We start from the raw sequence: 57,671 nt of genomic DNA, 5'->3' as shown, positions 1-57,671 counted from the left end.
ATACAACACATCATTGGCAGCATAATTTAACTGCTCATCGGACAACGGACGTGCAAGCCAGTCTGAGCGAGTTTGCCCTTTATCAATATCGACATTGAGCATGGTTTTTAAAGCGTTTTGATAACTGACTTGTAAACCATGCCCTAAAAATGACATGCCAACTTGGGTATCAAACACGTTATCTAAGTTTTTTTGCTGCGCGTAATGATAAATTAAATCAATATCTTCACCGCAGGCATGAAAAATATTTTGCTGCGCTTGAAACAGTTTTTCCCAAAATGCACTTAAATTTAACGAAGTCCCATCTAACAAATAGACCTGATCATTCACATTAATTTGGAATACACCCAATTTTGGCCATAAAGTATCGACCTTAATAAATTCGGTGTCTAAACCATAAATGCTGTTTTGGCTCATTAATGCCAAGACATTTTCAAAGTCTTTTTGTTGGTGAATAAATTGGAACATAGCGAGCAGGTAAAACAGGATTCTCTAGGGGTTCATTTTAAACATTAAATAGCATTTAGCTATAAAAATATGTCCAGTATTTTCAATTTTTATCTTATTTCTAAGTCGATACAGTGAAAATTTAAATTTTTTATCGTTTTTTTATCTTAATTTGATTTTTATTGGCTTTAAAGGCAAGTAATCCTTTTTGTGGATGATTTATCAATTGATTATTCATATAAAATAGCCACACATGCGAAATAAACATACACATGAAATAAGCACCTAAATGCTTATTTCATTCGCATCCGATTATGCACCGCCTGACTTAAAGTATGACTATCGACATATTCAAGTTCGCCACCTTGCGGCACACCTTGCGCGATACGGGTCATCTGCACAGGCAAATGTTTGGTCGCTTCTACCAAATAGTGTGCTGTCGCCTGACCTTCTACGGTTGCATTGGTCGCCAAAATCACCTCAGTAATGTTGCCATCACTTAAACGCTGAACCAAATATGGAATACCAATTTCGTCAGGCCCAATGCCATCTAATGGCGATAAGTGCCCACCTAAAACATGGTATTTGCCACGAAAACTGCCACTTTGCTCAATCGCCATGACATCGGCTGGAGATTCCACCACGCAAAGTAAGTGTGCATCACGGTCATACGAAGCACAAATATTGCAGACTTCATCTTCCGTTAATGAATGACAAATCGAACATTCATGAATATAGCTAGTGGCTTCGTTCAAAGCATGAGCCAAACCGACTGCACCTTCTCTATTTTTCATAATCAGGTGCAATGCCATGCGTTGAGCCGATTTTGGCCCAACACTTGGCAAAATGCGTAGCGCTTGTACCAGTTGATCAAAACGATCACTAAACATACGCCGTTCCTTAGAATAAACCTGCCAAGCCCGGTGGCAAGCCCATGCCTGAGTTTGCAGACTTCATTTTTTCTTCAGAAATTGCTTCGGCTTGACGGGCAGCATCATTCATTGCAGCGGCAATCAAATCTTCAATCATCTCTGCATCGTCTTGCAATAATTCAGGGTTGATTTCAATGCGTTTGACCACATTACGGCAAGTCATCGTCACTTTCACTAAACCACCGCCCGCTTCTGCATGCACTTCAGTTTGCGCAAGTTCTTCTTTGGCTTTTTTAATGTTGTTTTCCACTTCTTTTTGCATGCGCTGTGCTTGCTGCATCAACATATTAATGTTCATAAAAATCTCCGAACAAATGATCTATTTAGTTTTAAATGAGGTCTAAACCGCGCTCGATGTCGCGAATAATATCATCAATATCTTCCAAGCCAACAGAAACACGAATTAAACCTTCGCTGATACCTGCTGCTTGTTTGGCTTCTGGGGTCATTCTGCCATGCGATGTTGTTGCAGGATGGGTAATGGTTGATTTTACATCGCCCAAATTACTGGTGATAGATAGGAAGCGTGTGTTGTCAATCACAGTCCACGCGCCTTCACGCTCGCCTTTCACCACAAAAGATACAACACCACCAAAGCCAGACTGTTGTTTTTTCGCCAACTCATGCCCCGCATGATGCGGCAGACCTGCATAATACACTTTTTCAACTTTTGGATGTGCATCTAGCCACTCGGCAAGTTTTTGTGCGCTAGCGCAATGTGCTTTCATCCGCAGGCTTAAAGTTTCTAAACCTTTTAAGAAAATCCATGCGTTAAATGGACTTAATGAGTTACCCAAAGTACGAATCACACCGTTGATTTCTTCAACCAGTTTATCTTTGCCAACAACCGCACCACCCAAAGCACGCCCCTGACCATCAATATATTTGGTTGATGAATAAATAATAAGGTCTGCACCAAATTTTAGTGGTTGTTGCAAAACGGGCGTACAGAAAGTGTTATCTACCGCAAATAACGCACCATGTGCATGTGCAATATCGGCAATCGCTTGCAAGTCACCCACCTGAGCCAATGGATTTGATGGTGTTTCAATAAATAACAAACGCGTATTTGGACGAATCGCTTGCTTCCAACTGTCTAAATCTTCTAAATCAACAAAAGTGACATCGACACCAAACTTCATCACGTATTTTTCAAATAGTGAAATGATCGAGCCAAATACAGCACGTGAACAGACTACATGATCACCCGCTTTAAGATAAGCCAAAGTGATCGCATGAACGGCCGCCATACCCGAACTTGTCGCAACCGCACGTTCTGCACCATCTAATACTGCCAAGCGTTTTTCAAAAGCCTGTACAGTTGGATTGGTATAACGTGAATAGGTATTGCCTTCAATTTCACCTGAGAATTTTGCAGCTGCATCGGCAGCATTTTTACAAACAAATGATGAAGTCAGGAAAATTGGCTCACTGTGTTCGCCTTCAATTGTACGGTTGTGTCCGGTACGAATTGCCAAAGTATCTAATTGATATTCAATGTCGTCGTGTTGACTCATCTTTACTGCTCAGCCCTAAACTTAGTCCTAAGACCTGTTTGTTAAATAATTGCCAACATTTTGAGCGCCAAGCGCATTTAAGGTCAAGGTAAAATGTATAAATATCGCTTAGACTTCATTCAAATCGGCGCCACGTGTGATGGAACACCTCATGAATCAGCTACAAAGAAAATTTAATCCGCACCGAAAAAAGCTTAAAAACCTCAGCATTCGCTTATTTAAAAGCCGTGATTTGATCTTATCTCAGACCACGCCATACGACATCGTGGCACGTTATAAGTATGCGCAGATTCGCTATTACGCTTCGCCAGATAAGCAATATAAAGAGCCGCTGGTTTTTGTTGCGCCTTTAGCAATTACCATGTCGATTTATGACTTATATCCTTATCGCTCTTTAGTGAAACATTTTCAGCATAGCGGTTTTGATGTGTATTTGGTTGATTGGGGACAATTGACCTATCAACATTGTCATTTAAATTTTATGGCTTTTATTCAGGATGCAATCCCTAATTGTATTCAACTCATTTTACAACACGCCAAAGTCGAACAAATTTCACTACATGGTTGGAGTATGGCGGGTATTTTTGCCATGCTTTATACCGCCGACCAACAAACAACTCATATTAAAAACTTGATGGTTTTGGGTAGCCCTGTAGATAGCTATGCTTCGGGGCGGGTTGGTAAACTCTTTCAACTGACCAATCAACTGATTTCTAAATATCCCAAATTGCAACATGCCTTTTATTCAGGAAAAATTCCAAAGCATTTAATTCATACACCGGGTTTAATCAATGCGATTGGTTTTAAGATTTTAGACCCTAGAGCATGGCTGGAAAGCAATAAACAGATGCTGTCGAATCTGCACGACTTACAAACCTTGCATGAAAACGCAACTTTAGCCAATTTTTTAAATAATATGATTGATTATCCGGGTGGGATTAATCAGGACATGGTATTGAATGTATGGCTGCAAAACCCACTCAAACAAGGTCATATTCAACTCAAACAACATCAGATAGACCTTAAAAATATTCATTGTTCACTTTTGGTCGGTGCGGGTGATAGCGATCAAATTGTCACTGCTGAAGCTGCTCAACCTTTATGTGAATTGACAAGTAGTACCGATGTCACGTTTACTCTTATTCCAGGTGGACATTTGGGTTTAATGTCCAGTCAAAAAAGTGCCAATGAATTCTGGCCTAAACTGACCACTTGGTTAGAACAACGATCTAGCAAAATTGCATAAAGAGAGCAAAAACATGATTCAATCTGTTGCATTTATTGGCTTAGGCGCAATGGGCTACCGCATGGCAGCCCATTTACCTAAACATTTTGATACGGTCTATGTCTGGAATCGTAACTTTGCCAAAGCCGAGCAACATGCTGCTGAATATGGCACACAAGCGGTTGAATTGGCTCAAGCGGTGCAAGCAGATATTATTTTTTCTTGCTTGCCTACCAGTACCGAAGTTGAAAACCTGATTGCACAAGTTCCGCTGAAAGCAGGTTCAGTCTGGGTCGATTGCACCAGTGGCGTACCCGAAAGTGCTAAAAAATTGGTACAACAACTTGAAACACAACAGATCGACTTTTTAGATGCACCTGTAAGTGGACAAACGATTGGTGCAGAAAATGCCACCTTAACAGTCATGATTGGTGGTAAAGCAACTGCTTTTGAAAAAGCCTTACCTGCAATTCAGGCTTTTGGTAAAGTGATTCAGCATGTGGGTGAACCTGGTGCTGGCTTTGCCGTAAAAGCGGTGAATAATATGTTAATGGCAGTGAGTTTGTGTGCTGCAGCTGAAGGTTTTACCACCTTAAAAGCACATGGCGTAAACTTAAATCAGGCCTTGCAATGCATAAATGCTTCAAGTGGTAAAAGCGCAGTAACGGAAATGATTTTGCCGCAGCGAGTACTGAATCGCGCTTTTCCAAATACTTTTGCACTCCCTTTACTGGCTAAAGACACAGGTATCGCATTAGATTTAGTCCATGAAGCAGCTTTGCCTGCACCTGTATTGGCTTTAACCCAAAGCCTGATTCAAGCAGCGAATTTAACCGCAGAAAAAGACAGTGATTTTTCCACTGCTGTGAAAATGTATGAATTATGGAGTAATATTACCCTAGAGTAAGAACTCGCCATTGAATATACAGCCATAAACCCAATAATGTGTATTAAGTGGCTAGTCACACCATCATTAAATAGAGGAAACTCTTATGAACAAGTTTAGCATTGCCGTATTTGCAAGCCTTGCAACTTTAATTGGGGCAAGTTCAACTACTTTTGCATCTGAACAAGAATGTCAGAAACTGAAAAATGACCACGATGTTATTTATGCATCTAAAGGGTTCTGCTTCAAAGACCCAGAAGCTAAAGCACGTTTTGGTAATGACAACTGCTATACAACCAAACCTAAGTTTTCTGAAAAAGAACAACAACGTCTTGACGCAATCAAAGAACGTCAAAAAGAACTGAACTGTAAATAACCGTTCTGAAATATCAAAGCTGAATTTAAGGAATCATAATGGCTTACGATGATCAAAATATTTTTGCAAGAATTCTACGTGGCGAACTTCCTGCAATTAAAGTGTATGAAGATGACCAAGTTCTTGCGTTTATGGACATCATGCCGCAAGCCGATGGTCACACTCTTGTGATTCCTAAAACACCTGCGGTGACTTTACTGGACTTACCTGCAGATGCAGCGGCTTATACTATTCAAATTGTGCAAAAAATTGCGAAAGCTATGCAGCAAGCTTTGGGTGTAGATGGTATCGTGTTAATGCAATTGTCAGGTACTAGTGCAGGTCAAACTGTCCCTCACGTGCATTTTCATTTAATTCCAACCTCGGTTCATCAACTTGGGAAACATGCTGCACAAATGGGCGATCAAGAAAAAATTAAAGCCCAAGCGGAAAAAATTAAAGCAGCACTTTAAATATTTCAAAAGTGTCATACAAAATGAATGGAGCAGCTGCTCCATTTTTTATTTAAATACAATTCAAATACTTAAAAATAAATCACAATTATTAGACCTCTTGCGAAAGTATAGTTTTATCTAATTTTTGAATTGGCTAAAAGCTCATAAAATATAGCTTTCGGGTGATTAAAATGTCATTAACGCAAGAAGTCTATTTATTACATTTTATTACCCGTCATCAAATTGTAATTTTTTCTTCACTTCAATGTCACAAAGTTTACAGATACTGCTTAGCAAGTTGGTGAGCTTGTGTAACTTTTTGTACACAAGCTAACTAAATAAGAAAGCAAGGCGAATGCCATTTTTAAAAGTGTTTTGGAGAAATCTTGATGAAAAAATTGCTTCTAGCAGCTACTGTTGCAGCAATGGGTGTAAGCGCAGCACAAGCAGCACCAACTTTGTACGGCAAACTGAATGTATCTTTAGATCAAGTAGATAACCATGACTTTCAAGGTAATGATGTTACCGAGTTAAGCTCTCATTCTTCACGCATTGGCGTTAAAGGCGAAGAAAAATTAACTGACAACTTATCTGCGGTGTATCAAGCTGAATGGGCTGTTTCTACAGATGGTGCTGGTTCAGATACGGACTGGAGCACACGTAACCGCTTCTTAGGTCTTAAATGGGCTGATATTGGTACATTAAAAGCTGGTCAATATGACTCTTATTTCAAAACAGCTGCTGGCAGTGCTCAAGATATTTTCAATGACCACACTCGCCTTGATATGGGTAAAGTGTTACATGGTGAAGAGCGTCTTAAGAACGTAATTGGCTTTGAAACTGACAAAAAATTACTTGGTGGTGTTCAATTCAACATCATGGCACAGCAAGGTGAAAATACTGCATCTGAGTACACAACAGAAGATCGTGACAGTTTTGGTGACGCAATTTCAACCTCTTTAAGCTATGACAACAAAGACTTAGGGCTTGCTTTAGCTATCGCTGCTAACATGGGCGTACAAGGCGATTATGCAGCGTATAGTTTAAAAGACGTTGAATCAGATGCTGTACGTGTAACAGGTTCTTATAACTTCAAGGCAGCTGGTTTACCAGGTTTAACTTTAGGTGCTCTATGGCAACAAGCTGAACTTTCAGACTCACCTTCTGCTGCTGTATTAGCTGCTGCTAAATTAAAATCAGCTGCTGCATCGTTGGAAGAACAAGCTATGGCTGTCACTGCAGCATATAAATTTGCTAATACTCCTTGGACAGTTAAAGCTGAATACATTACTGCAGAAACAACAGCGACTGGTGTAAAAGATCGCACAATTGATCAATACGGTCTTGGTGTTGACTATCACTTCAACAAACAAGCGCGTATGTATGGCGTATTAGCATCTCAAGAACGCGACTGGGAAACTGGCGTTGGTAAAGATGACACAATGACTGTATTCGGTCTTGGTATGGAATATAACTTCTAATCTTAAGATTAAAGTGAATTCTACAAATAAAAGGGCTTATGCCCTTTTATTTTTTCTTAATTTAACGCTTTAAAAACCCAGACACCAAATTCATCACTTGTTGAATATCATCATTGGCTTCTTGCTTACTGGTTTGCTCACCTTGTGGTGTCAATGAATCAATAATTTGCGGCAATACTGCAGAAATCGTATTATAAATATCTTGCTTTGGCGCCTGAGTTTGCTGTGCGACCTGCTCTACATCGGCATCATCAAATAAACTTTGTACTTGTTCAGCACCTACATGCGCATTTTCACCTGGGCCTGTAGACACCCAATCATCCACCTGACTGGTTAAGCCTTGTCCTTTGAGTTTATCCAAAGCACCTTGCAAGCCACCCTGTTTTTGAATCCATGCCAACACCAAAGGCAAAACTGCAATCAATAAACTTTGTGTACCTGAAGCACCTGTAGCAGAAGGCTGTTGTTGCCCACCTAACTGACCTAGTACCGAACCAAAAATGCCACCCAAGCCGCCTTGCGCAGATTGTTGGTTATTACCACCAAGTTGCCCCAAAACCGAACCTAAAATACCACCCAATCCGCCTTGAGATTGATTAGATTGCTGATTCGCGCCCAATGCCTGCTTTGCTAAAATTTCAACAATATTGCTTAAATTGGTCATTTTATTTTCCTCATAATGCCCTTATGACAGCATACGAAGTTTTGACTGAATTGCGCGCTTGAAATTGTTAAATTTTGCAATATCCTAAATTTATGTGAATTAATTATCATTATTAGAATTTTGTGATCGTAATTCAGCACTTACCAGCGGAATTTATCCCAATTTTCAGGGTTTGCCCAAAACTTAGAATTAAACCAATCAGGCACGTGCTTATAAGTCAAAATATTAAATTGCCATAAGCACAAATGATGCTGCTCAAAGCGATGTTCAATCAATTGCGTAAAACCAAGCGCTCTAAGCAATTGCTCATCTTCACGCGCAGCAATCACCACAATACGTTTTGCCAATAAATCACGTAGCTTCACCAAAATTTGCGAGGTGTGTTGTGGTGTCTGCGCAGCAAAATCGGCAGCATCTAAAAATACAACTGCCAAATCAAAACGTTGGGTAAAAGGCAGATTTAAAAATGCCAATGCGCTAAAATACTGCCATTGGATAGTTGGCTGCTCATCAGCCGCTTGATTGTTATACTTCGGGCTTGCTTCAATATTTTGCCCTATACACAATGCAGTAGAAATTGGCTGTTGTTGAGATAAATCATCAATTAATGCTTGAATTAAACGCATTTCAGCCATCACTGCATTCCTTCATTTTCGAGAGAGTATTCTTATGGAACTACAAGGCATTTGCCATAAAATGCACGCAGGTCTTAAGGACCATAGTGTAACTGATGAACAGGTACACAAGGCAAATGTTGAATATAAATTTATTCTAGACCGTGCAGAAATTGACCTGCCTTTTCAGCTTGGGCAAGAACTTGAACTGGAATGGACGGGCAATATTTATTGTGTTTCTTGTGGTGTGAAAACACCAAAATCCTATTCGCAAGGACATTGTTTCAAGTGTTTTAAAACCAAAGCATCTTGCGATATGTGCATCATGAAGCCTGAGACCTGTCACTATCATTTAGGTACCTGTCGTGAAGATAGTTTTGCTCAAGAAGTCTGCTTTCAACCGCACATCGTATATTTAGCCAATTCAAGTGCTTTAAAAGTGGGAATCACCCGTTTAGGTCAAATGCCAACACGTTGGCTAGATCAGGGCGCAACTCAAGCCTTGCCAATTATGAAAGTCGGCTCACGCCGTTTATCTGGGCAATTGGAAGTTATGTTTGGTACACAAGTCGCAGATAAAACCGACTGGCGCAAACTACTCAAAGGCGAAGCAGAGCCGCTAAACCTAATTGAAGTGCGTGAACAACTGATTGAAGAGTTTGCGCCTAAAATTCAGACCATTCGTGATGAGTTTAGTCAAAACCTTGAATTCAACGAAACGGTAGAGCTTTTAGATCAGGAACTTCCGCGTGAATTTGTGTACCCTGTAGAACAGTATCCTGAGAAAATTAAATCGCATAACTTAGATAAAACCCCAATCATTCGCGGCAAACTGCAAGGAATTAAAGGGCAATATTTAATCTTGGATACAGGTGTCATCAACATTCGTAAATACACAGGTTATGAGCTAAAAATTCGCGCTGAATAAATCTTGAAACTGCTTACTTAATCATTTTAGATGCACAAAAAAACCAGCAAATTTGCTGGTTTTTTTGTAGATGTTCATCACTTATTTGATTTTCGCTTTCGATTTCAAATATTGCGTATAGTCATCTAGCTCTTGTTGAGCACGTAATTGTTGATACAACTGCGCTAACTCTTTCAGTTGCTCAGGCGTTAAAGCATTCGATGTAGTATCGTTTACATTTGATACAGCTACCACCACCAATTCATTTGGTATAGATGCTGTTGTTACTGACCACATACCATCTTTAGGCGCAAGCACACTAAATGCAGCACGTTCAATTTCACGCTTTAACAAACCATCTGCACGGGTGAATGTGCCTGCATTTTCAAAACGGATTTGGTTTTTCGCCAAAACGGTCGCTGCAGGTTGAGTTTTAAAGGCATCCAACGCAGCTTGAATATCTTTTTTCGCTGCATCAAAGGCTTTTTTCTCAATCAGTTTAGCTTTTACGCGGGGTGTTGCTTCTTCTAAAGTTTGCACACCTGCGGCATGGTAATTACGCACTTTCACCCATACCACATCGCCATTGGCTAAAGTAATGTTACTCGATGCGTTGCGATCGCCATTTTTCACATCATCATTAAACAATTTAACTTTGACAGATGGCTGGCTTAAAACAGGATGCTGCGCCGCCAAAGTTAAACCATTAACAGATTCGACTTTGGCCGTTTTCACTTCTTCTGCCACAACATCTAAAACATCACTACTCACCACCAATTCATTTAAGCTGTTGATGGTATCGGTATACGCATTTTCAGTTTTGGCTTTTTGCAACTCTGCCATTAAACGTGCTTTTTGAGTTTCAAACGCAGGGACTTGAACTGTAGCACCTTCTGTTTGAATCACATGATAGCCATATTGAGTTTTAATCGGCTGTGATACTTCACCAGATTTTAAGCTACCCACGGCTTTGTCAAAGGCATCGCCAAATACGCCTGCTTCATAACCTGCAACCTCACCACCTTTGGCTTTAGACTCAGGATCATCCGAATACTTTTGTGCAGCTGCAGTAAAGCTTGTACCTTGCTTAATTTCAGCTGCGGCTTGCTCTGCAAGTTTTTTAGCTGCGGCATCATCACGCGCATCGGTGGTGATTAAAATATGTTTCACTGTCGGTACAGCAGCACCTTTTTGAGTTTCGACAAACTTTTGATAAGCCTGTTGTAACTCTGCGTCAGTGACAGCCGTATTTGCAGGTGCAATATTGGCTGGAGTCACCACAATGTAATCGACATCAACGCTAGCAACCTGTTTAAAGGCATTGGCGTGCTGTTCATAATACGCAGCAATCTCTTGTGCATTTGTGGTGATGTTTTTCTTGTAGTCATCTAACTTAATGCTAGATAAATGCAAAGTACGTTGCTGGGTTTGTAAATTGGCAATTTGCTGAATATCAGACGGGCTAACTAAAGCATAATCGGTAAAGCTAGCACTCAGCATTTTTAACGCATGGTCTTGGCGTAAATTTGCCACAAGCGCCTGATTGGTCATGCCTACAGATTGCAGATAGTTCGCATACAAGCTTTCAGAAAACTTGCCATCTTGTTGGAAATTCGGTTGCTGTGCAATCATTTGTTCAATTTGTGCATCGCTCAAAGAAATCCCTAATTTCTCAGCTTGTTGTAATAACAAGGTACGTGCAACCAACGTATCTTTGGCTTTGTTTTGAATATAATTTTGATTCAATAGTGTTTCATCACCATTGGTATAGGCCAAGTATTGTTCTTTCAAGGAATTGGTCAGATTATCTAATTCTCGTTTTGAAATTTGCTGACCATTGACTGTTTGTGCAGTGTCTTCAGACTGACCTCCACTAAAATATCCTTCAATACCTACAAGTGCTAAAGGGGTCAAGAACAAGACGAGCAAAACTTTGCCCAACCAACCCTTAATAACTTTACGAAAAGATTCCATAAGTATTCCAATATTTTATTTGTGCGAGATTTTAACTGAAAACCCTCAACGAATGAATGCGTTGAAGCCGTTTATTGACATTATTAATAAAAAACGCGCCAATTGGCGCGCTTTCTTGGCATTTTAAAAGATTATGCTACTGAATCTTTTAAACCTTTACCCGCTTTAAAGCTTGGTACTTTGCTTGCTTTAATTTCAAGTGTAGCACCTGTTTGTGGGTTACGACCTGTGCGAGCAGCACGCTCTTTCACATTAAATGTACCAAAACCAACGAGGGTTACAGTATCACCCGCTTTAAGCGCTTCAGTAATAGAAGCAATTGTTGCGTCTAAGGCCTTACCTGCATCAGTCTTAGACAATCCCCCTTTCTCTGCAATTGCATCGATTAATTCTGATTTATTCATGAAAATTACGTCCTCTTAATATCGTTTATTTAAGGTCCAGAGATTTAATTTAAATTACCGTAACGCCTTTATAGCAATGCTTTGAGGGTAAAAGCAATACTCCCTGCACGCTTTTATGCAAAATAAATGGTAAAAACGATGGAACTATTAGGGAGTGTTGCGTTTCAACCTAAAATACCTAATGTATATTAAAACAGCATCTTTTTAGTACGTTATGTAGGCAATTACTTTTTCGCAACATCTTCTTTTAATTGTTTATTTTCCTCAATCAACGCATCTACTTTGGCATGCAATTGGAGTACCAATTGCTCTAAATGTTGCAAGTCTTTTGCTGTCACTAAGCCAATTCTATTTAACGAATGATTTACGCTTAGGTCAATTAAACGTTCAACTTTATCTTTAGTATCAATGACCGACTCTTTGGCTTTTTCAGACACTTTTTCAACTGTTTGATCGGCAATTTCTGTAGTTTTAGATTCTAATTCCTCACCCACCTTGACCAGAGAGTCAAACAATTTATTGCCTTCTTCTTCTGCGCGTGAAAATGCACCTAAACCTGCTAGCCAAATTTGCTTGGTATATTTACGAAAATCGAGTGATGATTTACGTCCTGAGCGTAATTTATCTTTATTTTTCAATGTGGTTTCTGATTCAAGCAAATGCTCTTCTACGCTATCCGTCGTTTTTTCCATGAACCTCTCTCCTGCTTATTTATGCACACATAAATGTAATAAACCTACAAAATGCTTTCATAATAGCAAATTAAATACTTGATCGTTTTGCTAAACTGTTCTACAAAGCAAGATTATTCGCTGCGCTTCTTAGAATGTATTCTCAACGAAGCGCAAAACAAGGAATTCAACTTTAGATTTAGGGACTTGATTTTATGAGTGATTCGCAACAAAGACAAAGTAATCCACATTTGTTGCTGACCATGCTCATGATTGTGCTGGAAACAATTTTTAGCTTTATTCTAAAACATGATCGTGTGGTCGCTTTGCAGGCTAAAAAGTTTGTCGACCAGAAAATCACCATTAAAATTAATAGCTATATTCCTTATTTCGACATTTACGTGGAATTCAATCCAAACGGCATCTTATTTGACAGCAAAGCACCTGAACAAGCTGTCGATTTAGATGTGCGCACCACCCTCATAGATTTATTTAAAATCTTTATTTTAGGTAATCGTCGCAGTATTAAACACATGCGTATAGATGGTGACATTACCCTTAAAGATGAGTTTCGTGATCTAATTTTGCATTTTAGTGCACCCAAAGTTTTAGCTGACTGGAAACAATGGCTGAAAGAAGCACCGCAAGAACAAGAAGTGATTGGTTCTAAAAAGCGCATTGCCCCACTTTTAGACAAAATTGATGAACAACGCTCTAAGATCAACACCCTACAAGTTGAGCTTAAACAGCATAAAAACCGTATTCGTCGGATTGAACGTCGTCAAAAGCGCATTAACATCGTCTTTGGTGTAATAACAGTACTATTAATTACGTTATTAGTGTATAATTTATGGATCGTTTAAACGCATTAAAATATCAAGAAAAACAGCGTAAATCCTCGCGCACAATATCACAATAAAATACTTGACTAATTTAGTCGGGATTCATAGAATACCCATATCTAGTCTAATCATGTGTATCGAATCATGCGCTTAACAACTCGCGGTCGCTACGCAGTGACTGCTCTACTTGATTTAGCTTTGCAGCCAACTGAACAAACGATCACGCTTGCTGAAATTGCAGCCCGTCAAACTATTTCTGTTGCTTATCTTGAGCAGTTATTCGCAAAACTTAAGCGCCACGGCTTAGTGTCTAGTGTTCGCGGTGCTAACGGTGGTTACCATTTAGCACGTAGTGCAAATGAAATCACTGTGCTAGAAATCATTGAAGCCGTAAACGAAACTGTTGATGCAACGCGTTGCGACCATAAAGGCAACTGTCAAAATGGTGCAATGTGCTTGACTCACGACTTATGGCAGGAACTCTCCCATCATATTGCCGACTATCTCGCTAAAATCTCACTTGCTGATTTAGTTGCGCGTGACAACGTACAAACTGTTGCCATTCGCCAGAACACAGCACCGTTTGATTCAGCTCTGTTATCGGTTACAGGTATTTGACATGAAACGTCCAATTTATCTTGACTACGCAGCAACCACTCCTGTAGATCCTCAAGTTGCAGAACGCATGATGGAGTGCCTGACTTTTGATGGGACTTTCGGTAATGCCGCTTCTCGTTCGCACGCTTATGGCTGGCAAGCAGAAGAAAAAGTTGAATATGCACGTGAACAAGTTGCGAACTTGATCAAAGCAGACCCACGTGAAATCGTGTGGACTTCTGGTGCAACAGAATCAGATAACCTTGCACTGAAAGGCGTAGCGCAATTCTATGCGTCTAAAGGCAAACACATTATTACCTCTAAAATTGAACACAAAGCCATTTTAGATACCTGCCGTGAGCTTGAATCTGAAGGTTTTGAAATCACCTACTTAGAGCCACAACCACAAACAGGTTTAATTACCCCTGAAATGGTTGAAGCAGCAATTCGTCCAGACACCATTTTAGTGTCGTTGATGATGGTCAATAACGAAATTGGTACGATTACCGATGTCGCTGCAATTGGCGAAATCACCCGTGCCAAAAAAATCTTCTTCCACGTTGATGCTGCGCAAGCTGCAGGTAAGGTAGAAATTGATTTATCTACCTTAAAAGTAGACTTAATGAGCTTCTCTGCACACAAAATCTATGGCCCTAAAGGTATTGGTGCGCTATTTGTACGCCGCAGTCCACGCGTACGCTTAAAAGCACAAATGCATGGTGGCGGTCATGAGCGTGGCATGCGTTCAGGCACACTTGCAACCCACCAAATTGTAGGTATGGGCGAAGCATTTGAACTTGCAGGCAAAAACTTGGCTTCTGAACAAGCCCGTTTACGTGTATTGCGCGACAAACTTTGGAATGGCTTGAACACCATGGAACAAGTTTTCCTGAATGGTCACCCAACACTAAACGTAGCCAACTATTTAAACGTCAGCTTCAACTTTGTTGAAGGTGAATCTTTAATGATGTCTCTTAAAGATGCTGCGGTATCTTCAGGTTCTGCGTGTACTTCAGCGACTTTAGAGCCATCTTATGTATTACGTGCACTAGGTCTTTCAGACGAACTTGCACACAGCTCAATTCGTTTCAGTTTTGGTAAATACACCACTGAAGAAGATATTGATCATGTCCTAACTGTGACTAAAGCTGCTGTTGAAAAGTTACGTGAACTTTCACCGCTTTGGGATATGTATAAAGAAGGGATTGACCTTTCTAAAGTAGAATGGACTGAACACTAATTCATCCCAAATCTAATGGCTTTGACAGGAAGCCATTAGATTGATAAAGGTAATTTCACCCCCATATTTATATTAAGGCTGACCCCGAGGTTTGGAGAAGCGACATGGCTTATAGCGATAAAGTAATTGATCATTACGAAAACCCTCGTAATGTTGGCGTTTTAGACAAAAATGCTGAAAACGTTGGTACAGGTATGGTGGGCGCACCTGCATGTGGCGATGTAATGCGTCTGCAAATTCAAGTGAATGACGAAGGCGTGATTGAAGAAGCACGTTTCAAAACTTATGGTTGTGGTTCTGCCATTGCTTCAAGTTCTTTGGTTACTGAGTGGCTTAAAGGTAAAACTTTAGATGAAGCACAAGCGATCAAGAACATTGATATTGCTACCGAACTTGCCCTTCCACCAGTGAAAGTACACTGCTCTGTATTGGCAGAAGATGCAATTAAAGCTGCTGTAGAAGACTATCGCAGCAAAAAGACCAAAGCTTAATTTGCTAAGTTTTGTGGAAAAACAAACGGAGTTTTCATGATCAATTTAACTGAAAATGCTGCAACTCATATCAGCAATTACTTAAAGAATCGCGGTAAGGGTCAAGGTATTCGCGTTGGTGTGAAAACTTCAGGCTGTTCTGGTTTGGCTTATGTACTCGAATTTGTAGATGAAGTCGATACGCACGACCAAATGTTTGAACAGTTTGGTGTTAAAGTTTTCGTTGATCCGAAAAGCCTAGTTTACCTAGATGGCATGGAAATGGACTATGTCAAAAATGGTTTAAACGAAGGTTTCGAGTTTAACAACCCCAATAAAAAAGGTGAATGTGGCTGCGGTGAATCGTTCACGGTATAACGCCACCTCCCTCTTTTTAGCTTAAAACAGTGTACAATACACTGTTTTAATTGCATTTATGCAGCCAATTTTGCACACTAATCGCGGATTCCATCTCCCATGAATCATTTTGAGTTGTTTAATCTTCCTGTTGCACTCGATATTGATTTCGCTACTTTAAAAGCTGAATTTTTAAAGCTACAGCAGCAATATCACCCCGACAAAGCCGAAGACAAAGATCAAGCCTTGATTAAATCTAGTAAAATTAATCAGGCGTTTAAACAACTCTCTGCGGTAGACAGTCGTGCTGCATATTTACTCTCATTGAAAAAGCAAGATTATCATCTCGATCAATCCATCCATGACTTTGAATTTTTACAAGATGCCTTGGAAATTCGTGAGCAATTGGATGATGCCAACTGTGCCGATGACTTACAGTCATTAAAGGTTGAAGTACAACAATGGGTTGATGGCTTAGTCCGTGAATTTAAAATTGACTATGCCGAAGAAGATTGGGCAGAAGCGCGTGACACTGTGCGTAAATTACGCTTTTTCATGAAAGTTATGGCTGACCTAGACAAAGCTGAAGATCGTTTCCTTGATGATGACAGTTTTGATTTAGACGATGATTTTTAATTTTAGTTTGTATTTTAATATTTAACGGGCAAAGGATTTTACATAATGGCGCTCTTGCAAATTGCAGAACCAGGTCAATCAAGTGCACCGCATGAACATCGCATTGCGATTGGCATTGACTTAGGCACCACTCATTCATTGGTTGCCACAGTTCTTTCTGGTAAAGCCAAAGTCTTGCATGATGAGCAAGGTCGCGTGCTACTGCCTTCTATCGTCCATTATGCAGAGCAAAATACACATTATGGCAATGCTGCTGCGCCATTTATTACTACAGACCCTAAAAACACGATTGTTTCAGTCAAGCGTTTTATGGGTCGTTCTAAAGCGGACATTAAATTTCAACATCCATACACGTTAGTGGGTGAAGACAATCAAATGCCTGCTTTTGAAACAGCTCAAGGCCGTAAAACACCTGTTGAAATTTCGGCAGAATTACTTAAACAACTCAAAGACCGCGCAGAAGCCAGCTTACAAAACCCTGTAAATGGTGCAGTGATTACTGTTCCTGCTTATTTTGATGAAGCTCAACGCCAAGCCACACGTGACGCTGCCGAGCTTGCAGGTTTAAAAGTATTGCGTTTATTGAATGAACCGACTGCAGCAGCGGTTGCCTACGGTTTAGATCAAGACACCAACTTGGCTCAAGACCGTAACTATGTGATTTACGACTTGGGCGGTGGTACGTTTGACGTTTCTATTTTACGTTTCTCTCAAGGTGTTTTTGAAGTTTTAGCCACAGGCGGCCACACTGCTTTAGGTGGTGATGACTTAGATCGTCTGATTGTAAAATGGGCAAAAAAACAGCTGAATATTGAAAGTTTAGATGATGCAGAATATGCACACTTTATTGTGTCTGCACGTAAAGCCAAAGAAGCGCTCAGCAATGCAGAAAGTGTTGAATTAAAACTGTTAGAGCACACGCTGCAATTAGACCGCGCAAACTTTGAAAGTATTATTCAGGTTGCTTTAGATAAAACCATTAGTGTATGCAAACGTGTATTACGCGATGCCAAACTTGACCTAGATGACATTCAAAATGTAGTTTTAGTTGGTGGTTCAACACGTTCTTATGCCGTGCAAAAAGCTGTTCGTGAAGTATTTAATCAAGAACCATTATGCACAATTAACCCAGATGAAGTGGTTGCAATTGGTGCATCAATTACCGCCAATCAACTAATTGGTAACAGCAAAGATGGTTCGTTGCTATTAGACGTTACCCCACTGTCTTTGGGTTTAGAAACCATGGGCGGTTTGGTGGAACGCTTAATTTCACGCAATACTGCAATTCCTGTAGCACGTCGCCAAGAATTTACCACTTATCAAGATGGCCAAACTGCCATGTTGATTCATGTGGTACAAGGTGAGCGTGATTTGGTAGAACATTGTCGTAGCTTAGGTCGTTTTGTGCTACACGGTATTCCACCAATGACTGCGGGTCAGGCACGCATTGAAGTTACGTTCCAAGTCGATGCTGATGGCTTGCTCAGTGTTTCTGCTAAAGAAACCACTTCTGGTGTGACTGCAAATATCGACATCAAGCCATCTTATGGTTTATCTGAAGCAGATACCGAGCGTTTGCTGCTAGATGGTTTCAAATATGCAGAAGAAGACAAGCAATTGCGTCATTTGCATGAAACCAAAGTTGAAGCACAACGTGAACTTGAAGCTTTACAACAAGCCTTAAAAGTAGATGCACAACTATTAAGCCCAGAACAATTAGAAGCTTTAAATACTGCCAAAGCGCAGTTGGAAGCCGAATTGACTGGACAAGACATTAAAGCCATTGAACATGCTGTTGAACAGCTTAAAATACACAGTGATGCTTTTGCTGCAATTCGTATGAATCAACATGTTGATGCAGCACTTAAAGGCACTAAACTCGACGACTGGTCAAACTCAAACTAATTTAAGGTAAAGATTATGCCACGTATTAAAGTACTTCCACATGCGCAATTCTGCCCAGAAGGTGCTGAGTTTGAAGTCGAACAAAATGCCAACTTATGCGAAAGCTTACTTGAAAATGGCATTAAAATTGAACATGCTTGCGATATGTCTTGTGCATGTACCACTTGCCACGTTGTTGTTCGTAAAGGCTTTGACAGCCTAGAAGAAATGGATGATGTTGAAGCTGACTTATTAGACCGTGCTTGGGGTTTAGAGCCTGATTCACGCTTATCTTGTCAGGTTAAAGTGGTCAATGAAGACTTGGAAGTCGAAATTCCAAAATACACCATTAACCATGCTTCAGAAAATCATTAATCATAAAATGATGCTAATTCTAAAAAACTGCGCTACGGCGCAGTTTTTTTATTGCACAACTTTAGATTTAAAATTTTTGAGGATTTAAAAGTTAAACGAGATCTACATTATAAGAAAAATTTTAGTGTTTTTCAGGAATATGAGTTTTGGCAATTTCTTCAACAGGTGGATGTTCAATCACTTCATCTTCAAGATTAAGTTTTACAATGCCCTGTGAGTTGGTCAGCTTTTGCTGCGTTTGAATTCTTTTAATCATTTTTTCTAATACGGTAATTAGCTCAGGATATTCAAAATTCTGCACTTCATCCAAATTAAGCAACAAATGAAAACCTTTATATTCGTAGTCAAACCAACGCTGATAATCCGACTTGCTGGCCGCATATTTTTCCATCACTTGCCAAGTTTTTACAGGACCTTGAATCCCCTTTAAAAAGATCGGTGCTTTCGGAGCACACAAATAATCATTTTTAATCAGTTTATAAGTGTCATCTGAAAGTAAAATTTCATCAACTTCGGCCGCACTTTGCAAACGCGCAGCTAAGTTAGCATCACGCCCAACAATGGTATATGCCATCCGATGTGCTGCACCGTAGTTCCCAACGTGGCAATATCCTGTACTGATACCCATACGAATATGTAAAGGCGGATAGCCCATTTTGACCCAACGTTCGCGTAACAATTTCATTTGCTGACGCATCGCAATAGCCATCTCTACACAAGTTTTAGCATCTTGTTCAACACCTTGCGTATTTGGATCACCAAAGAAAATTAAAATCGCATCACCCATAAACTTATCCACCGTCGCTTCATATTGCTTGGCAATTTCGGTCATGTGGCTTAAATAATCATTGAGCAGGAATGCTAAATCATCTGGAATTAGTGTTTCAGAAAGTTCAGTAAAGCCTTGAATATCAGAAAAGAAAATCGTCATTTTTTTACGTTTATATTCAATTTTCGCTTCCGACTCACCTTTCATAATCGATTGCCACAACTGCAAAGGTGCATAGCGACTAAGCTGATTCGCAAATTCCATATAGCGGTTCATTTGTGTGTAGTAATGGTCTTTCTTTGCCGTGGTATAGCGGATACGACGTGCCTGATAGGCACTGCCCATGCCAAAGTAAAAGATCATACATAAAAAGGCTAAAATCGTAAGTTCGGTACTGCTTTGTTCAAAATATTCGTTAAAACCAAAAATAAAAATATTACAAAAATAAAAAACTGTGACCGCCAATAAGGATGCCAATGCCACCAAAAAGAAAGAAACTTTAATATAAATGGCGGTATATAGCAGCGCAAATAAAGCGGCAAAAGTAAGTACCAAATTCAGATGTACCGCAGACAAACATACTGCGACTACCACAATATCAATAATAAACAGGATATTACGCTTGGCTTGATGACTATATTTATATTGCAGCCAACGCGAAAATTTAGGAATTATCAGAAATAAAAAAGTAAGAAAAAACGGAAGGTAAATTTGATAATTGGTATCGGCGTAGGTGTAGTGATAGACCACCATAATCAGGGATAAACTTGCATACCCGACTAAACGATGCAGAAATTCGAATTGTTTGGGATCTCTTTCCATCCAATTGTACATGAACACCGCGGCCTACTCCAATCTAGGATTAAAAAGCCACGCATCCTGCGTGGCAATTCATTTCAATTAATCCATTCGCCAGTCAAATGGCATATCGCCTTGACCACGCAGAGCAAGCATCAAGGTTTGACGCATGTGAGCCAAAACTTCATTGCTGTATGGTACAGCTGGCGTACCCCAAACTGGTTTAGGCCAAGCCACATCATTTTGATAACGCACGACGTGATGAAAATGCAATTGTGGAACCATATTACCTAAAGCCGCCACATTCATTTTATCGGCACGGAATACACGTGATAATTGGCTAGATAACCAGCTAGATTCACGTAAAAATTGTTCTTGGTCTGCCTGGCTTAATTCGTATAGTTCTGTAACCCCTGGCACACGTGGAATTAGAATTAACCAAGGGAATTGCATATCATTCATTAAACGACATGTTGACAGAGGAAAGTCGCCTACAAAAAAAGTATCTTGAGCAAGTTGTGGATGCAAACTAAACATATCTTTATAAATGACGCAAATTGTAATGATGGGTAATACTATCACATCCCTAGTGAACTGAGTATGATTCCCATCATGTTTCGATGTAAATAAAGTGCAATTTTAACCAAATTCATCATGAATAATATTCATTATAGAATCAGAGGTTTCTTAGCAAATATTCATAAATTTACCGATATGATATTTGGATCAATTTGCATTTTTAAACTCAGCTGTGCAAAGTTTTTAGCAGGCTGTTTAATAGATCGGCAATAAATTGAATCCGCTTTTCAGCTTCCTCCAACATCACCATCACTTTTAAACGCTGTCCACCATCCATACGGAAATAGGTCGGATGTTTTTGCATCATTTGAATGATGCTCATGGCTTGCACAGGTGTATCTGGTGAAAATTCGATATGACCGCCATTTGTACCAATATCAATTTTAGTGATGCCCAACTGCTCTGCTTTTAAACGCAGTTGATGTACAGCAAATAATTGTTTCACCGCTTGTGGTGGAATACCAAAACGGTCAATCAACTCCATACGGATATGATCAAGCTTTTCTTGAGTATCGGTATTACTAATGCGTTTGTAGAACAATAAGCGCTGATGCACATCGCCCAAATAATCATCTGGAATTAAAGCAGGCATGTGCAGGTTGATTTCTGCAGTTAAAGACAATGGTGCATCGAAGTTAGGAGTTTTACCCTTTTGAATGGCTTTGGTGGCTTTTTCCAGCATTTCCATATACAGGCTATAACCAATAGCTTGCATTGAACCGCTTTGTTGCTCACCCAGTAATTCGCCCGCACCACGAATTTCCAAGTCTTCGGTTGCCAGCATAAAACCTGCACCCAAAGTTGAGGCACGCTGAATCGCATCCAAGCGTTTTTCAGCATCGCCTTTTAAGCCCTTAATGGAAGGTACCAGCAAATACGCATAAGCTTGGTGATGCGAACGTCCAACACGACCACGTAATTGGTGCAACTGCGCCAATCCGAGTTTATCTGCACGTTCAATTAAAATGGTATTGGCATTTGGAACATCAATCCCTGTTTCAATAATGGTTGAGCAAACCAACACGTTATATTCTTTATGATAAAACTGCTGCATGACTTGCTCTAATTCACGCTCGCGCATTTGCCCATGCGCAACTGCAACCCGCGCTTCTGGTACCAATTCACGAATGGTTTCAGCACTACGCTCAATGGTTTCCACTTCATTATGCAGGAAATACACCTGACCACCACGTAACAATTCACGTAAAATGGCTTCTTTCACCGTATCGCCTGTATGCTCTTGCACAAAGGTTTTCACCGCTAAACGACGTGCAGGCGGTGTGGCAATAATAGATAAATCGCGCATACCACTAAATGCCATATTTAAGGTACGTGGAATTGGCGTTGCGGTTAAAGTCAACATATCAACATCGGCACGCAACGCTTTAATACGTTCTTTGTCACGTACACCAAAACGATGTTCTTCATCGACAATCATCAAGCCTAATTGCTTGAACTGAATATTTTCTTGTAGAATTTTGTGCGTCCCAATCACAATATCGACTTTGCCTTCTGCTAAATCTTCAATGGTTTTTTGATGAGATTTGCTTGAACCAAAACGCGACAAGACTTCAATACGCACAGGCCAATCGGCAAAACGGTCTTTAAAGGATTCATAATGCTGTTGTGCCAACAATGTTGTTGGAACCAATACAGCAACTTGCTTGTTGTTCTGTACCGCGACAAATGCAGCCCGCATTGCGACTTCAGTTTTACCAAAACCGACATCACCGCAGACCAAACGATCCATTGGTTTTGCCAATTGCATATCATGTAAGGTCGCTTCAATTGCATTAGCTTGATCTAAGGTTTCTTCATAAGCAAAGCCACTGGCAAATTGCATATAAAGACTATGATCCAACTCAAAAGCAAAACCCGGTTTAGATTGACGACGTGCCTGAATATGCAGTAATTCTGCTGCCACATCGTGAATTTGTTCCAACGCTTTGCGTTTGGCTTTATTCCATGCATCTGTGCCTAATTTATGCAAAGGCGCAAGGTCTGGATCACCACCGCTATAACGGCTGATTAAATGCAAATTGGTAACAGGTACATACACTTTTGCAGCATCGGCATAATCAAGTTGTAAAAACTCATGCTCTTGCTCATCAATATTTAAAGTAATTAAACCTGCATAACGCCCTACGCCATAATCAATATGTACCACAGGTGCACCAATGCTTAACTCGGTCAAACTGCGAATTAAAAACTCTTCAGAAACTTCCTGCTGACGTTTACGACGGCGCTGCACCACACGATGTTCATACAACTGATTTTCTGAGATTACACTCAATTGATCTTGAATGACCAAGCCGCGATCTAAAGGTGCATTGGTAATCGCAATGGCTTGTAAAGACTGCTGAAATGCCTCAAAACTCTCCACTTGTGGAATTTCACCCAAAGCGGCACGCAACGCATCTTTTAAGGTTTCACGACGACCTGCACTTTCTGCCACCAATAAAACAGGATGATTGGCCGCATCAATATATTGCTTAACGGCATGAAAGGGTTGTTCTTGTTTAGGATCAACCGCCAAACATGGTGGTACAAGTGTGCTTAAGTTCACTACACCTGCTTTTTGCTCAAAAGCTTCGGGCGATGCAATCACACGTCCAAATTGATTCAGTTGTTCTAATAATTGATTTGGTTGTAGGAATAATTGCTCAGGCGGCAAAATCGGCTGGTCGATGTTATGACGTCTGTCCTCATAACGATACAGCACATCTTTCCAAAATTGAGTTAAACAGTCATCCACCGCCTTATCTGTAATGACAATGCAATGCTTTGGTAAGTATGAAAGTAATGTATTTTGACCTTCAAGCTGTGCTTGAGTGAAGAATAACGGAAAATAAAACTCTAAACCAGGCGATGCAATGCCTTCTAACACATCCTGATACACAGGGTTCTTTTTCGGGTTTGCCGTTGGGAAACTTTCTGCATAGCGGTCACGGAAAATCGCACGACCTTCTTTTAATGGAAATTCTTTGGCGGGTAAAACCGTAAAATTCTGCAAACTTTGGGTGGTACGCTGCGTTTCTGGATCAAAAAACTTTAAGGTTTCAACTTCATCATCAAATAAATCAATACGGATGGGTGCTTCCTGTCCCGAAGCATAAATATCCATAATACTGCCACGCACAGCGAATTCACCATGATCATAGACTGTATCGACCAGATGATAGCCTGCTTGTACCAAACGCTGCTTTTGTTGTTCCAAAGCAAACTTTTGCCCAACACGAATATCGAAATGCTCGCCTAACACCCATGAGGTTGGTGCAACACGTTGTGCCAAAGTGGTTGCCGAAACCAACAATACACCTTGCTGCGGCATATTGGATAAAATCGCCAAACGCTCCGACACAATATCTTGATGCGGTGACAAGCGGTCATAAGGCAAAATTTCCCAATCGGGGAAAATAGTCGGTTTTACCCCGTAAAATTCTAATTCGCTTTCTAACTGCGCCAAATGTTGTTGATTGCGCGCGACAATCACAAATAAATGCTGATTCTGCTGACCAATTTCTTTAAATAATAATGCTGCGGCAGAACCTTGTAGATTACCAATCCAGCGTTTTTCGCCAGCTTTCAGTTGTGCTAAATTGAGTTGGGAAATTTCGTGTTGGAACATGTATATAGCTTTAGGGTCTAAACAACATGGGGCTTATACTAGCACGATGAATTGACGGTTTTACGTAATTTTTTTCATCCACCATTACAGCGTATTTAATTGCAAAATTTTATAAAACAGCGAGCTTTAAAGTTTGATACACACGCCTCTTTACTTTTGATCACGTAAAAACTGTCGATAATAATCATTCAATTTTTTAACAATCGCTTTAAATTCCAGTAAGTTTTCTTCGGTATTACCAAGCATTGTGTTAAAACGCTGTTGCGCAATTTCCAGATCAATTTTTTCATTGATAATCATAGCTGTAGAATACAGCTGTGCCAAATCATCAAACTGCTGCATACGGCGGTTGGATAAATAATTTAAACGCTCTGCCAAAACATCGTTAAGCAAAATACCATCGACCATATAGCCTTGTTCCGCATCCCATTGAATATTCTGTGCTTCTAAATAGGCAATTTCTTCGAGATTGGCTTTATTTTTAAACAACCCTGTAAGTTTGCTGAACATTTTGAACCTATAAATTGGCGAAATCAAAGTGAATGCTGCAGAGTTTAAATGCTTCACTAAAATAGATGCAACTGATCAGGGTGATTTATGCTCCCCTGATGTTATAAGTCAGTGTTTCAACCCCACTTTGCTTAGGCTATTTATAATGATGCATATTTTGCATCCTGCCAAATGCAAAAAAGCATCTTGAAGATGCTTTTATAACAATCAAAAAATGACTTAAAGCTTATTTGCCATAAGTTTGCTGTAAATACTTCACAATCTTAGCTGATTCAAAAAGCTGAGTCTGGGTATTTGGATCGATTAAAAATGGGACTTGAATATTATCACCCATGACTTTTAATACCTGCTCACGCTTACCACCTGCCAGTGGCACATATTTACCCGGTTTTAAACGTAATTTTGCCAAGCCTTGATCTTGCCAACGCTCTTTGGCTACATTATGAAATTTGAATGGCAACTCCAGTTCAGTCAATACACCACGTACTACACGTGTATAAGGACTTCCCTCAAAACCCCACAGTTCAATCAGTTGTTCAGGTGCAGCGCGCTCTACAATTTTCTGGTTAATCCACACACCACGTGCACCATTCAATAACGTGCCTGCAAGTGCAACATAAGGAATTTTAGGAAAATGCGCGTATTTTTTTGGCGTTTTTCCACTTTTGCCATAATGTTTGAATAAATGATGAATGATCTGCTGTGATTCATAGAGCTGATCACCTGTATTTTCATCAATTAAAAATGGAAACTGAGTTTTACCACCCAGTTGTTTCACCAAAGGTCGATATTTTGTGCCGCCTTTGGGGCATGGATAAACCTCATAATCCAAATTTAACAAGGTCATGACTTCGCGTACACGACGGCAAAATGGTGAACCTTCAAACTCATATAACTTTAAGGCTTTTTCGGGTTGCTTAGGAAATGCTGTCCCATTCACTCCACGTCCACCTTCGGTGAGCATAGATGCCACTGCCTGAATGACTTTAATTTGATGATGCACCATTTTGTTTTCCTTGTGATGTGCTCAGCAATTTGATGACTGCGCCATCAAACCGCTTATAAATCGACCAACTTTTCTTTTGCCACAATAATACCGTTGTTATCAGCATAGACATAATCGCCCGAATTAAAAGTGACTTGTCCGAAATGCAAACTCACATCCACTTCACCCACGCCTTTGCGGTTACTTTTTTGTGGAATTGAAGCCAAAGCATGTACGCCTAAATCAAGTGCTGCAATTGCATCGACATCACGTACACAGCCGTAAATGATCACGCCATTCCAGTGATTTTTCACTGCGGATTCAGCAATCAAGTCACCCATTAAGGCACAGCGCATAGATGCCCCACCATCTACCACCAAAACTTTGCCTGTGCCATCGGTTGCCAATAACTCTTTTACACGTGAGTTATCTTCAAAGCATTTTACAGTCACAATTTGACCACCAAAAGTTTTACGTGCACCGTAACTTTTGAAAAATTTACCATCCAAAGATGGAATCACCACTTGAAGGTCATGTTCTGGATGGTCATCTAATAAGTCACAAGTTACGAATGGTACTGTAGACACGTTGTTCCCCTTTTACTTGGTTTTTTGTATTTGTAAATTATCATAAATTTGAAATTTATGAATTTGCGATTGCGCTGCCTCGACCATAGTATGAGCCACTTGCGTAGCACTTACTGGCTTATATGTAAAATGATCGGGAATAAATCGTGATATTTTAAGATACAGCTTTTGTCCTAAATCTTCTAAACGCCGTTGTTCGTTGCGCTCACCCAATAATAAAGATGGACGCAAAATTGATACTTTGTCTAAATCCAAACTTTCAATATATTGTTCTAGCTCACCTTTGACACGATTATAAAATACGGCTGATTTGGCTTCTGCTCCCAAAGCACTGACCAATATGTAATGCGTACCCTTCGCCTGCAATAATTCGGCAAAATGTGCATTGATGGTATAGTCCACAGCATAAAATCCCTGCTTTGAGCCTGCCTTTTTTAAGGTTGTGCCTAAACAACTGAATGCATGACTATAACCGCTCACATCTTCATCATTGAGCAATAAAAAGTCTTCGAGGAGTAACGTCTGGACTTTTTCTAAGCGATTTAATTCCGAGCAAGGTCTACGCAAAACAACGGTGATATTTTTACATTCAGGCAGCTGATTAAGCTGTTTGACCAATTGCTGCCCAACTAAACCATTCCCACCAATTACAATTGCATTTTGAATAGAATTTGTCATTTTTTAAACAATCTCTGAGGCTTAAAGCTAATCTACCTGTTTCTTTCTGATTTTTCTGCAGCTAAAATGTTGTCAAAGCATGTCAAGACTTGACTTAACTGTCTAGTTTCATCAAAATATGGCACTTGTTTACGGGCTGGTGATAATTCTTCTGATGTTGGTTTTCGGAAGTAATTGCAGCCCGCCCAGACCAATCTATTTCAAGGAGTGCACGAGTGGCAAACTCTGCTCAAGCTAGAAAACGTGCTCGTCAAAACGTTAAAGCACGTAAACACAACGCAAGCTTACGTTCTATGGTTCGTACTTATTTAAAACGCACAATCGCTGCTATTGCTGCAGGTGATTATGCGGTTGCTACTGAAGCTTACAAAAAAGCTGTTCCAGTAATTGACCGTATGGCTGATAAAGGCATCATCCATAAGAACAAAGCAGCTCGTCATAAGAGCCGTTTAAACGCTCAAGTTAAAGCTTTAGCTTCTAACTAAGTGTTAAACAAAAGAAGCCCGTTAAGGGCTTTTTTTGTGCCTGCTGTTTCGATAATTTATCAAATTAAGCAATCTTTAGTTTCTGCACGCCAATTACATCACTTCAAATACACCTGCCACCATAAAATAAAAAACACCTCCTGAACTGGTCAAAAGGTGTTTTAAATTAATGAAGATGAATAATTCAGACGAAGAATTATTTCAGCATCAGTCGTAAATTTTGTGGACTTAAATAAGCCAGTTGCAAACTGTTATTAGCCTTTAATTGCGTCCATTGCTGATTCGCACCACCTGTGCAACCATAACGAATTAAACGCGCGCGGTTTTCTTTTAGGTAGCCATGCTCTAAATCAAAGCACTGATTCCCCTGACGAATCGTTCCCGAAGCTGTGTGCATTTCCCAGACCTGACTGTCTTTAGATGTACTGCAGCTTGCAAGTGAGACCACATTGCCGTTGTTGGTTAAGCACTGATCCATTTCTGCTTTGCTGTGAATACGCCCCAAACCATCATAAATCCACTGCTCAGTTGCATCGCCTGTACAGCCACTTGCTCCACTAATGTAAGCATTTTTCTGACCACTCGCCAAAGTTTCAACTTTCAAACAGTTATTTCTGTTTTTCATTAGTGTTGCTTCAGCCACAATATTTTCATTGCCTAAACCCAATCGCTCCACAAAATTGTGCAATGCTGTTTCCGCTTCAGGCTTAGTCTTTTCTAAATCGGCACGATAAACATTCATCCAGCGGTTTAAACGATAAATCGTATTTTGCTGTTGTTCATAACGCTGTAATTGTTGCTGTGCAGTTGCACTTAGCTCTTGACGATAATCTGCATAAGAATCATACAATAGTTGTGCAGCAGGTTTTAAAGCCACCACAGCTTGACTGGCTTGCGCTTCCAACTGCTTCTGAAAATCAGGCATTTCAACTTTTCTTAAAGCTTCATAGCCATGTGTACGACCAATTTTTACCGCAGGTTGAATACTATCGCTATATTGCGGAATATTCAGTGTCGATAATAACTTCTCGGCATGATTGGCTTTTTTACAGTATAAATTCACCTGTTTTGGCTGCTCAGCAAGTGCTAAATTGACATGCAGTTTATTGGCATTGCTGGTCATACGGTTAGGTGCCAATGCCACGTTCTGATTACGATTGGCATATTGAACATCTAACCAACATGCGGCATTTTCAGCAGCACGATTTGCCACAGGTAAATTATAAACATCACCCCAGTTACTGCGTGCAGCAGGATACAACACACCTTGCTGAGTTTCAGGATCATATCCGCCAATAATAGTAATTACAGGCACACCAAATAAGCGCGGTTTTAAATAGTAACCATCGGCACTGTTGTACCAAACCTGATTGGAGCTTGGTACTTTTGGATAAACCACTTCCATTTGGCGTGTGTCTTTATTCCAAATTTTATAACCACTTGGTGAGCTTTCATCCCAAACATGTCGCGCCCCAAAGTGGGGTTGAATCCGAATATGGGTACTGTAACCCGTGTAATGGGTATAACGCGAAATGCTACTGTTGGTTGCACCACCTGACATCGCATCCCAACTATAAGCATATTGTTTCAGGAAGTTAGGCACACCATTTTTGCCATCACCCAAGTTTCGAGTATGCCACGCTAAATTACCGCGCATTTTATTACGATACGCAATATAGCCCCAACCGCTGTCTGCATGGTGTGCAGCCCAGAACATATTTTCACCTTGTGAACCCGGATAATGCCCTAGACCATAATGATGTCCAATTTCATGGCTGAACTCGTTGCCCACAGAATCATACAGAGTCAACATACCATTACCGCCACTTAAACCATGCGTTTGATCACCATTTGTATATTTACCTCGTGCATGATGGGCAATTACAGTTTGTGTAAGTTGTGGCTGTTGCTGACTTTGCATAGAGGCACTGGTCACACCCCAGTTGGCTAAGTTAATTCCCACACTAAAGGTCGATTTTGCAGTATTTTCCCGCATGTCCCCCGAATAGACACCACCTTCACCCGCACTTTGGGTATCGTAAATCGTGCCGTTGGCGACCATCACTCGATCTAGCTGAATATCATCATATTTTGCCACGGTCATTTGTGCCGCAGGAATGGTTTGGAAATAATCGGTACCCGCTTTTTCAGGCTCTAATAACATATAATGCCCGCCCGATTTCGGTGGTGCAGTTAGTAGACCAATACGAATATTGTTGAGTACCAATTCACCCGGTGCTGCAAAATCAATTTTTTCTGCGTCAAGTGCACCACTACGGTTTTTAGAATCAACCAAACGCAGCTTTAAACCAGGACGTACTTCATCCCAATTTAATTTAGCCGACCACGCACGCTTACTATACAGTACCTCGGCACGACCATCTTGATTGCTCTGGTCTGAAGCAGTAATCTGGGTTGGATCAAGTAAAGCAACACGACGTAACAAGCGCTCATTTTGATACACTTCAAGCTGTAAAGTGTCGATATTGCCCATGCCTTGATTTGGCGTAACCAATAATAATGCTTCTTTTTCTGCGGTTAGACGTGGCATTTTTTTCACCTCGTTACCATTCGGGTCAACCACATGCCCTTGAGCAAATTGAATCATTGCCTGAAAATCACCATCTAAATCATTACGCACTTCACGTGATTCAGAATTAGCGTTGTAATCATAAAACCCGAGTACCGATTGATTGATGACATCTTGTTTAGGTTCAGGATAAGGATTAGCCACATTGCCCACAGGTGGTTGCTGAGGATTTTCCGGTGGTATTGGATTTTCTTGATTTGAATTCCCAGCGGTATCTCCCTCACCACCACCGCCACCACCACATGCGGCAAGCATGGATGATAATATACATACACTTAATAGACTAAGCGAAAACCGAGTCACACTTTTCATTATTTATTCCACCCCAATGTCAATTTATGACAAAAAATATAAAAATAAACACATATTTTTCAATAACTTGTATTTTTATATTAAATAGATGTATAAAATTATGCAATTCTCAAGTTTCATATCGCTTTATATTTTCAACACAATTTTATTAATTTTTCTTTATAAAAATCAGCGAATTTTTAAAGCAGCACACAGATTGATAGACAATATTTGATCGAGTTTGCGCTCACAACTGCATAAAATGAAGGAAAAAAAGAGAATAAAATTTGAATTATTTTTTTTAATTTCTGACAGACGGTATTCTATCGTACTGAATGGATAGCACTAGAATATGCGTTCAATGTTCTGCTTAAACTTTCTGACGAAATTGCGAGATATCTAAAGTGTGAATCTGACCGCGCCAAATCCATTTTAGCTTGGATTCTAAAAACTCATCACCTTCAAACCAAACGAATAAACCTTCCATCATATCTGGCCAATCGGCTTGCGTGACTTCATTACGTCCAGAAATTACCGCGATAATTGCAGCTAAAATCGTATCATGACTCACAGCCAAACTCAGTCCGTATTGGTTGGTTGGATGGGTGTTATAAATCAGCTCAAGGACATCCACGACACCATGAATCGGATGTTTCATGCCGGGCAAGGCATTATTCACAAAACTATTAATAAAGCCTAAAGCACCCTGTTTCTGAAAATATGGGCCTGCCTGTTTGATATCAAGTACAAAGCTTCCTGGTTCCACCAATAAACCTTGTTCTATAATTTCAATGTGATGGGTATTGGGTTCGAGGGTAATGCCATCTGCCCCACGAATCATTAAAGCAGCCGTATCGACACAACGCTGAATAGGACTTGAAATACAGTGTTGAATCACCCGATCTGTATTTCCAACCAAGTAGCCTCCCCATGCTTCGGCTAAATCGCGACCTTGTTCGGTCAATTGTAAATTATAGCCAGCCAAACCCTGACCAACGACAATTTCACGAATAGAATGACGTGTAAACAAAGTCACAGGCGTCTGAGCATCAGGCAATAAATCAATTGCTTTAAGCATACTTGCAGGGAGTAGTTCTAATGCCATGATCTAGCCAAAATTTTAACTTGGTTGCTTGACACTATACCATGTTCAGCACTTTGCTCAATCTGACTTCGCCATAAGTCCAAGTGCTTGTAAGGCAATCTGTTTCATCTGCGTATTTTTATAGGCGATAAAACCACCATTTAACAATGTATCGCGCTGATTATATAAAAATGCCCGTCCCTGAAAATCGACCAATCCACCACCTATTCGTTCCAATAAACATTGTCCTGCACTGGTGTCCCACTCAGAAGTCGGATGAAAACGTGGGTAAATATCGACACGATCTTCCAAAATCATGCAGAATTTATAAGCACTACCTGCTTTTAGTTCTTCAAAATTGGTCAACTGCGCCAAGCTTTTTAAATAGTCTGCATAGTGTGATTTTTTTTGACTACTGTGGCTTAATCCAATTTTTAGAACTGAAGATGTTACCGTGGGTTCAGACTGATAGAGATACCATTGCTGAGTTAAAATATGATATTTCAATGGCATACCCTGTTCAGGACAAAAATAAATAGTTTGCTCGCCTGGTACTGCAAGTACTGCAAAAGTTGTTTGCACACCACAAATTAAACTTAAATTAATGGTAAATTCAGGACGTTGATGTAAAAACTCTTTCGTGCCATCTAAAGGATCAAGCAACCAAAATTGCTGCCATTGCTGACGTTGGTCTTGCTCACCTTCTTCGGACAACACAGGTAAATTGGAGATTTTTGCCAAAGCCTGCATTAAATAATAATTGACTCGATAATCGGCTTGCGTAACAGGAGAATCATCAGTTTTCTTTTCTACATCAAAAGCAGCACCTGAACAATAATCTTGAAATTCCTGATTTAAAATTTCACACGCCTGCTGCACGATTGGCAATAACTGTAAAATTAAAGTATGCGTTGGCGCCTTTGTTTTTATAAACATAACTATCCTTTTTAGACTGTATCTAAAGGTCTAATTTTTCATTACTTTCATAAAAACATTGTAATAAAATTTACGGCTGATGCGTAGATAAAATTTAGTGGCTAGATATGCTAAATCAAGACTTTATGTGTCAAGGCAATTCATTTTTACTTGAGTTTTTTATTTATTGAGTGCTTAGTTAATTAATCTTTAAATGGATTGGATAATCTTTTTTTAAACATCGATAAAGTGAGTGCACCACTAACCAATAATAAAATACCCACAATCACCAAATAAGTTTCACCACCAAAAAAACCAATAATAATTGCAGCAATACCCAATAAACCCAAAATAGTGGTAATGGCAATTCCTAAAATAGACATCACAATTCCTTTTAAATTTATTTAATCATGAAAAATTGTCAATATTCTCAGGTATCGTTCTGTCATATTCATGCCTCTTTTGATAGTTAAAGCGTAACATTTGAGCGCACCTTGCCACATTTATACACAGAACTTATACTGAAATAGACTAAACACAACCTATTACATTTTACTGAGTTTGCTGAATAGCTTAAGTGCAGATTATGACAACTTGATGCATTTTATTTAAAAAGATTCTTTCTTAAATCATTTTTGAATCACTGCAAAGGAAATTCCCTTTCCTTTTAGGAGACTTGCGGAGCATGCTCCTCAGGGAGAGGTTTTTTATAAGAACCCCCTCATCCACTTGCGGAATATACTCCTCATCCTGAGCAATACATGGCGTAAAAGAAGGGACTTTCAATACTAATTTTACTGATCATTTATGATCAAATTTCGACTTATAAAAGGATTCTAATTCAGGTTGAACCATTCATAGAATTAAGGTATAAAAAAGCCCGATCTGCATCAATCGGGCCAGATTTAAAGGTACACAAATTTGTATACATAATCAAAATCACTAGAATTTTAAATCAAAAAATTAATCAATCCTTTTCTAGAAAAGTTAACTCTCCCTCATCTGAGGTGATTTTAATTTTGACTTTACGATAACTACGTTTATCTGGGTTTAATGCCGACTCTGAAACATGATGGGCGAATTTTTCATCGCCCATTAAATGCGCAAATAATTTATAGCCGATACGCATTTTCTTAATTTTTTTCTTCTTTTTCTCAAACTCATCGAGTTGTTTATCTAAGTGTTTTAAATCTAAATACTGTTGTTCAGCCATTACTAGCTCCCTAATTTAAAAAATTTACCATTCAATTTCTATGCTTGTACAGACAAACAAATACAGAAATATGTCAAAAAAATTGTTTTTGTGAACGCTACAGTTACTTTTTACAACTGCCCCATCTCACCTAATTTATATGCAACGCATGTACAGTGCTTATTTATTTAGCCTAGCACAATTTGGCGAATAATCAGACAGTATTTTGAGTTATGCCTCAAGCATGTTTAAATGAGCCAGTTTTATTTGCCTTTTGGCAATTGCTTAATGGTTTAGGATGTCTAAATGCACAAAAATATCATCATGTTTGACATGGACGGAACGCTGTTAGATCTCGCTTATGATGATTTTATTTGGAATGAACAACTGCCTATTCGCTATGCAGAATTACACGCCTGTTCTTTAGAGCGCAGCAAAGAAATTTTATACGATTTTTATCAAGCGCATAGCCACACCTTAGAGTGGTATTCCTCACGTTTTTGGACGGCTAAAGTGGGTGTAGATATGCTTGCGATGCAACTTGAATATAAAGATCAAGTCACGTTGCGTCCACAAGCTATCGAGTTACTGGAATATTTAAAAAATAATGGCTATCACATTTGGCTCACCACCAATGCCGATTGTGCAGGTTTAGACTTTAAATTAGCACATACAGGTTTAGCAAAGTATTTTGAAGTGATTGTTAGTTCTGAAAGTATTGGTTATGCCAAAGAGCGCGTTGAATTTTGGCAAACATTGCAACAACAACATGCATTTAATCCTGAAGATTGCTATTTTATAGATGACACCGAAAAGGTGCTTAATGGTGCTAAAGCCTTTGGGATTGGACACTTATATAGTATTGCCCAGCCATCCTCAGCAAAACCTACGCGTCAGACTTGTAATTACCCTATGTTGCACCAATTAACAGATTTAATTCCTGTCTTAGAACAATTTGAGGACACTCAAAAATATGCCTAAAACTTCGTCCCACGAAGCCATTGAAACGATCCGAATTGATAAATGGCTATGGGCTGCACGTTTTTTCAAGACCCGCTCTATTGCAAAAGCTGCCATTGAAGGCGGCAAAGTACATCACAATGGCGAGCGCGTTAAAGTTTCCAAAGAAATTCGTGTGGGAACTGAGCTGACCATTCAACAAGGTTTTGATAAGAAAACCGTATTGGTCAAGGCATTATCCGGCGTACGCGGCCCTGCCCCTGTCGCTCAGCAACTTTATGAAGAAACTGAAGTGAGTATTGCACGCAGGGAATTGATTGCGACCCAAAGAAAGTTGCATAATCTAGCACGACCTGATCATCGACCAAGTAAAAAAGACCGTCGTGACATCAGCAAATTTAAACAAGAGAATGATCAGCAATTTGACCAATTTTGGTCATATAATGATGATTAAATAGAGCGTCACAGGCTGTCGCACAGCCCGTGATATAAATAGAACTACAGGACAAATTCTGTCACTATATTGCATGTGGAAAAGATTTAAGTAAATGCATCCACTTGAGTATATTGTTTCGTGACATCGTATTGAGGTTGTAAGATGGATGAGAATAAAAGCAAGGCGTTAAACGCTGCGTTAAGCCAGATTGAAAAACAATTTGGTAAGAACACAGTCATGCGTCTTGGTGACAACACTGTGCAAGCGGTAGAAGCCGTATCTACAGGCTCATTGACCCTAGATATTGCATTGGGTATTGGTGGCTTACCTAAAGGTCGTATCATTGAAATTTACGGCCCTGAATCATCAGGTAAAACGACTATGACCTTGCAAGCCATTGCAGAATGTCAAAAAGCTGGTGGAACTTGTGCCTTTATTGATGCCGAACACGCGCTTGATCCTCAATATGCACGTAAACTTGGTGTAGATATTGACAATCTTTTAGTATCGCAACCAGACAACGGTGAACAAGCCCTTGAAATTGCCGATATGTTGGTACGTTCTGGTGCAATTGACATGATTGTAGTCGACTCCGTGGCTGCCTTAACCCCTCGCGCCGAGATTGAGGGTGAAATGGGTGATTCACACATGGGCTTACAAGCGCGCTTAATGAGCCAAGCCTTGCGTAAAATCACAGGTAATGCCAAACGTTCGAACTGTATGGTGATCTTCATTAACCAAATTCGTATGAAAATTGGTGTAATGTTTGGTAGCCCAGAAACCACAACTGGCGGTAACGCATTGAAGTTCTATGCTTCTGTTCGTTTAGATATTCGCCGTGTAGGTCAGGTGAAAGAAGGCGACGAGATTATTGGTTCTGAAACCAAAGTCAAAGTTGTGAAAAACAAAATGGCGCCTCCATTTAAAGAAGCATTGTTCCAGATTCTTTACGGTAAAGGCGTTAACCATTTGGGCGAGCTGGTCGATTTGGCTGTTCAACAAAATATCGTGCAAAAAGCAGGTGCTTGGTATTCTTATCAAGGCGATAAAATTGGTCAAGGTAAAAACAACACCATTCGCCACCTTGAAGAACATCCAGAGCTTGCTAAAGGCATCGAAGCGATTATTCGTGAACAACTGCTCACGACAGGTCAAGCAGCACCTGTAGAAGATAAAGACGAAGAAGAATTCGACTTACTTGATGTTTAAGCATACGCTAATATGAACACAACAAACTGAATTAAATAGAACGCTCTACGGAGCGTTTTATTGTATATGGAAGCATTACCATGCCTGAAGACAAATTCCCCAAACTGATTGATTACGCTGCGCTAAAACAACAATTTGGCGAAGATGAGCAATCATGTAGCAGAACTGAGCAGATATATTCCGAAACAACGTCTGCCCTGCATTTTGCCTCAAATTCTGCGCCTAACATTAATAAACAATACCCTGCTCATACGGAAGCCATTGATGATCAAGAACACAATCACAATGAAGACCAAGACGAACAGCAAAACAAACGCCCAGGACTAACAGGTTCTCGTCTACGCAGCTACGCCTTTGCTGTCTTAACGCGTAAAGAATATTCTAAAAATGACTTAATTGAAAAACTGGCTTTATATGCAGAAAACCGTGATGAAGTGATTGAGTTAGTCAATGAATTGGCACGTGAAAATTATCAGAGTGATCAACGCCTAGCAGAAATGTTACTGGCTAGCCAAAAGCGGCAAGGTAAAGGGCCAAATCGTATTAAAATGGCTCTTAAAAACAAAAAAGTGGATAGCAGTTTAATTTCAGAAGAACTTAAAGAAACTGATTGGACAGAACAAGCCTATCAACTGAAAGTGAAAAAATTCGGCACAGAAGTCGCAAACGAGCCAAAACTTAAAGCCAAACAAATTCGTTTTTTACAGTATCGGGGCTTTGATATGGATGCGATTATGAAAGCAATTCGTAGGAAAGAGCAGGATTTTTAAAATAGTGGATATAAGATCAAAATAAGTAGAAGATAAATAGAATTATTATTTCAAAACTGGTGGCAACCCTACCAGCAAGCCTTCGGCACATCATAGCTCCACTACCGCTGCTACCTTCCGGTCCTGACGGGGTTCGTAGAGTACAATTGCGAAGTAACCAGCAGGGCTACCATTGCAAAAACAGAGTATAGAGATTTTTAACAAACTTGCAAGCGTTGTTCTGTATTTCCTTTTATAATGCTATCCAATTGATTATTTTAAAAACAATTGAAGACATTTATAGAATAACGTCATTTAAAATTTAGTCTAACTAACCCATCATAAAATTATTTCGAGATTTAAATCCTAGATTTACCCATATTGCGCTGAGATTGATGATAAGTTTGTAAAAGCTTATTGCAATTCCACGCGTGGACGTTTTAAATGTGGAAAATGACCAAATCAACAGGTTGAGTTCAATATGCTTACAAGGACTCACCTACACAAGATTAAGATGGATGTTCAATTATGCTAAAAAAGCATGCACTTTGTGCTCTTGCCCTACTGTGCTCAACGCCTATATTTGCCAATATTCCAATTGAAAGCCACAATCTCAGCCAAAGCAGTGCTAGGTATGCCAATAGCCCTGCGATTGCAACGAGTAATATGGCAACTGCCAATGTACCCACCAATATCAATTGGCAGTTGATGCAAAAAAACCAGCAACTTGAAAATGACATCCGCCAGTTACGCGGCAAAATTGAAGAACAAGACAATGAAATTGCGCAGCTCAAACATGAATTGCAAAATCGCTATACCGATTTAGATCAACGTCTAGAACTGCTCCAGCAAAAAATAGACCCTGAATCTACTCCTACCGCTGAGGAGGATAACCAAAAGGATACTGCACCCAGTCACCAGCAACAACCAGTTAAATAGCAATGCCCCGCAATCTGCGCAAAATACAACGCATGTTAGCCCAACAGCTCAAGGTTTAAATACCAATATTGAGCTAGAAAAAGCAGCCTATACTGTTGCATTGGATGCCTATAAACAAGGTGGTGCTAAAAAAGCCATTGCACCCATGCAAAACTTTATTAAAAACCACCCAAACAGTGTGTATATCAGCAATGCTTATTTTTGGTTAGCTGAGTTTAATTTAGCGATTGAACCGACCAATTACAGCGAAGCCAAAAAGAATTTTGAAATTGTGGCAACCAAGTACCCTCAATCTGCAAAAGCATCAAGTGCCCTATATCGTTTATATAGTATTGCGCAAGATGTAGATCACAAACCTGCTTTGGCAGCGCAATACAAAAGTAAAATTCTGAGCCAATACCCAAAGTCTGAAGAAGCAAGATTCTTTAAATAAGCCAATAAAAAAGACATCCGAGGATGTCTTTTAATATTCTGAAGCTTGCCGCATTCGACAAACTCAAAGCTTAACGCACAATACCACGTTCAGATTGCTCTAAAGAATCAATTAAACGCTGCGCTTCTGCCACATTTGGCAAAATATCAATGCGAATTTGCTGAATGGCTTGCTCAGTGGTTAATCCAGATTTGTAAATGAGTTTAAAGGCTTCACGAAGACCTTGAATCACATCCTTCGACCAGCCTTTACGACGCATTCCTTCCACATTCATTGCAAATGCATGTGCAGGATTACCAGAAACCATGACATACGCAGGCACATCTTTAAGAATGAGCGATGCACCACCAATCATGCTATAAGAGTCAATTTTACAGAATTGGTGAATACCAGAGTTTCCACCGACAACCACATAATCCCCAACATGCACATGACCTGCCACACCCACGTTATTGGCAAAAATATTGTGATCACCCACCATACAGTCATGTGCGATATGCGTATTGACCATAAGTAAGTTGTGACTACCAATTTTGGTCAGGCTATTGTCTTGCACCGTACCACGATGCAAACTGCAGTGTTCACGAATTTTGTTGTGATCACCAATTTCTAGCCAAGTTTCCTCACCTGCATATTTTAAGTCCTGACAGACCTCACCTACGCTGGCGAACTGGAAAATTTCATTGTGCTGACCAATACGGGTGTAACCACCAATCACCACATGCGAATGAAGTTTTGTACCCTCACCAATCGTTACATTTGGGCCAATAATACAGTATGGACCAATCGTGACATCTGAAGCGATTACTGCAGATGAGTCAATAATAGCGGTTGGGTGAATGAGTGGGTTATTGCTCATGCTTGCTCTGTTTTCTGATGCGAAACCATAATTTCCGCGGTTGCTGCGACGACGCCATCAACGGTGGCGATACAATTATATTTGTAAATGCCTCGTTTTTGCATAACTAATTCAGATTTTAATACAAGTTGATCGCCTGCAACGACTTGTTTTTTAAATCGAACTTTTTCTGCGCCTGCAAAAAGGAACAAAGAACCTGCGCTCGGTTTCTCATTATTCATGATAAAACCTAAAATACCCGACACTTGTGCCATCGCTTCAACGATTAAAACACCCGGCATGATCGGATAATTCGGGAAGTGTCCTTGCAAGAATTCTTCATTGATAGATACGTTTTTATAACCCACGATACCGTTATCAGTGACTTCTACAATGCGGTCTACCAATAAAAACGGATAGCGATGGGGTAAATATTCACGAATGGTTTGAATGTGCATTGGCAATTCAGGTTTAGTGAAGGTGCTAGAATTCGACTCAGTCATCATAATTATTTACGCAATTTAAAAGTTGATTCAAGGGACTCAATTTGAGATTGCATATCATCAAGTCTTTTCACCAATTGGGTCAATGGCACATCTGCTAATTGTCTGAGGCGCACAACAGTACGTTTCCACTTTTGATTTTCAAACAAGCCTATACCTGACGAATATTTTCCTGATTCAGAAATATTATTTGTGACCATTGACATTCCTGTCAAAGTCACATTATCAGCAATATTTAAGTGCCCTGAAATTGCACTTCCACCACCAATGATACAGTTTTTGCCAATTGTCACACTTCCAGCCACGGCAGTTTTTGCTGCAATGGCCGTATGAGCACCTAATTTGACGTTATGTGCGATTTGCACAAGGTTATCAATAATGACACCATCTTCCAAAATTGTATCACTTAGTGCACCGCGATCTACGCTGCAATTCGAGCCAATACGAACGTCATTGCCAATAATCACCGAACCCAACTGTGCAATACGATGCCATTTGCCTTGATAAGGTGCAAAGCCAAAGCCTTCACTGCCAATTACAGTATTGGCGTGTATGCGCACACGATGTCCAAGCTTGGCTGCGCCTGTCAAAGTCACGTGTGAATCAATAAAACACTGTTGACCAATTTCGACAAAGTCATCAATTTTACAGTGCGATTGCACAATCGTATTGTCACCCACCACACAATTTTCACCAATTACGACGTAATGACCAATATAAGCACTATCGGCGATGATGGCTGATGGATGGATTTGGGCTGTGCTTTCTATACCACGTTGCGTATGCTTACGCTCAAATACATGGGTTAAAATTGCAAAAGCTAAATACGGATTATCGACCACAATAAAGTTGTGATGATTGTCTAACTCGGCTTGTAGTGAAGCGGTCACAATTAAAGCCCCCGCCTGAGAGCTACGTGCTTGCGCTAAATATTTATCGCCATTCACGAATGCAAGTTGATGCGCCTGAGCAGACTCAAGGCTTGCCAAACCTTGCAAACGTAAATCGGCTTGTCCAATGCATTGACCTTGAACTAAACCAGCAATTTCTTCTAAGCGATAATATTGGGAACTCATTGATTATTTAAGTGCGTTGACCTTTTGGATCATTTTATCAGTTAAATCATACTTCGGGTCATAGGCAAGTGCTGAGTTTTTATTCAAAACCACATCTAAACCATTTTCTTTACGCAATTGTTCAGCAACTTGCTTTAAACGAGTTTCAAAACCATCGTTAATTTTGTGCAATTCTGACTGGACACTAGTTTGTACCGCTTGTTGCAAACTATTAAATTCTTTCAATTTGGCTTGAAACTGTGTATTCATTTTTTGCTTTTCAGCGTCTGATAAATTCGTAGTCTGTTGCGCGCGTTGCTGCATGGTTTCTAACTCTTTTGTCAGTTGCTCAAGCTTAGTGGTTTGTGGTTTGACAGACTGTTGCAAAGCGAGATTTTGCTGTTTGAGATAACTGCTATTTTCTACAACACGCTCTAAACTTACCACACCATAGCCTGCAGCATGTGCTACTGCAGCCATTGTAGATAAACCCAACAATGCCAAACTCAATATTGTTTTTTTCATGTGCTACATCCTGTGTTTAAACAATCCAACATGGGTCGTACTTAGAAAGTACGACCAATTTCGAATTGGATATTTTTAGTGTCATCGCCTTGTTTATCATTCAACGGATACGCATAGCTGAGTGATAATGGGCCAATCATGGTAATCCAAGTAAAGCCTACACCCACGCTATAACGCATTTCACCGAAGTCGAAGCCATAATTGTCTTTACAATATTGCTTGGCATTCACAGAAGCACCATTCACAAAAATATTTGAATCAGAAACATTACACTGAGTATCAAAAACTTGTGCGCCTTCTGCAAAAATTACTGGACGGACTTGACGCGTCCAATCTCCTTTAAATGGCACTGGTAGAGCCAATTCTGTACCGAACTGTACTAGAGCATTACCACCAACTTCTTCAGGTGAGCGATCCGTTTGACTTGTATCAGAGAAATAAACACCTGGATATTTCGGGCCTAAGGTGCTGTTGTCATAACCACGTACTGAACCATAACCACCTGCATAGAAGTTCTTATAGAACGGTAAGTCATTACCAAAACCTAACTTACCGTAGCCACGTAAGACAAAATCATGACCTAATGGCATATAAGCCTGTGCATCATAGGTCACTTTTTGGAATTCCACATCACTACCGGGTAAAGCAATTTCAGCATTAACACGATGCGACATACCATTGGTTGGGAAAATCGGACGATTTAAAGTGTTGTATGACCAACCTAAATTTAGGTTATACGTAAGGAAATCACCTTTAAATTCTTTGCCGTAAGGAATTGGATTTGCACAAGGCTCATACCCTACTACATCACCATTTGCATCTTTAATAGGGACTAAATCATCTGGACAATATTCGTCACTTTTGGTTTCTTTACCCCCATGGCGCTCTAAATAGTCTGCGACATAAGTTGAAACATAAGGACCTGTGGTTACTTCGGTCTGATCAATGTTTAAACCTGCACTAATGCTTTGGTTTTCATCAATTGGGTAACCGAAGTTAATTCCACCACCAAAACTGTCTGTCACATAGTTGTTTACGTTATAGTTATCATCTAGCTTGGTTTTACGGTAGTACATGTTGTAACCACGACGCACACCATCAATCGTGAAGTATGGGTCGGTCACACTCAGATTATAATAGTCTTGTGTTTCAGAACGCGACAAATCAATCGAAACCGAATTACCCGTACCTAAGAAGTTAGTTTGGCTTAAACCAGCTTGGAACGTCACACCACCGCTTTGCGAGAAACCTACCGCTAAAGTACTTGTACCTGAGTGCTGTTCTTCTACATTTACATTTAAGTCAATTTGGTCTGGCACATTTGGAATACGCACAGGCTTGACATCAACGGTTTTAAAGAAACCTGTACGCTCTAAACGGACTTTAGACAAATCAATTTTTTCATTGCTTGCCAATGCGCCTTCCATTTGACGCATTTCACGACGCAGTACTTCATCGGCGGTTTTACTGTTACCAGCGAAGTTAATACGACGCACTGTAATTTGCTGACCTGGGTTGATGTAGTAGTTTAAATCTACCAGTTTAGTTTCTTTGTCAATTTGCGGAACAATATTCACTTCGGCATAGTAATAGCCTGCATTACCATATTTACGCAGCAACAATTGTTTCACCGCATTCACTTTTTCTTGTGAATAGGTTTCACCATCTTTATAAATTTTCAGTGCCGTAAGTTCTTCTGGTTTGTATAAAGCATCGCCCAAGAACTTGCTTTCGCCAAACTTGAATTGCTCACCTTCATCCACCGAAACTTCAACAAAAATATGCTTTTTGTCTTCGCTCAAATTCAAGCTAGAGTTAGTGATATTGAAGTTGATATAACCTTTATTCAGATATAACGCACGTAATGCTTCCAAGCTTGCTGCCATTTTTTCGCGTGCATAACGGTCATTACGGGTAACAATCGAACTCCAGCTACTTTCTTTAACAGCAAACGCCTGCTTAATATCGCTATCTTTAAATACCGTATTGCCAATGATGTTGATATCTACCACTTTGGCGGCTTTGCCTTCAACAAATTCTACGGTTAAATCTACACGGTTATTTGGGCGTGCTGTGGTAATGACGCGTACATCTGCATCATAACGACCTTGCTGCATATACTGCTGTTCAAGCTCAGATTCTAAAGTTTGTAGTGCTGACTTTTTCAGTACTTCACCTTCAGCCACACCCATTTTCTTTAAACCATCTTCCAACGCTTCTTTTGGAATCAGTTTATTGCCTTTAAATTCAACCTTAGAAATGATTGGGCGCTCAACCACTTTAAACACTAAAGTGTCGGCTTCACGACTGGCCTGAATGTCATCAAACAAACCTGTGGCATAGAGTGAACGAATCGCATTGGCCAACACTGCTTCATTGACACGATCACCACTATTCACTGGAATCATTCCATAGACATTGGCTGGCGTTAAACGAACAAGACCATCTATTTTTATATCTCGCGCAATAAATTCATCTGCTGCATATACTTGTTGTGTTGCCGCCATTGCACTAACCAGTGCCAAGGGCATAAATAAATGTGTGTGCTGCATGCCAGTCTTTTCCAGTGTTAAATTTATTTCGTATCTACGTTGTTATAAACGCATAATGTCATTAAATAATGCAAGGAGCATCATACTTCCAAGCAGTACCATACCAATTTTTAAACCAACTAATTGTATTTGTTCAGAAACAGGTTTTCCACGAATCAGCTCGATAAAATAATAAACTAAATGCCCGCCATCCAACATTGGAATTGGCAATAAATTTAGAATTCCTAAGCTTACGCTCATAAGTGCCATAAAGGAAATAAAAGTTTGCCACCCCATTTCCGCACTTTGCCCTGCGACTTTGGCAATAGTAATTGGGCCTGATAAGTTATCTAAACCAATTAAACCACGTACCATTTTGACAATAGAATTCAGAATCATGCTAGACAGCTGACCTGTTTTATCTACCGCCATAAATAAAGCTTCACTCGGGCTGTATTGAATGGTTTGCTTAAAATCTTCTGGAATGACAATTTTTCCAGGATCACTTTGCACACCCAATACACCCGAAACATTGCCCATATTGTCACGTTTGCCTTGCGGCATCACTTCCAGTTGCTGTACTTGATTGTTACGCAGCACATCTACTTTCAGTAATTTTTCTGGCGATGCTTGAACAACTTGTACCACATCGTACCAGTCATTCATTTTGACGCCATCAATCGAAATAATTTGATCGCCGACTTGCATACCTTGACGAATGGCCGCACCATCTTCACTTAACTTACTGACAATTGCAGGAATTTGTGGGCGATACGGTGTAAAACCCAAGATATCTAAAGGTGATTGGGATTGATCATTTAAGAAATTTTGAATGGGTAAGCTAAATGTTTTGATTTCACCTGCGCGTTCCGCCTGTACCTGGATCTTGCCTGTTTCACCTACACGATCTACCAAGGCAAAGTTCAGCTTTTCCCATGTCGTCACAGGCGTACCATCAATGGCGGTAATCTTATCACCTACTTGCATTTGCGCTGCCGCCGCAGGTGTATCTGCCAGTACCTTACCCACACGGGTATTCAACTGTTCTTGAGAGGGTAAAAATAATAGCCAGAACAATAATATGGCAAAAATCAGGTTGATTAACGGACCTGCTGCCACAATCGCAATACGTTTCCACGGATGCTGACGGTTAAAGGCATAAGGTAGGTCTTCTTCTGCAACGCTTTCTTCGCGTTCATCTAGCATTTTGACATAGCCACCCAAAGGCAATGCCGAAAGCTGATATTGAATCCCCGATTTTTTAGAAGTCCATTTTAAAATGGTCGGTCCAAAGCCGATGGAATACACCAAAACTTTGACACCTAATTTACGTGCAACAAAGTAGTGCCCAAACTCATGAATTGCAATTAAAGGTCCTAGCAAAAGAATCGCTGCAACCACAATAAATAAGGCACTCATGCTTTAGCTTCCTTTATTCAACACAAAATGCTGTGCAACAGCACGGGCATTTTGGTCTGCCTGCAAAATCAGTTCAATGCTTTCTGCGGCTGAATTTTGTATTTGGTTCAGGGTATGCTCAACCACTGTCGCGATTTCGGTAAAACGAATTTTTTGCTGCAAGAATGCTGCAACTGCAATTTCGTTTGCTGCGTTTAAAATAGCAGGTGCTAAACCACCTTCTTGCATGGCTTGACGTGCCAGACTTAAAGCAGGAAAACGGGTGGTATCGGGTGCTTGAAAATCAAGCTGATGATTGACAAACAAATCTAAAGGCGGAACATGCGTTTGGATACGCTGCGGCCACGCCAAAGCATGCGCAATTGGCGTACACATATCAGGATTACCCATTTGCGCCAAAGTTGAACCATCCACATATTGAACCATGGAATGAATAATACTCTGTGGATGCACCACCACTGTAACAAAGTGTTCTGAAATTGCAAAAAGATGACACGCTTCGATTAATTCCAAACCTTTGTTCATTAAGGTTGCAGAATCTACCGAAATTTTTTGTCCCATAGACCAATTTGGATGTTTGCAAGCTTGTGCAGGAGTAACGTGTTGCAGTTCTTCTAGGCTATGATTTAAAAATGGACCGCCCGAAGCAGTCAGTAAAATTTGTGATACGCCTAACTTAGGTTGTCCATTTCTTTCGGTTTGTAAATAATGTTCAGGCAAACATTGAAAAATCGCGTTATGTTCAGAATCTACAGGCAATAACAAAGCACCATGTTCACGTGCCGCCTGCATCATGATGTCGCCCGACATCACCAAGGCTTCTTTATTGGCCAATAACACGCGCTTACCCGCTTTAACCGCAGCCAGTGTAGGCAATAAACCTGCCGCACCGACAATGGCTGCCATCACCACATCCACTTCAGGATGTTCGGCAACTGCGATTAAACCCGCCTCATCGCTTAAAATTTCAATCCCTGAAATGTGTTGCTGTGCAAGTAACTGCTGCAATTCATCAACTTTTGCCGCAGGTACAACCACAATTTTAGGATGGTACTGTTTGCATATTTGAACCAGTTCTTGAATTCGGCTATGTGCCGTCACGGCAAAAACTGAATACTGCTCAGGATGTTGTTGCAGTACTTTTAGGGTGCTTTGTCCAATTGAACCTGTCACACCCAAGATACAAACAGCTTGTGACATTTATAAATCTACGCCAATAAGTTTTAAAACATACATACCTGCAGCAAAAATTGGAGCTGCTGCAAGTAAAGAATCAATCCGATCTAGCACACCACCATGACCTGGCAAAACTCGCCCAGAGTCTTTAATACCTGCACGGCGCTTGATCATGGATTCAAACAGATCGCCCAATACTGAGCTAAATACCGTAAATACCGAAAGAATCAAAAATAAAATATGTTGTGCCAAAGTTAGGTCCAAATACACCACTTCGACAACAATCACAATTAGCATGGCTGTAAACACACCGCCATATAAGCCTTCTACTGACTTGTTTGGACTGACATTTGGTGCAAGTTTTTTCTTGCCTAGTTTGCGTCCAACAAAATAAGCACCTGAGTCTGCACCCCAAACCAACAAGAACAAGTACATTAACCACCACGGCGAACTATTCCATACGGAAAAAATTGCAGTGACCGCAGCAGAAATTAGAATAAAACCAATAAAACTTAAGCTTGGGTTATACCATGCATCGTATTCTGGATAAGACTTGACCCAATAAATACTGAGTAACCATGTCAAAATAGAAGCTGCCCAAAGTAACAAGGCAATATCACTAAAATAAAGTGCCATTGCTGCCAAAGCGGCAGTCAATACACCAAAGCCCCAAGCCACAGGTTTGAGGACATATTTAGTTTTTCTTGGCATGAGTTTGAACCACTCATAGCCCGCAACCCCTGCTGCAACAATCATCAGCATAAACATTGGATAGTGCGACTGAGTTGCAAACATACAACTCAACACCACAGCAACCAATACCAATGCGGTAATAATCCGCTCTAACATGTATTAATTCTCAATTTTCTCTTGTTGAATTTGCTCAGAAGTTTTACCAAAACGACGTTCGCGACCACCAAATACTGCCAGTGCATCGTCAAATTCTTCTATGCTAAATTCAGGCCACAAGGTTTGGGTAAAATACAATTCAGCATACGCAGCTTGCCAAAGTAAAAAGTTGGACAATCTAAAATCGCCACCTGTACGAATCAACAGATCGACAGGTGGTAGGTCTGCCAGACTGACATATTGACCAAAAAATTGTGTATCTATTTGTTCAATATCAATTTTATGCGCCACAACATCTGCAGCAATTTGTTTTGCAGCTTGTGCCATATCCCACATACCACCATAACTAATGGCAATTGTGAGTGTCATGCTGTTGAAATTAGCAGTCCTTTGTTCGGCATGCAACATTAACTCACGCAAATGCGGCGACAAACGTGAACGGTCACCAATAAAACGTAAGGCAATATTGAATTTTTCCATGCGTGGTAATTGCTCATGAATTGTGGTTTCCAGCAATTGCATGAGTAAATCCACTTCAAACTGCGGACGATTCCAGTTTTCACTCGAAAAAGCAAAAACGGTTAAAGCTTGAATGTGTTTTTTTCTACAATGTTCAACAATCGGGTCAAGTACATCTTTACCAGAGCGATGTCCTTCCCCTTTTTGCATTTGATTTTTTTTTGCAAAACGATTGTTGCCATCCATAATGATGGCAACATGTTTTGGCAAAGACGCGCTGTCTTCCGATGTGGTCATTGATTAGACCTTCATCAACTCAGCTTCTTTTGCAGCAAGACGCTTGTCTACTTCTGCAACGTATTTGTCTGTGATTTTTTGGATGTCATCTGCTGCACGGCGCTCATCATCTTCAGAAATTTCTTTTTCTTTCAATAATGCTTTGATGTCGCCCAATACATCACGGCGGATGTTACGAATAGCAACTTTGGCATTTTCTGCTTCAGAACGCGCAACTTTTTGCATGTCACGACGAGTTTCTTCAGTCAATGCTGCAAGCGGTACACGAATTGCATCGGCTGTGATTGGGTTTAGACCCAAATCTGACTCACGAATTGCTTTATCAATTGCAGACACCATTGAACGCTCAAATGGCTGAACCAATAAGGTACGTGAATCTTCTACACCAATGTTGGCTACTTGGTTAAGTGGCACATCGGAACCGTAGTAAGAAACCATCACACCATTTAAAATTGATGGATGTGCACGACCTGTACGTACTTTGGCAAAACCATGTTCTAAAGACTCTAAAGTCTTGCTCATACGTTCTTCGCTGTCTTTTTTAAGATCGTTAATCATAAGATCTTCCTTACTGTATTCTAAAATTTGAGTCAAAATATAGGGTTAAATTAAACCGTAGTATAAAGAGCTTTGTGGCTCACGTACATTACTTCGTAACGTGAGTTCCTTCTTTTTCGCCCATCACTACAGAAAGCAATGCACCTGCTTTATTCATATCAAAAACTTGCAACGGCACATTGTGATCGCGGCATAAGCAGATTGCAGTTAAATCCATAACACCTAATTTTTCATCCAACACCTGGTCAAATGTAAGTGTGTCATATTTCACCGCATCTTCGTATTTGCTTGGATCTTTGTTATATACGCCATCTACTTTGGTCGCTTTTAAGATCAAGTTAGCTTCGATTTCGATACCACGTAAACATGCTGCTGTATCTGTGGTAAAGAATGGATTGCCTGTACCCGCAACGAACACACACACTTCACCTTGAGTCAGGTGACGAATCGCATCACGGCTTGAGTAAGACTCAACCACTGTACCAATAGGCAATGCAGACATTAAACGGGTTTTGATGTTACGGCGCACCAAGGCATCACGCATGGCTAAACCGTTCATCACCGTTGCCAACATACCCATTTGGTCGCCTGTTACACGGCCGACTAAACCATCTTTTTGTAATTGGCTGCCACGGTATAAGTTACCACCACCGACAACAATACCCACTTGCACACCTAAACCGACCAAGTGTGCAATTGCCAAAGACATTTGATCGAGCACTTGCGCATCAATCCCCATGTCTTTATTACCCGCAAGTGCCTCACCCGATAGTTTCAACAAGATACGTGCATAACGTGGCTTTTTTGAATCTAACATTGTCATTACTCCAATTCTAAATTCTAAACTTTAATTTTTTACAATTTGTATGGCTTACAGCTAGCAATCCAAATCTGCAAAGCATTATGCAGATTTGACCTGAATCAGCTTGGCAAATAAGTCGTATTCATCGGCATCGGTAATTTCAACTTCAAGTAAATCACCTGCTTTAATCACGCTCTTGTCAATATCTTCTACAAAGACGTTGCCATCAATTTCTGGCGCATCTGCATAAGAACGTGCCACTGCGACTGGAAATTCTTCTTCCAAATCATCTACCAACACGGTCATGGTTTGACCAATACGTTTTTGCAGTTTAGCTGCTGAAATTTCTTGCTGAACCTGCATAAAACGCTCATAGCGTTCTTGCTTGATTTCTTCTGGCACATGATCTGGCAAGTCGTTTGCTGCCGCACCTTCAACAGGTGAATAAGTAAAGCAACCAACACGGTCTAATTGCGCTTCTTTTAGCCAGTCGAGCAAAATTTGGAAATCTTCTTCTGTTTCGCCTGGAAAACCCACCACAAAGGTTGAACGAATCACCAGCTCAGGGCATTTTTCACGCCAAAGTTTTAAACGCTCCAACGTGTTTTCGCTGTGCGCAGGTCGCTTCATCAACTTTAATACTTTCGGGCTGGCATGTTGGAATGGAATATCCAAATAAGGCAAAATTTTGCCTTGTGCCATTAAATCAATTACAGCATCCACATGCGGATATGGATAGACATAGTGCAAACGCACCCAAATACCCAATTGCCCTAAGGCTTCACACATATCATAGAATTTGGTTTTAACAGGCTGACCGTTCCAAAAGTCCAATTTGTATTTGGTATCTACGCCGTAGGCAGAAGTATCTTGAGAAATTACCAATACTTCTTTTACGCCTGCACGTTTCAGTGCCGCAGCTTCTTCTAATACCGAACCCACAGGACGCGAAACTAAATCGCCACGCATGCTTGGAATGATGCAGAAAGTACAGCGATGGTTACAGCCTTCTGAAATTTTAAGATAGGCATAATGTTTAGGCGTCAAACGAATGCCTTGTTCAGGTACCAAATCAATAAATGGATTATGTTTTGGTGGCTCAGGAACATATTGATGCACCGCTTCCATCACGTCCTGATAAGCAGCCGCGCCAGTCACTTTTAATACGTTGGGATGCATTTGACGAATTTTATCTTCATCTTTACCCAAGCAACCTGTCACAATGACACGACCATTGGCATTCATGGCTTCGCCAATCGCGTCTAAGGACTCTTGTACTGCAGATTCAATAAAACCACATGTATTGACAACAACTAAGTCAGCACCTTCATAATCAGATGCGACATCATAACCTTCAGTTTTTAACTGAGTTAAAATTCGTTCGGAATCTACCAATGCCTTAGGACAACCTAAAGAAACAAAACCGACTTTGGGGGATTTCATAGAATCTGCACTCCACTAGAATGCGCGTATTGTATGACTTTTCTTTGCATAAAAATAGAGAAATAGCCGACTCTTTGCATAATGCACCAAAATACAACCATTCAGGCTGAATGATTTAAATATTGCACCATTTTAATGCATTTTTTATTTACAGTGTTTCTGTTATCCGTTATATCTTGAAAATTCAGTCCAGTTCCTGCGCATTTTTCCGATTCTTCAGTGATAAATGCACTAAAAACGAAAAGTTGGCGTGCATTTTGCTTAATTCGCCTCAATTCGATCCAAATTTGGAACATGGCTGACAGATGACAATGCCCTTGCACAATATTTCATACAGGAAGCATTCACGAATGGATCAGACCCAGAGCATTGACTATCGTCTTTTGGTGGATAACCTCAGCACCGCAATTTTACTGGTTGATCGTGACCTGAATATTTTTTATTTAAACTCGTCTTGTGAAGCATTGTTTGATATCAGTTTAATTCGCGCTTCGGGGCAACCCGTTTTAAATTTGCTGCACATGCCTGATGATGAGTTCAATACGCAAGAGGCTTTCCTGAATACCATCAAAACTGGTCAACCCTACACCCGCCGTGAAGCGACCATTAATGTCAATTTTAAAGATATTCATGTCGATTACACTGCATCACAGTTAAATGCAGGCAAGCCTTATCATCCTCTTTTGCTGATTGAATTGAATCCGATTGATCGGATGCTCAAAATTTCCAAAGAAGAAAACTTTATTCAACAGCATCAAGTCGCACGTCAGCTGATTCGTGGTGTGGCACATGAAATTAAAAACCCGCTTGCAGGAATTCGTGGTGCGACACAACTGTTAGCACGAAGTTTAAATGACCCGAAATATGATGAATTTACCGACATTATTATTAGCGAGGTAGATCGTTTAAGAAACTTGGCCGATACCATGCTCGGCTCACGCCAACTACCAAGCTATGAACTGGTCAATATTCACGAACCTTTAGAACGGGTGCGCAGCCTGATCGTCAATCAAACTAAAAACAAAATAAATATTATCCGTGATTATGACCTTTCTTTACCTGAAGTCATGGCAGACCGCGATCAATTGATTCAAGTCATGCTGAATATTTGCGCCAATGCAGTACAAGCCATGACCGAACATCCCGATTTCTTTACCGAGCATCGACCTGAATTGATTTTAAGAACTCGTATTCAACGCTTGGTTACCATTAATGGTGTGCTGAATCGTTCTACCGTACGTGTTGATATTGAAGATAACGGCCCAGGCGTACCTGAAGACATTTTAGAATCCGTGTTTTATCCATTGGTGACTGGACGCGCAAACGGTACAGGACTTGGTTTGAGCATCGCACAAAATATTATGCATCAACATAACGGAATGATTGAATGCCAATCCATTCCAGGAAAAACAATATTTAGCTTATATTTACCTTGGGAGGCGAGTCATGTCGCGAAATAAAATTTGGGTGATTGATGATGACCGTGCAATGCGCTGGGTACTGGAAAAAACTTTTAGAGAAGAAGGTTTTGAAGTCACCAGTTTTGAAGAAGCACAGTCTGCACTAGATGAGTTAAACCAAGATGCACCCGATGTAATTTTGACCGACATTCGCATGCCTGGAATTGATGGTTTAACTTTTCTTGGCAAAGTCAAAGTCAGTTATCCCGACTTGCCTGTGATTATTATGACTGCGCACTCCGATTTAGAATCGGCAGTATCTAGCTATCAAACAGGTGCATTTGAATACCTACCCAAGCCTTTTGATATTGATGAAGCACTTGCTTTAGTCAATCGTGCAATTTTGCATATCACCAAACTACAACAGCAAGAATCTGCAAAATCGACAGTGCAGCCAATTCAATCGACAGAAATTATTGGTGAATCGCCTGCCATGCAGGAAGTGTTTCGTGCGATTGGTCGTTTATCGCAATCACACATTACTGTGCTCATTAATGGTGAATCAGGTACAGGCAAAGAGTTGGTGGCGCATGCACTGCATCGCCACTCACCGCGTAGCAGCAAACCATTTATTGCGCTGAATATGGCAGCCATTCCGAAAGATTTGATTGAAACCGAACTTTTTGGACATGAAAAAGGTGCATTTACAGGTGCCAATACACAACGTCAGGGACGCTTTGAACAAGCCAACGGCGGCACCTTGTTTTTAGATGAAATTGGTGATATGCCTTTTGAAACCCAAACCCGCTTATTGCGCGTCTTGGCAGATGGTGAATTTTATCGGGTTGGTGGACATATTGCTGTCAAAGTGGATGTACGGATTGTCGCAGCAACACATCAGGATTTGGAAAAACTGGTACAAGATGGACGCTTCCGTGAAGACTTATATCATCGCCTGAACGTCATTCGGATTCATATTCCTAAACTGGCGCATCGCAGTGAAGATATTCCAATGTTGGCACAGCACTTTTTGGCACGTGCAGGCAAAGAATTAGGCGTGAGTCCAAAAATATTGCGTCCTGAAACAGTCGAATATATGCAGCAATTGCCGTGGCAAGGTAACGTGCGCCAATTGGAAAACACTTGTCGCTGGCTTACCGTGATGATTACAGGACGTGAGGTCTATCCTGAAGATTTACCAACCGAACTCAAGCAAATTCCAATTGAAAAATTAGCCGAACATTCTGCGCTTCATGTGGCAGATCGGGTATCTATGCAGCATTGGGATGAATTACTTGGGCAATGGGCAGTACAAAAGTTAAAAAATGGCGAGATGAAACTTCTGGATATCGCCATTCCAATGTTTGAACGCACCTTAATTAATGCTGCACTGCAACAAACCCGTGGACGTAAACGTCATGCCGCTGAATTATTGGGTTGGGGACGTAATACTTTGACGCGAAAACTCAAAGAATTAGGAATGGACAGTGCCGATGATGAAATAGAAGAAGATATGGAGAGCTAAACGCAGAAAAAATATCTAATCCATCAAAATATAGGGAAATTCAGCTTTTGAATTTCCCTATTTTTATATCTTAGACTCTCTAAGTTAAGTGCAATTAAGCCGCGGTAAATCCAACATAGCGAGATAAACCTTGCACGCCTAAATCCGTTTTATAAATCAAATATTGCGGATAACGACTTGAAGTCAGTTCTTGCCACATATCCAACTGATCATCATGTGCATGAATTTCATCGACACTGCGTGGCATACTTTGTTCAAATACATCTGAGGCATATTCAAAACCCAAATCCATTGCGACAAACAAAGTATGCTCGCAAGGCTGAATATATTGTTCTTCTGCCCAATCAATAACAGCATGTTGGCAATGTGGGCAAAGCAAATTTTCAGTCGCAGGCGTATTCAGTTCAATGAGTTGATATGGCATAGAGCAGCATCACCAATAGTAAAATAGATAAACATAAAATCTGTTTGCATCATAACAAGCAATTTCTATATTTTGCGCTAAGCACGGCTTATAATTATAGAATTTTTTTTAATTATACTTATGGCAACTCTAGAAAATGCAATTACACTTGCAGTACAACAACATACAGGGCAGCTAGATAAAGGCGGTCAGCCTTATATTTTGCATCCCTTACGTGTAATGTTGCAATTACAACAGCCCGATCAGCAAATTGTCGCTGTACTGCACGACATTCTTGAAGATACCCACACCACAGCACAAGACCTGCAAAATTTAGGATTTCAAACGCATATTATTCAAGCAATTCAGGCTCTCACCAAACTGCCGCATGAAACTCGTGTTCAAGCGGCTATGCGTACTGCACAAAACCCGCTTGCCTGTGCTGTAAAAATTGCAGATGTGCAAGACAACATGAATTTAACGCGGATTCCCAATCCTACAGCACGTGATTTAGCCCGTTTAGAAGAATACCGACAAGTTTTAGAGATTCTGCAAAAAGCACAGCAATAAAGCACAATTAAAGATTGACAACATGCAACGATGCCACTTTAATTTAAGTATTGTTGCATAAATGGAATTTAGTCATGCTTACAGATTTGGATGATTTTTATTGTTTTGCCCAAGTGGTCGAACATGGTGGATTTAGTGCAGCAGAACGCGCCACCGATATTCCAAAATCCAAACTTAGCCGACGCGTACACAACCTAGAAGAACGCTTAGGTGTGCGTTTAATTCAGCGCAGCTCACGTCATTTTGCGGTCACAGAAATTGGTATGAATGTGTATCGGCATGCGCAAGTAATGATGAATGCTGCCCAAGCCGCGCACGACTTGGTCGATCACCTAAGTATTCAACCGCGTGGTGTAATTAAAGTCAGCTTACCTGTTTCAATTGCACAAAATGAAATTGCCAAAATCTTGCCTGAGTTTTTGAAAGCCTACCCTGAAATTAAAGTACAGCTAATTGTCAGCAACCGTCGTGTCGATATCGTCAACGAAGGGATCGACATTGCCCTGCGTGTCCGCTCAAATTTAGATGATGATCCAAGTTTGGTGATTCGCAAATTCAGCAACATCGAACAACATCTATTTGCCAGTCAGGCTTATTTGAATGAATTTGGCGATTTGAAAAAACCTGAAGATTTAAGTCATCATAAAATTTTAAGCATGTCGGATGAGCATTTAGATCAATACATGGTTGTGCATGATCAACAACAGCAACCGAAAAAAATTAAGGTCAACCCTACAGTCATGGGTTCAGATTTAATGATGCTAGCGCAATTGGCACGACAAAATTGTGGCATTGTGTTGTTGCCTGACACGATTGTTGAAGATTATGTTGCATCGGGTGAATTGGTTCGTGTTTTACCCGACTGGCACGCACCGCATGGTATTTTCCATGCCGTCTATCCATCACGCCGTGGTTTATTACCTGCTGTACGTGTATTTATCGACTATTTGGTCGAAAAGCTAACCATTCGTTAGCACATAGGATCTTTTGATTTCAGATACGAAACAGCAAAAAAAAAAGCTTATCTAAGACAGATAAGCTTTGAAAACTACAATCTAAAATAAGAAAGCTAAAACTAAAATAAGAAAGCTAAAACAAAGAAACTACAGCAAGTATCTTTGACTTCAATTATAGCGATTGTTCATTTTTTAACAAATAGTTTAAAACTAAAGTCTAAGATGTTTTATCTATCAGTCTTAACCTGAAAGCATTCGTGCATTAAATTTCAGGATAACTCCCCGTACCTTCTGGCCACGGCGATAACACTTCAAAGCCTGTATCAGTCACAGCAACCATGTGTTCCCATTGTGCAGAAAGTGATTTATCTGTCGTCACCACCGTCCAGCCATCTTTCAGTTCTTTCACACGCGCTTTGCCCGCATTCACCATTGGCTCAATGGTAAATACCATGCCTTTTTTAAGCACCAAGCCTTGTCCAGGCTGACCATAATGCAGCACACTTGGTTGTTCGTGATACACCTGCCCAATACCATGTCCGCAATATTCACGCACAATGCTAAACCCTTCACGATGCGCCACACTTTGAATGGCATAGCCAATATCGCCCAAAGTCGCGCCCGGTTTCACCGCATGAATCCCTGCGCGCATCGCCTCATAAGTGGTATCGACCAGTTTTTTCGCTTCTGGTTTCACCTGACCCACATAGTACATACGACTGGTATCACCATAAAAACCATCTTTAATCACTGCCACATCAATATTAATAATGTCGCCATCTTTTAAAATGGTTTTGGATGATGGAATACCATGACAGACCACTTCATTGGGTGAAATACAGGTGGTTTTGGTATAACCGTGATAGCCCACATTGGCAGGAATGACTTTTAAGGTATTTACAATATAATCGTGACACAAATCATCTAAGTATTCTGTCGTGACTCCGGGTTTGACATGCTCGCCAATCATCTGCAACACCTGAGCAGCCAAACGCCCCGAAATGCGTAATTTCTCAATATCTTGCTCTGATTTAATGCTGACTTTAAGGGCGCGCATGATGAACTCCTGACCTGAAGCCTGAGATTATAGCCGTTATTTAAAACCTACTCAAACCTACTCAATGTGGGTTTGATGTTTAATTCCTACTTCACCATCAAGAACCTAAAACATTTGCTTTAGGGATTACCTCAATTCCATAGGCTGTCACGGTGTAACTCACCGCCTTAATCACCACTTATGCAGTGATTAAATCTTTATCCGCATATCGCAGGATATTAATTGATGCATTAACATCACGATTTTGGATGGTTTGGCAAACTAAGCACTTCCACTCTCGCGCAGAAAGTGTGAGAGATTGATTTAATTCACCACAGCACGAACACATTTTACTACTTGGGAAGAATCGACCAACCGAAAGTACCGATTTTCCATGCTGTTTGGCTTTATAAATCAACTGCCTTTTAAACTCATAAAAACCCATATCAGATATAGCTCTTGCGAGTTTACGATTCCTCAACATGCCTTTAACATTCAAATCTTCAATCGCAATCACATCAAAACGTGTTACCAAATCCGTTGTGACTTGATGAAGATTATTCTTGCGTAGACAGG

General features: G+C 40.3%; 59 protein-coding genes, 1 other RNA gene and 1 pseudogene (1 of these 61 running past the window's edge). 24 read left to right on the top strand and 37 right to left on the bottom strand.

Going from position 1 to position 57,671, the window contains the following annotated elements; genetic code table 11:
* The 4 genes from FTU70_RS09850 to FTU70_RS09835 form a co-directional block, all read right to left on the bottom strand.
* Positions 1-468, bottom strand: the 5' end (the start) of a protein-coding gene (locus tag FTU70_RS09850) for an HRDC domain-containing protein (protein ID WP_096901447.1). The gene continues 675 nt to the left of window position 1, outside the view; only the first 468 of its 1,143 coding nucleotides appear in the window; it begins with the start codon at positions 466-468; its stop codon lies off the left edge, out of view.
* A 272-nt stretch (positions 469-740) separates the two neighbouring features.
* Entirely contained in the window at positions 741-1,337 is a 597-nt protein-coding gene (gene recR / locus FTU70_RS09845) for a recombination mediator RecR (RefSeq protein ID WP_180060527.1), read from the bottom strand.
* Positions 1,338-1,347: 10 nt separating this feature from the next.
* Positions 1,348-1,677 carry a YbaB/EbfC family nucleoid-associated protein gene (locus tag FTU70_RS09840; RefSeq protein ID WP_180060526.1) on the bottom strand — a complete coding sequence of 110 codons (330 nt, stop codon included), beginning with the start codon at positions 1,675-1,677 and terminating at the stop codon, positions 1,348-1,350.
* A gap of 31 nt (positions 1,678-1,708) precedes the next feature.
* Entirely contained in the window at positions 1,709-2,896 is a 1,188-nt protein-coding gene (locus FTU70_RS09835; RefSeq protein WP_180060525.1) for an O-succinylhomoserine sulfhydrylase, read from the bottom strand.
* 151 nt (positions 2,897-3,047) lie between these two features.
* Between FTU70_RS09835 and FTU70_RS09830 the strand changes: the two genes are divergently transcribed.
* From FTU70_RS09830 to FTU70_RS09810, 5 genes are all read left to right on the top strand, one after another.
* Positions 3,048-4,142 (top strand): alpha/beta fold hydrolase, encoded by a 1,095-nt coding sequence (locus FTU70_RS09830; protein ID WP_180060524.1) that lies wholly within the window; start codon positions 3,048-3,050, stop codon positions 4,140-4,142.
* 13 nt (positions 4,143-4,155) lie between these two features.
* Positions 4,156-5,028 (top strand): NAD(P)-dependent oxidoreductase, encoded by an 873-nt coding sequence (locus FTU70_RS09825; RefSeq protein WP_180044297.1) that lies wholly within the window; start codon positions 4,156-4,158, stop codon positions 5,026-5,028.
* Positions 5,029-5,113: 85 nt separating this feature from the next.
* Positions 5,114-5,383 carry a YARHG domain-containing protein gene (locus tag FTU70_RS09820; protein WP_004976631.1) on the top strand — a complete coding sequence of 90 codons (270 nt, stop codon included), beginning with the start codon at positions 5,114-5,116 and terminating at the stop codon, positions 5,381-5,383.
* A gap of 38 nt (positions 5,384-5,421) precedes the next feature.
* Entirely contained in the window at positions 5,422-5,835 is a 414-nt protein-coding gene (locus tag FTU70_RS09815; RefSeq protein WP_178867793.1) for an HIT family protein, read from the top strand.
* A gap of 371 nt (positions 5,836-6,206) precedes the next feature.
* The gene (locus tag FTU70_RS09810) at positions 6,207-7,298 is read left to right on the top strand and encodes a porin (protein WP_180060523.1); all 1,092 of its coding nucleotides are present in this window, start codon (positions 6,207-6,209) and stop codon (positions 7,296-7,298) included.
* Positions 7,299-7,359: 61 nt separating this feature from the next.
* Here FTU70_RS09810 and FTU70_RS09805 read toward each other — a convergent pair whose 3' ends face one another.
* Together FTU70_RS09805 and FTU70_RS09800 are read right to left on the bottom strand one after the other, a co-directional pair.
* Positions 7,360-7,962: a YidB family protein gene (locus tag FTU70_RS09805; protein ID WP_180060522.1), complete on the bottom strand. Its 603-nt coding sequence runs from the start codon at positions 7,960-7,962 to the stop codon at positions 7,360-7,362.
* A gap of 140 nt (positions 7,963-8,102) precedes the next feature.
* Complete coding sequence (locus tag FTU70_RS09800) at positions 8,103-8,597, bottom strand: DUF6231 family protein (RefSeq protein ID WP_004976635.1); 495 nt, start codon at positions 8,595-8,597, stop codon at positions 8,103-8,105.
* Between the two features lie 34 nt (positions 8,598-8,631).
* Here FTU70_RS09800 and FTU70_RS09795 point away from each other — a divergent pair, with 34 nt between their 5' ends.
* Entirely contained in the window at positions 8,632-9,504 is an 873-nt protein-coding gene (locus FTU70_RS09795; RefSeq protein WP_131261455.1) for a DUF2797 domain-containing protein, read from the top strand.
* Between the two features lie 81 nt (positions 9,505-9,585).
* Here FTU70_RS09795 and FTU70_RS09790 read toward each other — a convergent pair whose 3' ends face one another.
* From FTU70_RS09790 to FTU70_RS09780, 3 genes are all read right to left on the bottom strand, one after another.
* Complete coding sequence (locus tag FTU70_RS09790; RefSeq protein ID WP_180060521.1) at positions 9,586-11,457, bottom strand: SurA N-terminal domain-containing protein; 1,872 nt, start codon at positions 11,455-11,457, stop codon at positions 9,586-9,588.
* 131 nt (positions 11,458-11,588) lie between these two features.
* Positions 11,589-11,861, bottom strand: a complete 273-nt coding sequence (locus FTU70_RS09785; RefSeq protein ID WP_004976639.1) for an HU family DNA-binding protein — start codon at positions 11,859-11,861, stop codon at positions 11,589-11,591.
* 224 nt (positions 11,862-12,085) lie between these two features.
* Positions 12,086-12,553 (bottom strand): phasin family protein, encoded by a 468-nt coding sequence (locus FTU70_RS09780; RefSeq protein ID WP_180060520.1) that lies wholly within the window; start codon positions 12,551-12,553, stop codon positions 12,086-12,088.
* Positions 12,554-12,747: 194 nt separating this feature from the next.
* Here FTU70_RS09780 and FTU70_RS09775 point away from each other — a divergent pair, with 194 nt between their 5' ends.
* The 8 genes from FTU70_RS09775 (at position 12,748) to fdx (ending at position 18,933) form a co-directional block, all read left to right on the top strand.
* A complete protein-coding gene (locus tag FTU70_RS09775) occupies positions 12,748-13,395 on the top strand; it encodes a hypothetical protein (RefSeq protein WP_004976643.1) in 648 nt (215 codons plus the stop codon).
* A gap of 123 nt (positions 13,396-13,518) precedes the next feature.
* Positions 13,519-13,992 carry an Rrf2 family transcriptional regulator gene (locus FTU70_RS09770; protein WP_004976645.1) on the top strand — a complete coding sequence of 158 codons (474 nt, stop codon included), beginning with the start codon at positions 13,519-13,521 and terminating at the stop codon, positions 13,990-13,992.
* A gap of 1 nt (position 13,993) precedes the next feature.
* Positions 13,994-15,211 carry an IscS subfamily cysteine desulfurase gene (locus FTU70_RS09765; protein ID WP_136143974.1) on the top strand — a complete coding sequence of 406 codons (1,218 nt, stop codon included), beginning with the start codon at positions 13,994-13,996 and terminating at the stop codon, positions 15,209-15,211.
* A 104-nt stretch (positions 15,212-15,315) separates the two neighbouring features.
* Positions 15,316-15,702 carry a Fe-S cluster assembly scaffold IscU gene (gene iscU / locus FTU70_RS09760; protein ID WP_004976649.1) on the top strand — a complete coding sequence of 129 codons (387 nt, stop codon included), beginning with the start codon at positions 15,316-15,318 and terminating at the stop codon, positions 15,700-15,702.
* A gap of 36 nt (positions 15,703-15,738) precedes the next feature.
* Complete coding sequence (gene iscA / locus FTU70_RS09755; RefSeq protein WP_004976650.1) at positions 15,739-16,059, top strand: iron-sulfur cluster assembly protein IscA; 321 nt, start codon at positions 15,739-15,741, stop codon at positions 16,057-16,059.
* 99 nt (positions 16,060-16,158) lie between these two features.
* On the top strand, positions 16,159-16,674 hold the full coding sequence (gene hscB, locus FTU70_RS09750; RefSeq protein ID WP_004976652.1) for a Fe-S protein assembly co-chaperone HscB: 516 nt from the start codon (positions 16,159-16,161) through the stop codon (positions 16,672-16,674).
* Positions 16,675-16,719: 45 nt separating this feature from the next.
* Complete coding sequence (hscA, locus tag FTU70_RS09745; protein WP_180060519.1) at positions 16,720-18,579, top strand: Fe-S protein assembly chaperone HscA; 1,860 nt, start codon at positions 16,720-16,722, stop codon at positions 18,577-18,579.
* A 15-nt stretch (positions 18,580-18,594) separates the two neighbouring features.
* A complete protein-coding gene (fdx, locus tag FTU70_RS09740) occupies positions 18,595-18,933 on the top strand; it encodes an ISC system 2Fe-2S type ferredoxin (protein ID WP_004976656.1) in 339 nt (112 codons plus the stop codon).
* 121 nt (positions 18,934-19,054) lie between these two features.
* Here fdx and FTU70_RS09735 read toward each other — a convergent pair whose 3' ends face one another.
* The 7 genes from FTU70_RS09735 to FTU70_RS09705 all read right to left on the bottom strand — a co-directional run bounded on the left by FTU70_RS09735 (position 19,055) and on the right by FTU70_RS09705 (position 27,467).
* Entirely contained in the window at positions 19,055-20,536 is a 1,482-nt protein-coding gene (locus FTU70_RS09735) for an adenylate/guanylate cyclase domain-containing protein (protein WP_218946867.1), read from the bottom strand.
* Between the two features lie 66 nt (positions 20,537-20,602).
* Positions 20,603-21,037, bottom strand: coding sequence for an HIT domain-containing protein (locus FTU70_RS09730; protein WP_004976660.1), 435 nt, complete (start codon positions 21,035-21,037; stop codon positions 20,603-20,605).
* Between the two features lie 208 nt (positions 21,038-21,245).
* Positions 21,246-24,707: a transcription-repair coupling factor gene (mfd, locus tag FTU70_RS09725; RefSeq protein WP_180060517.1), complete on the bottom strand. Its 3,462-nt coding sequence runs from the start codon at positions 24,705-24,707 to the stop codon at positions 21,246-21,248.
* A gap of 150 nt (positions 24,708-24,857) precedes the next feature.
* Positions 24,858-25,217 (bottom strand): hypothetical protein, encoded by a 360-nt coding sequence (locus FTU70_RS09720; protein ID WP_131261458.1) that lies wholly within the window; start codon positions 25,215-25,217, stop codon positions 24,858-24,860.
* A gap of 226 nt (positions 25,218-25,443) precedes the next feature.
* Positions 25,444-26,223, bottom strand: coding sequence for a glutathione S-transferase N-terminal domain-containing protein (locus tag FTU70_RS09715; protein ID WP_004976665.1), 780 nt, complete (start codon positions 26,221-26,223; stop codon positions 25,444-25,446).
* 53 nt (positions 26,224-26,276) lie between these two features.
* The gene (rraA, locus tag FTU70_RS09710) at positions 26,277-26,789 is read right to left on the bottom strand and encodes a ribonuclease E activity regulator RraA (protein ID WP_004976667.1); all 513 of its coding nucleotides are present in this window, start codon (positions 26,787-26,789) and stop codon (positions 26,277-26,279) included.
* Between the two features lie 12 nt (positions 26,790-26,801).
* Entirely contained in the window at positions 26,802-27,467 is a 666-nt protein-coding gene (locus FTU70_RS09705) for an NAD(P)H-binding protein (protein WP_004976668.1), read from the bottom strand.
* Positions 27,468-27,682: 215 nt separating this feature from the next.
* Here FTU70_RS09705 and rpsT point away from each other — a divergent pair, with 215 nt between their 5' ends.
* Positions 27,683-27,952, top strand: coding sequence for a 30S ribosomal protein S20 (rpsT, locus tag FTU70_RS09700; RefSeq protein WP_004976669.1), 270 nt, complete (start codon positions 27,683-27,685; stop codon positions 27,950-27,952).
* Positions 27,953-28,148: 196 nt separating this feature from the next.
* On the opposite strand, the gene FTU70_RS09695 is transcribed toward rpsT, so the two are convergent.
* The 5 genes from FTU70_RS09695 to FTU70_RS09675 form a co-directional block, all read right to left on the bottom strand.
* Entirely contained in the window at positions 28,149-30,797 is a 2,649-nt protein-coding gene (locus tag FTU70_RS09695; protein ID WP_257222571.1) for a M66 family metalloprotease, read from the bottom strand.
* Positions 30,798-31,203: 406 nt separating this feature from the next.
* Positions 31,204-31,938 (bottom strand): histidine phosphatase family protein, encoded by a 735-nt coding sequence (locus tag FTU70_RS09690; protein ID WP_004976677.1) that lies wholly within the window; start codon positions 31,936-31,938, stop codon positions 31,204-31,206.
* Positions 31,939-31,995: 57 nt separating this feature from the next.
* Positions 31,996-32,853 carry a 3'(2'),5'-bisphosphate nucleotidase CysQ gene (locus FTU70_RS09685; protein WP_131261461.1) on the bottom strand — a complete coding sequence of 286 codons (858 nt, stop codon included), beginning with the start codon at positions 32,851-32,853 and terminating at the stop codon, positions 31,996-31,998.
* A 182-nt stretch (positions 32,854-33,035) separates the two neighbouring features.
* Positions 33,036-33,215: a hypothetical protein gene (locus FTU70_RS09680; RefSeq protein WP_004976682.1), complete on the bottom strand. Its 180-nt coding sequence runs from the start codon at positions 33,213-33,215 to the stop codon at positions 33,036-33,038.
* A 584-nt stretch (positions 33,216-33,799) separates the two neighbouring features.
* Positions 33,800-34,045, bottom strand: coding sequence for a hypothetical protein (locus FTU70_RS09675; RefSeq protein WP_004976684.1), 246 nt, complete (start codon positions 34,043-34,045; stop codon positions 33,800-33,802).
* Between the two features lie 285 nt (positions 34,046-34,330).
* Between FTU70_RS09675 and FTU70_RS09670 the strand changes: the two genes are divergently transcribed.
* The 4 genes from FTU70_RS09670 (at position 34,331) to FTU70_RS09655 (ending at position 37,399) form a co-directional block, all read left to right on the top strand.
* Positions 34,331-35,005 carry an HAD-IA family hydrolase gene (locus FTU70_RS09670; RefSeq protein ID WP_096901429.1) on the top strand — a complete coding sequence of 225 codons (675 nt, stop codon included), beginning with the start codon at positions 34,331-34,333 and terminating at the stop codon, positions 35,003-35,005.
* On the top strand, positions 34,998-35,438 hold the full coding sequence (locus FTU70_RS09665; protein ID WP_004976690.1) for an RNA-binding S4 domain-containing protein: 441 nt from the start codon (positions 34,998-35,000) through the stop codon (positions 35,436-35,438). The genes FTU70_RS09670 and FTU70_RS09665 overlap by 8 nt, the downstream gene beginning before the upstream one ends.
* Before the next feature lie 144 nt (positions 35,439-35,582).
* Positions 35,583-36,629: a recombinase RecA gene (gene recA / locus FTU70_RS09660; RefSeq protein WP_004976691.1), complete on the top strand. Its 1,047-nt coding sequence runs from the start codon at positions 35,583-35,585 to the stop codon at positions 36,627-36,629.
* A gap of 80 nt (positions 36,630-36,709) precedes the next feature.
* Positions 36,710-37,399, top strand: coding sequence for a regulatory protein RecX (locus FTU70_RS09655; RefSeq protein ID WP_167845975.1), 690 nt, complete (start codon positions 36,710-36,712; stop codon positions 37,397-37,399).
* 66 nt (positions 37,400-37,465) lie between these two features.
* Here FTU70_RS09655 and ffs read toward each other — a convergent pair.
* Positions 37,466-37,562, bottom strand: an RNA gene (gene ffs, locus FTU70_RS09650) — signal recognition particle sRNA small type.
* A gap of 341 nt (positions 37,563-37,903) precedes the next feature.
* Here ffs and FTU70_RS09645 point away from each other — a divergent pair.
* Positions 37,904-38,750 (top strand): annotated as a pseudogene (locus FTU70_RS09645) (YbgF trimerization domain-containing protein).
* 70 nt (positions 38,751-38,820) lie between these two features.
* Here the strand turns inward: FTU70_RS09645 and lpxA are convergent.
* The 12 genes from lpxA to rimO all read right to left on the bottom strand — a co-directional run bounded on the left by lpxA (position 38,821) and on the right by rimO (position 51,205).
* Entirely contained in the window at positions 38,821-39,609 is a 789-nt protein-coding gene (gene lpxA / locus FTU70_RS09640) for an acyl-ACP--UDP-N-acetylglucosamine O-acyltransferase (RefSeq protein ID WP_004976696.1), read from the bottom strand.
* Positions 39,606-40,094 (bottom strand): 3-hydroxyacyl-ACP dehydratase FabZ, encoded by a 489-nt coding sequence (gene fabZ / locus FTU70_RS09635; protein WP_004976697.1) that lies wholly within the window; start codon positions 40,092-40,094, stop codon positions 39,606-39,608. The genes lpxA and fabZ overlap by 4 nt, the downstream gene beginning before the upstream one ends.
* A 2-nt stretch (positions 40,095-40,096) precedes the next feature.
* Positions 40,097-41,167: a UDP-3-O-(3-hydroxymyristoyl)glucosamine N-acyltransferase gene (gene lpxD / locus FTU70_RS09630; RefSeq protein WP_180060515.1), complete on the bottom strand. Its 1,071-nt coding sequence runs from the start codon at positions 41,165-41,167 to the stop codon at positions 40,097-40,099.
* 3 nt (positions 41,168-41,170) lie between these two features.
* Positions 41,171-41,671, bottom strand: a complete 501-nt coding sequence (locus FTU70_RS09625; protein WP_004976699.1) for an OmpH family outer membrane protein — start codon at positions 41,669-41,671, stop codon at positions 41,171-41,173.
* A 41-nt stretch (positions 41,672-41,712) separates the two neighbouring features.
* A complete protein-coding gene (gene bamA, locus FTU70_RS09620) occupies positions 41,713-44,223 on the bottom strand; it encodes an outer membrane protein assembly factor BamA (protein ID WP_180060514.1) in 2,511 nt (836 codons plus the stop codon).
* A gap of 42 nt (positions 44,224-44,265) precedes the next feature.
* The gene (gene rseP, locus FTU70_RS09615) at positions 44,266-45,621 is read right to left on the bottom strand and encodes an RIP metalloprotease RseP (protein ID WP_180060513.1); all 1,356 of its coding nucleotides are present in this window, start codon (positions 45,619-45,621) and stop codon (positions 44,266-44,268) included.
* A gap of 3 nt (positions 45,622-45,624) precedes the next feature.
* Positions 45,625-46,821: a 1-deoxy-D-xylulose-5-phosphate reductoisomerase gene (gene ispC / locus FTU70_RS09610; RefSeq protein WP_180060512.1), complete on the bottom strand. Its 1,197-nt coding sequence runs from the start codon at positions 46,819-46,821 to the stop codon at positions 45,625-45,627.
* Entirely contained in the window at positions 46,822-47,646 is an 825-nt protein-coding gene (locus tag FTU70_RS09605; protein ID WP_004976707.1) for a phosphatidate cytidylyltransferase, read from the bottom strand.
* A gap of 3 nt (positions 47,647-47,649) precedes the next feature.
* Entirely contained in the window at positions 47,650-48,402 is a 753-nt protein-coding gene (gene uppS, locus FTU70_RS09600) for a polyprenyl diphosphate synthase (RefSeq protein WP_180060511.1), read from the bottom strand.
* 3 nt (positions 48,403-48,405) lie between these two features.
* Positions 48,406-48,960 (bottom strand): ribosome recycling factor, encoded by a 555-nt coding sequence (frr, locus tag FTU70_RS09595; protein ID WP_004976711.1) that lies wholly within the window; start codon positions 48,958-48,960, stop codon positions 48,406-48,408.
* Positions 48,961-49,048: 88 nt separating this feature from the next.
* Positions 49,049-49,777 (bottom strand): UMP kinase, encoded by a 729-nt coding sequence (pyrH, locus tag FTU70_RS09590; RefSeq protein ID WP_180060510.1) that lies wholly within the window; start codon positions 49,775-49,777, stop codon positions 49,049-49,051.
* An 84-nt stretch (positions 49,778-49,861) separates the two neighbouring features.
* The gene (gene rimO / locus FTU70_RS09585; RefSeq protein ID WP_096901422.1) at positions 49,862-51,205 is read right to left on the bottom strand and encodes a 30S ribosomal protein S12 methylthiotransferase RimO; all 1,344 of its coding nucleotides are present in this window, start codon (positions 51,203-51,205) and stop codon (positions 49,862-49,864) included.
* Between the two features lie 350 nt (positions 51,206-51,555).
* Here rimO and glnL point away from each other — a divergent pair, with 350 nt between their 5' ends.
* Together glnL and glnG are read left to right on the top strand one after the other, a co-directional pair.
* Entirely contained in the window at positions 51,556-52,665 is a 1,110-nt protein-coding gene (gene glnL, locus FTU70_RS09580) for a nitrogen regulation protein NR(II) (RefSeq protein WP_004976718.1), read from the top strand.
* Entirely contained in the window at positions 52,652-54,130 is a 1,479-nt protein-coding gene (gene glnG, locus FTU70_RS09575; protein WP_154320780.1) for a nitrogen regulation protein NR(I), read from the top strand. Before glnL ends, glnG begins: the two co-directional genes overlap by 14 nt.
* 94 nt (positions 54,131-54,224) lie before the next feature.
* On the opposite strand, the gene FTU70_RS09570 is transcribed toward glnG, so the two are convergent.
* Positions 54,225-54,554 (bottom strand): hypothetical protein, encoded by a 330-nt coding sequence (locus FTU70_RS09570; RefSeq protein ID WP_004976724.1) that lies wholly within the window; start codon positions 54,552-54,554, stop codon positions 54,225-54,227.
* A gap of 120 nt (positions 54,555-54,674) precedes the next feature.
* On the opposite strand from FTU70_RS09570, the gene FTU70_RS09565 reads away from it, so the two are divergent.
* Together FTU70_RS09565 and FTU70_RS09560 are read left to right on the top strand one after the other, a co-directional pair.
* On the top strand, positions 54,675-55,103 hold the full coding sequence (locus FTU70_RS09565) for an HD domain-containing protein (protein ID WP_004976725.1): 429 nt from the start codon (positions 54,675-54,677) through the stop codon (positions 55,101-55,103).
* A gap of 74 nt (positions 55,104-55,177) precedes the next feature.
* On the top strand, positions 55,178-56,077 hold the full coding sequence (locus FTU70_RS09560) for a LysR substrate-binding domain-containing protein (RefSeq protein WP_004976726.1): 900 nt from the start codon (positions 55,178-55,180) through the stop codon (positions 56,075-56,077).
* A gap of 244 nt (positions 56,078-56,321) precedes the next feature.
* Here the strand turns inward: FTU70_RS09560 and map are convergent, their stop codons facing one another.
* Together map and FTU70_RS09550 are read right to left on the bottom strand one after the other, a co-directional pair.
* The gene (map, locus tag FTU70_RS09555; protein WP_004976729.1) at positions 56,322-57,116 is read right to left on the bottom strand and encodes a type I methionyl aminopeptidase; all 795 of its coding nucleotides are present in this window, start codon (positions 57,114-57,116) and stop codon (positions 56,322-56,324) included.
* Between the two features lie 178 nt (positions 57,117-57,294).
* On the bottom strand, positions 57,295-57,671 hold a 377-nt coding region (locus FTU70_RS09550; protein WP_180060509.1), incomplete at its 5' end, for an RNA-guided endonuclease TnpB family protein.

This window comes from Acinetobacter sp. YH12135 (assembly GCF_013418565.1).
Lineage (GTDB): Bacteria > Pseudomonadota > Gammaproteobacteria > Pseudomonadales > Moraxellaceae > Acinetobacter > Acinetobacter towneri.
The sequence above is the reverse complement of the archived record's forward strand: the minus strand, read 5'-3'. Positions and strand labels throughout refer to the sequence as shown.

Bases quoted from the DNA above. Each gene is read 5' to 3' on its own strand.
- recR (WP_180060527.1), bottom strand. From the start codon at position 1,337: ATGTTTAGTGATCGTTTTGATCAACTGGTACAAGCGCTACGCATTTTG.
- FTU70_RS09840 (WP_180060526.1), bottom strand. From the start codon at position 1,677: ATGAACATTAATATGTTGATGCAGCAAGCACAGCGCATGCAAAAAGAA.
- FTU70_RS09835 (WP_180060525.1), bottom strand. From the start codon at position 2,896: ATGAGTCAACACGACGACATTGAATATCAATTAGATACTTTGGCAATT.
- FTU70_RS09830 (WP_180060524.1), top strand. From the start codon at position 3,048: ATGAATCAGCTACAAAGAAAATTTAATCCGCACCGAAAAAAGCTTAAA.
- FTU70_RS09825 (WP_180044297.1), top strand. From the start codon at position 4,156: ATGATTCAATCTGTTGCATTTATTGGCTTAGGCGCAATGGGCTACCGC.
- FTU70_RS09820 (WP_004976631.1), top strand. From the start codon at position 5,114: ATGAACAAGTTTAGCATTGCCGTATTTGCAAGCCTTGCAACTTTAATT.
- FTU70_RS09815 (WP_178867793.1), top strand. From the start codon at position 5,422: ATGGCTTACGATGATCAAAATATTTTTGCAAGAATTCTACGTGGCGAA.
- FTU70_RS09810 (WP_180060523.1), top strand. From the start codon at position 6,207: ATGAAAAAATTGCTTCTAGCAGCTACTGTTGCAGCAATGGGTGTAAGC.
- FTU70_RS09805 (WP_180060522.1), bottom strand. From the start codon at position 7,962: ATGACCAATTTAAGCAATATTGTTGAAATTTTAGCAAAGCAGGCATTG.
- FTU70_RS09800 (WP_004976635.1), bottom strand. From the start codon at position 8,597: ATGGCTGAAATGCGTTTAATTCAAGCATTAATTGATGATTTATCTCAA.
- FTU70_RS09795 (WP_131261455.1), top strand. From the start codon at position 8,632: ATGGAACTACAAGGCATTTGCCATAAAATGCACGCAGGTCTTAAGGAC.
- FTU70_RS09790 (WP_180060521.1), bottom strand. From the start codon at position 11,457: ATGGAATCTTTTCGTAAAGTTATTAAGGGTTGGTTGGGCAAAGTTTTG.
- FTU70_RS09785 (WP_004976639.1), bottom strand. From the start codon at position 11,861: ATGAATAAATCAGAATTAATCGATGCAATTGCAGAGAAAGGGGGATTG.
- FTU70_RS09780 (WP_180060520.1), bottom strand. From the start codon at position 12,553: ATGGAAAAAACGACGGATAGCGTAGAAGAGCATTTGCTTGAATCAGAA.
- FTU70_RS09775 (WP_004976643.1), top strand. From the start codon at position 12,748: ATGAGTGATTCGCAACAAAGACAAAGTAATCCACATTTGTTGCTGACC.
- FTU70_RS09770 (WP_004976645.1), top strand. From the start codon at position 13,519: ATGCGCTTAACAACTCGCGGTCGCTACGCAGTGACTGCTCTACTTGAT.
- FTU70_RS09765 (WP_136143974.1), top strand. From the start codon at position 13,994: ATGAAACGTCCAATTTATCTTGACTACGCAGCAACCACTCCTGTAGAT.
- iscU (WP_004976649.1), top strand. From the start codon at position 15,316: ATGGCTTATAGCGATAAAGTAATTGATCATTACGAAAACCCTCGTAAT.
- iscA (WP_004976650.1), top strand. From the start codon at position 15,739: ATGATCAATTTAACTGAAAATGCTGCAACTCATATCAGCAATTACTTA.
- hscB (WP_004976652.1), top strand. From the start codon at position 16,159: ATGAATCATTTTGAGTTGTTTAATCTTCCTGTTGCACTCGATATTGAT.
- hscA (WP_180060519.1), top strand. From the start codon at position 16,720: ATGGCGCTCTTGCAAATTGCAGAACCAGGTCAATCAAGTGCACCGCAT.
- fdx (WP_004976656.1), top strand. From the start codon at position 18,595: ATGCCACGTATTAAAGTACTTCCACATGCGCAATTCTGCCCAGAAGGT.
- FTU70_RS09735 (WP_218946867.1), bottom strand. From the start codon at position 20,536: ATGTACAATTGGATGGAAAGAGATCCCAAACAATTCGAATTTCTGCAT.
- FTU70_RS09730 (WP_004976660.1), bottom strand. From the start codon at position 21,037: ATGTTTAGTTTGCATCCACAACTTGCTCAAGATACTTTTTTTGTAGGC.
- mfd (WP_180060517.1), bottom strand. From the start codon at position 24,707: ATGTTCCAACACGAAATTTCCCAACTCAATTTAGCACAACTGAAAGCT.
- FTU70_RS09720 (WP_131261458.1), bottom strand. From the start codon at position 25,217: ATGTTCAGCAAACTTACAGGGTTGTTTAAAAATAAAGCCAATCTCGAA.
- FTU70_RS09715 (WP_004976665.1), bottom strand. From the start codon at position 26,223: ATGGTGCATCATCAAATTAAAGTCATTCAGGCAGTGGCATCTATGCTC.
- FTU70_RS09705 (WP_004976668.1), bottom strand. From the start codon at position 27,467: ATGACAAATTCTATTCAAAATGCAATTGTAATTGGTGGGAATGGTTTA.
- FTU70_RS09695 (WP_257222571.1), bottom strand. From the start codon at position 30,797: ATGCTTGCCGCATGTGGTGGTGGCGGTGGTGGTGAGGGAGATACCGCT.
- FTU70_RS09690 (WP_004976677.1), bottom strand. From the start codon at position 31,938: ATGGCATTAGAACTACTCCCTGCAAGTATGCTTAAAGCAATTGATTTA.
- FTU70_RS09685 (WP_131261461.1), bottom strand. From the start codon at position 32,853: ATGTTTATAAAAACAAAGGCGCCAACGCATACTTTAATTTTACAGTTA.
- FTU70_RS09680 (WP_004976682.1), bottom strand. From the start codon at position 33,215: ATGTCTATTTTAGGAATTGCCATTACCACTATTTTGGGTTTATTGGGT.
- FTU70_RS09675 (WP_004976684.1), bottom strand. From the start codon at position 34,045: ATGGCTGAACAACAGTATTTAGATTTAAAACACTTAGATAAACAACTC.
- FTU70_RS09670 (WP_096901429.1), top strand. From the start codon at position 34,331: ATGCACAAAAATATCATCATGTTTGACATGGACGGAACGCTGTTAGAT.
- FTU70_RS09665 (WP_004976690.1), top strand. From the start codon at position 34,998: ATGCCTAAAACTTCGTCCCACGAAGCCATTGAAACGATCCGAATTGAT.
- recA (WP_004976691.1), top strand. From the start codon at position 35,583: ATGGATGAGAATAAAAGCAAGGCGTTAAACGCTGCGTTAAGCCAGATT.
- FTU70_RS09655 (WP_167845975.1), top strand. From the start codon at position 36,710: ATGCCTGAAGACAAATTCCCCAAACTGATTGATTACGCTGCGCTAAAA.
- lpxA (WP_004976696.1), bottom strand. From the start codon at position 39,609: ATGAGCAATAACCCACTCATTCACCCAACCGCTATTATTGACTCATCT.
- fabZ (WP_004976697.1), bottom strand. From the start codon at position 40,094: ATGATGACTGAGTCGAATTCTAGCACCTTCACTAAACCTGAATTGCCA.
- lpxD (WP_180060515.1), bottom strand. From the start codon at position 41,167: ATGAGTTCCCAATATTATCGCTTAGAAGAAATTGCTGGTTTAGTTCAA.
- FTU70_RS09625 (WP_004976699.1), bottom strand. From the start codon at position 41,671: ATGAAAAAAACAATATTGAGTTTGGCATTGTTGGGTTTATCTACAATG.
- bamA (WP_180060514.1), bottom strand. From the start codon at position 44,223: ATGCAGCACACACATTTATTTATGCCCTTGGCACTGGTTAGTGCAATG.
- rseP (WP_180060513.1), bottom strand. From the start codon at position 45,621: ATGAGTGCCTTATTTATTGTGGTTGCAGCGATTCTTTTGCTAGGACCT.
- ispC (WP_180060512.1), bottom strand. From the start codon at position 46,821: ATGTCACAAGCTGTTTGTATCTTGGGTGTGACAGGTTCAATTGGACAA.
- FTU70_RS09605 (WP_004976707.1), bottom strand. From the start codon at position 47,646: ATGTTAGAGCGGATTATTACCGCATTGGTATTGGTTGCTGTGGTGTTG.
- uppS (WP_180060511.1), bottom strand. From the start codon at position 48,402: ATGACCACATCGGAAGACAGCGCGTCTTTGCCAAAACATGTTGCCATC.
- frr (WP_004976711.1), bottom strand. From the start codon at position 48,960: ATGATTAACGATCTTAAAAAAGACAGCGAAGAACGTATGAGCAAGACT.
- pyrH (WP_180060510.1), bottom strand. From the start codon at position 49,777: ATGTTAGATTCAAAAAAGCCACGTTATGCACGTATCTTGTTGAAACTA.
- rimO (WP_096901422.1), bottom strand. From the start codon at position 51,205: ATGAAATCCCCCAAAGTCGGTTTTGTTTCTTTAGGTTGTCCTAAGGCA.
- glnL (WP_004976718.1), top strand. From the start codon at position 51,556: ATGGATCAGACCCAGAGCATTGACTATCGTCTTTTGGTGGATAACCTC.
- glnG (WP_154320780.1), top strand. From the start codon at position 52,652: ATGTCGCGAAATAAAATTTGGGTGATTGATGATGACCGTGCAATGCGC.
- FTU70_RS09570 (WP_004976724.1), bottom strand. From the start codon at position 54,554: ATGCCATATCAACTCATTGAACTGAATACGCCTGCGACTGAAAATTTG.
- FTU70_RS09565 (WP_004976725.1), top strand. From the start codon at position 54,675: ATGGCAACTCTAGAAAATGCAATTACACTTGCAGTACAACAACATACA.
- FTU70_RS09560 (WP_004976726.1), top strand. From the start codon at position 55,178: ATGCTTACAGATTTGGATGATTTTTATTGTTTTGCCCAAGTGGTCGAA.
- map (WP_004976729.1), bottom strand. From the start codon at position 57,116: ATGCGCGCCCTTAAAGTCAGCATTAAATCAGAGCAAGATATTGAGAAA.